Consider the following 57,671-nt stretch of genomic DNA (forward strand, 5'->3'; position numbering starts at 1 on the left):
TTTTTTTTTGGTGTTTTTATTATTTTTTCAAACCCCCCCCCCACCTCTCATTCCTATACTTTTGGCCGCCCCCCCCCCCCCCCCCCACCCCCACCCACCCCCCCCCCCCCCCCCCCCCCGCTCCTACAAGGGATTCGCCCCCCTTTCTCAGGCCAATAGGCTATCGCCCCAACTCTCCAGTTGATCGAGGAGTTCCGTTTTCTCCGGAAACTGCTCACGCAGGCCGGCAATCTGCTCCAAGTAGGCCTCCAGGGTGATGCTGGCGCCGGCCGAAGGATCGGTCAGGCGACGGGAGCGCCACTCCTGCCAGCGCTGCCGCTCCTCCGTCGACAGGGTATCGGGGAAGTTGCGCGCGCGCAGGCGGAACAGCAGTTCCGGCAGGCGCCTGTCGGCGAATGGGATGTCGCCGGCCAGTGTCCCCGAGCCGCGTTCGGCAAGGGCGCGGTGGAGCTGGCGGCAGAGATCGCGGTCGGCGTCGTTGAGGAAGCCGTCGTAGAGGCTGGCCTCCACATCCCGCGGGGGAAAATCGCTGTCGAGATAAACCCTGTGCAGTTTCTCCGTCAGGTCGACATCCCGCAGCCGGTACCAGTTGGCCTCACAGGCGGCCTTGTCGATTCCCAGTTCCGCCGCGCGTTTGTCCTCGAGCATCTTGGCCGGCGCCAGCACCGGGCAGCGGTTCAGGTGAATCAATTTCAGGCCCACCGGCAGTTCGCTCTCGGCCAGGTCGTCGCGGGCGGTATAGAGGCGTTCGCGCAGGGTTTCCGCATCCAGGCTGAGCAGCGGCTCCGGGTCCATGGCCAGGTTGGCGGCGATCACCGCATTGCGGTTTACCGGGTGCGCGGCCAGCGGAACGATATAGGTGAGATGCCCCTGGGACGCGGGCACTTTGCCGGAGATGTGCAACAGCGGCTTGCGGTTGCGCAGGTCGATCAGCCCGCCGGCCTCCTGCTTGCGCCGCAGCCGGTAGACGTAGTCGTACAACCTGGGCTGCCTGTCACGCACCAGGCGCGCCATGTCGATGGTGGCGCGCACGTCGGAGAGCGCATCGTGGGCGCCCTGGTGGGCGATGCCGTTGGCGGCGGTCAGTTCTTCCAGCCTGAACGACGGCACGCCCGCTTCCCGCTCCGGCCACCGGATGCCCTCGGGGCGCAACGCGTAGGTGAGGCGGACCATATCGATAATGTCCCAGCGGCTGTTGCCGGAGCGCCACTCGCGCTCGTAGGGGTCGAACAGGTTGCGGTAGAGGGTGTGGCGGGTTACCTCATCGTCGAAGCGCAAGCTGTTGTAGCCCACGCCGCAGGTGCCGGGCGCCCCCAGTTCGGCGAGGATGCGCTGGATAAATTCGATCTCGGGCACCCCGTCGGCCAGGGCGCGCTGGGGGCTGATGCCGGTGACCAGGCTGGCCATGGGCTGGGGCAGGCAGTCGTCGGCGGGGCGGCAGTAGAGCATCAGCGGCTCGCCGGTGATATTGAGATCCTCGTCGGTGCGGATGCCGGCGAACTGGGACGGCTTGTCCGCAGCCGGATTGGTGCCCCAGGTTTCGTAGTCGTGCCAGTAGAGTGTGGTGTCGCTCACGGGTCCCCCTGTTTTTGGGCGCATCATAGCATCGCCGGGAGCGCGGCGCCGTTTACCTTGGAGCGCTGAAGGCTCTAGGGCCGCAGGCCCGCCGATGGTCAGCGACAGCCGCATTTGCCTCGCGGACGACAGCGAGAAGGGCGGCTGCAGAGCCCCCGGGGCCAGCTCATCCGTGGGCCTGCTGCTATACGTAAAGGACGTGGACAATATTTTCGCGCGGGCGGTGGAAGCCGGGGCCAAACCAAGCGCCCGCCCGCGGACCAGTTCTACGGGGACCGACCGGCACCTGTAGCCCTCCTTCGGCCATGTCTGGTTCCTGGCCACTCATCTTGAGAACCTGTCCATGGAGGAGCTTCAGCGCCGGACGGCACAGTGAGGGGCAGACCGGCGATCTAGTGTGGTGTAAGGTACTAATTGTATATATCAGCGGGCCGCTAAGCGGCCAGATGCAAGGCGCATTTGCGCTGGCGTAGTTGTTCTACGTCAAGCAAATGCAACGCCGCAGATGGCTGCTTAGCGGCCCGCCCGAAGGGAGCCCCCCAAATCGTCCACAGCTGCGTTGCCGCTCTTGAAAAGGGCGCGCCATTCCCTGCGAGCGGCGCCTAACTGTGAACAATTTGGGGGGCTCTGATATACACAATTAGTACCTTACACCACACTAAAAACCTGCCCCGGGATATCGAGCCCATGGCTGACTACTGGATACTGGCGGCAACCTTTGCCGTGGTCGTCTTGACCGTTCTTCCCGTGTGGCATTTCGAGGCCTGGTGGATCCGGGTTCTCGATTTTCCCCGCCTGCAGCTGTTCCTGCTGGCGCTGGCTGTGCTGGCGCTTCAGTTGATTCTGCTGGACCTGTCGGAACCGGGGAGCTGGCTCGCAATCGCCGTGGTGCTGGCCTGCGCGGGATACCAGGTGTGGTGGATCACGCCCTACAACCGGCTCTTTCCCGTGGAGGTGGACTCCGCCCGGGCCGGGGGAGACCGGCTGAGTTTTATCACCGCCAACGTGCTCGCCTCCAACCGCAACGCCGCGGCCCTGCTCCGGCTGGTGCGGCAGCACCGGCCGGATATTCTCGTCACCCTGGAATCGAACCACTGGTGGCAGGAGAGGCTGGACGAGCTCGAGGCGGACTACCCTTACGCCATCAAGTGCCCGCAGGAGAACCGGTACGGCATGCACGTCTACTCGCAACTGCCGCTGTCCGACTGCGCGACGGAATTCCTGGTGGAGAAAGATGTACCCTCCATGCAGGCCGTGGCCACCCTGCCGTCCGGCCACCGGGTATGGCTGCACTTCGTGCACCCCGCTCCCCCCAGCCCGGTGGAAAACGAGGAATCCTCCGAGCGGGATGCCGAACTGATACTCGTGGCCCGCAGGGTGGCCGGCAGCGAAATGCCCGTGGTGGTGACCGGCGACCTCAACGACGTGGCCTGGTCGGAAACCACTCGCCTGTTCCGCAAGATCAGTGACCTGCTCGACCCCCGGGTGGGGAGGGGCATGTTCAATACGTTCCACACCAGCTACTGGTTCCTGCGCTGGCCGTTGGACCACGTATTCCACAGCCACCACTTCACGCTGGGGGAAATGACCCGGCTGCCCCCTTTCGGCTCCGACCATTTTGCCCTGCTATTTACCCTGGTACTGCAACCCAACTCCCGGGACGAAGACGACGGACTGGAAGCGGAAGAAGAGGACCGGCAATGGGCAAATGAAAAGCTCAAGAGACGGGACAGTTAAGGCGGGGCGGTTGCAAAGCCGCCCCCGCCCATTAAAATCCCGCGTTTCCCCCAAAAACCACAGCAGTCCCACCTATGAATATTCGCCAGTTGCTCACCGACAAATTCCAGGCCGCCATGCTCGCCGCCGGTATTCCCGAAGACTGCGGCCCTGTGGTTACCCAGGCTCGGGTGGCGCCGGCGAAAAAAGCGAGCTTTGGCGACTACCAGGCCAACGGCGCCATGGCCGCCGCCAAGCGCATGGGCACCAACCCCCGGGAACTGGCCAGCCGCATCGTCGAACATCTGGACAAGGGCGAGATGATTGAAAAGGCGGAGATCGCCGGTCCCGGCTTTATCAATATCCACCTGAGTGAATCCTGGCTGGCCCGGAGCCTGGCCGCCGCGGAACAGAGCGGGCGCCTGAATATCGCCCCGGCCGCAGAGCCGCAGACGGTGGTGATCGATTACTCACACCCCAACCTGGCCAAGGAAATGCACGTGGGCCACCTGCGCTCCACCATTATCGGCGACGCCCTGGCGCGCCTGCTGGAGTTCCAGGGCCACAAGGTAATCCGCCAGAATCATATGGGCGACTGGGGCACCCAGTTCGGCATGCTGCTGGCGCACCTGTCCGACAAGCTGGAAAACAACGATGCAGAGGTGGCCTTGGCGGACCTGGAGGTCTTCTACCGCGAGGCCAAGGTGCGCTTCGACGAGGAGGAGGGGTTCGACGACCGCGCGCGGGAGTATGTGGTGAAACTGCAAGGCGGCGACCCCGAGTGCCTGAAACTGTGGCAACAGTTTATCGATATCTCCATCAGCCACAGCGAGGAGATCTACGAGAAGCTGAACGTCACCCTGAAACGCAGCGACGTCTACGGCGAGAGCCAGTACAACGACGACCTGCCGGTGCTGGTGCAGGAACTGCTCGACCACGGCATCGCGGTGGAGGACCAGGGCGCCGTGGTGGTCTTCCTGGAGGAGATGGCGGATAAGGAGGGCAACCCCAGCCCGATGATCATCCGCAAAAAAGGCGGCGGCTACCTGTATTCCACCACCGATCTGGCAGCGATCCGCTACCGCGCCAACAAACTCAATGCCGACCGCATCCTCTACGTGGTGGACGCGCGCCAGTCTCTGCATTTACAACAGGCCTTTACCGCCGCGCGCAAGGCCGGTTTCCTGCCGGAATCCGTCGCCCTGGAACACTGCGCCTTCGGCACCATGATGGGCGACGACGGCAAGCCGTTCAAAACCCGCACCGGCGGCACGGTGAAGCTGTCCGCTCTGCTGGACGAAGCGGTGGAGCGCGCGGAAAAACTGGTGGCGGAAAAGAACCCGGACCTGGATACGGACACCTGCGCGGAGATCGCGCGCAAGGTGGGCATCGGCGCGGTGAAATACGCCGACCTGAGCAAGACCCGCACCAACGACTATGTATTCAGTTGGGAGGCGATGCTCAGCTTCGAGGGCAACACCGCCCCCTACCTGCAGTACGCTTACACCCGCGTGCGCAGCATCTTCCGCCGCGCCGGTATCCAGCCGGGCGAACTCAAGGGCGAAATTCACCTGGGCACCGCCGAGGAGCGCGCCCTCGCGATCAGGCTGTGCCAGTTCGGCGAGGTGCTGGACCAAGTGGCCAAAGACACCTTCCCGCATGTGCTCTGCACCTACCTGTACGAGCTGGCCAGCGCCTATATGGTTTTCTACGAGGCCTGCCCGGTGCTGAGGGAGGGCGTGCCGGAGGAACAGAAGCAGAGCCGCCTGCAGCTGTGCGACCTAGTGGCGCGCACCCTTGCCACCGGACTGGATCTGCTGGGTATCGAGGTGCTGGAGCAGATGTAATGGGCGGCGCGATGCGCCGCAAGCCGAGCTGGGGCTCGGCGCTCTCGGGAACGCCGAGCCCCAGCTCGGCTTGCGGGCCAAAGGCCCGCCACACCAAAGGCTGAATTGTGAATATCCTGATCACCGGCGCCTCCGGCCTGCTTGGCCGCAGCGTCTTCAAACAACTGGACGCCAACCCGGATTTTTCCGCAACCGGCACCGCCTTTTCCCGCGCCGGCGAGCGGCTGTTGAAACTGGACCTTACCGACGGCGTAGCGTTGCGCAAAACCCTGTGCAAAATTCAGCCGCAGGTGGTGATCCACTGCGCCGCCGAGCGCTGGCCGGACCGCTGCGCCGAAAATCCCGACGAAGCCTGGCAGCTCAATGTGCGCAGCACGCAACAGTTGGCGCAGCTCTGCAGTCAGACCGGCGCGCAGTTGGTGTATATCTCCACCGACTACGTGTTCGACGGCAGTGCCCCGCCCTACTCTGTCGAGGACACGCCCAACCCGGTCAACTTCTACGGCCGCAGCAAACTGGCCGGCGAGCAGGCGGTACTGGAAAACGGCGATCACTGGGTGCTGCGCCTGCCCTGGCTGTACGGCCCGGTGGCCCACCTGCACGAGTCCGGCGTCACCGCGCTGCAGGAAACCGTCGCCAGCGGCAAGCCGGCAACCCTGGATCACTGGGCCATCCGCTTCCCCACCAGTGTGGAGGATGTGGCGCGGGTATTGGAGCAGTGCCTGCAGATGGCCGCCGCGGGGACGCGATTTTCCGGCATCTACCACTGGAGCGGAGATACCCCCTGTACCCGTTATGAACTCGCCCATATCGTCGCCCGCGCCTGCGGGCTCGACGCCGCCCATCTGAGCGCCGACCCGGAGCCCCAGTTTGCCGAGCCGCGCCCCTACAACTGCCAGTTGGACAAATCGCGGCTGGTGCAAATGGGCATTGCCGGCGGAGAACCGCTGGAAACCCAGCTGGCACGCCATTTGAAACCTTTTCTGAATTCAGGGTGGGGAAAATAGAGGCAGAAAACCGCCGTCAGGCGATTTCCGCCGGTGGGGAAAAGGAAGTCCCGGCAAGGTCCCTATGCGGAAGATCCCTCAGCTCGCTGGCCAGTGCCTGCTCCAGCAACAGCTGCGCAATGGCCAGTTCGCAGTCTTTCATAATCCACAGCTCCGAATGCCAGGCCAGCGGACCATTTTCCGCTGGCGGTACATCGACCGCAGACTTCTGCGTGAGGGCGGAAATTCCCGCCTTTTCCAGCAATGTATACAGGTGACTGACTAACAATTGATCGCTGGCGGTATAAATCCTCTGCGCCATGACAAGCTTCTTCCGCATCCCTGGCGGCTAACCATTCCGGTTATTTGATTTCTCCTTGTGTTTACCCAAAAAGCAACTTCATTTGGGGTACCGGTAAACATAGCTCAGCGATAGCCTGGCTGTGTGGAAACGAAGTGAGAAGCCGCGACAGCTGTCCGGCCGCAGGTGTGTTCGGGAGCCCTGGACAGTGCCAGCATGGCGACTGTCTGCCGCATCATTTGTTTTGAGCGCGCATCTTGTCGAGCATTTTGTCCACGCCCTCGGCAGTGCAGAGTTCACTGCCGTACCTCTCCACAGTGGCCGCGCCCGCCGCCACCGCGTAACGGGCGGCTTCCTTCAGCGGTTTTCCCCTGTCGATGGCCAGGGCGAAGGCGCCGAACATGCTGTCCCCCGCACCCGTCGTATCGACAAGGTCCACCGGGGGCGACTCCATATATTCGCTGCCGTCCCGGGTCACGCACACTGCGCCTTCACTGCCCAGGGACAGCAGTATGATTTCCACCCGCCGCTCCTTGCGCACCGCCGTTTCAGCTTCCTCGATCAAATTCCGGCGGCTGGTTCCGCAATCGCGGATTCGGCCCCACTCTTTCGCGTTGGGTTTGATGGCGAAGAGCTGCTCTTCCGCCAGGGCCTTGCGCACGGCGGCGGACGGCCCGTCGAGAAACAACCGCGCACCCCGGCGATTTGCCACCGCGGCCACCCGAGCGTAGAAGTCCTCCGGAACCCCCGGAGGCAAACTGCCGCTGGCCATCAGCAGCACGTCTTTCTCCAGAACTTTCTCGAGCTTTTCGAGGGCACTTCGCCACTCCTTTTCGCTCAACTCCGGTCCGGGCAAAATAAACCGGTATTCCCCTTCCTCCTCTTCAGGATTCACGAGCAAACTGAGGCGGGTATCGCCTTCGATATTCACCCGCACCGTCTTGACACCAAGCGCCTTCAGGCGATGCTCCATAGACCCGTCCACATCGCCCCCGGAGCAGAACAGAGCAGCAGATTCACCACCCAGGTTTACAATGGCCCGGCTGCAATTGATACCTCCGCCCCCGGGGGTGGTGCGCACCTTTTTGCAGCGCAGTTTGCTGTGGATTTTGAGTTCCGGCACGGTGAACGCCACGTCCAGTGCCGGGTTCATGGTCAGCGTCCAGATCATCAAACACTCTCACGTTGGCCAGGAGGAAGACGTGTCAGCCGTGGTGGTCTGCATTTGCCGCCAACTCCAGCGCCTCTATCTCTTCGACACTGTTCGACAACTGCTCCACCCCCGCCAGGTCGTCGGAGTAAAGCTGGTAATTGTTCTTGCCCCGGTATTTGGCGTGATACATCGCGATATCCGCTTTTTGCAAAATTGCCTCCAGGGTACTGCCGTGCTGGGGAATGGCCACCACGCCGATACTCAGGGTGACTGCCACCATTTCATCGCCGATTTTTACCGGCTCTCCGGCGATGCTCAGCATTTTTTCCGCCAGTGTGCGATAACTACCCGCATCGCTCAGGGAGCGCACGAATACGCAGAATTCGTCGCCCCCCAGTCGCGCGACGATATCGCCAAAGCGCATCACGCTGACCAGCCGCTGCGCAATCACCCGCAGCAGGTCATCGCCACTCTGGTGCCCGAGGGAGTCGTTCACCTGCTTGAAATCATCCAGGTCGACGAAAAACAGGTAGCCGGTGCCTTCGCCAAACTCGCTATCGTGCAGGTATTTTTTCAGCTCCTCGACAATGTTGTGCCGGTTGGCAAGGCCAGTGAGCGTGTCGTACATGGCTATGCGCTCCAGCTCCGCAGTGTTCTGTGACACTATCTCCTTCATCACCTCCAGCTGATCGCATACTGCCAGGCCGGTGGCGTCGAGTACATCGAGTTCGTCGTAGTGGGAAAGGCGCTTGGATACAGGCCGGATGAGGTCGCGCGCCGCATCGAACTTGCCGTCGCTCAACAGGGGCAGTGCCTCCGCCAGCCGGCGCAGGCGGAAGATCGGCCGCCACAGCATGCCGGTGACGGCACCGATAAAAACAAAGGCGCCCAGTACCGATAACAGCAACAGTAGCTTCAGCGAGTCTTCAATATGGCCCACCTGATCGGAGACGTTGTCGATAATTACGAAATGCGCACCCTTCTGATCACCACTGATCACCGGAATGGTTTTCACATCAAAACTGTTATTTTCGAACAAATAGGCTCCGGAAAAATTCAGGCCCGGCATTTCCGTCTCCTCCGCAGCCACCTGGCGCAGCAGCGGCATCAGCATTTCCCTCGATGTGAGCGCGATCACTTCCCGGTTCCAGGCGTCCAGGTAATCGCTGGTGTGGAAGGCGGAAGCATTGTGTTCGGCTGAGAGGATACCGATATCCGACCCAGTGATTTCCCGGAACGAGAGCAGCTCGCCGGCCAGGGACCGGTCCACCTGCAGCACGTAGTCGGTGTTGTCGCCGGCGATCACCGGCACCGCCAGGCTCTGCACGCAGGTGCTGGTGCAGCGCACGCTCTCCAGTGGCTGGCCGCTGATGATTACCTCGCGAACCTGCGTCGCTGTCAGGCGCCGGGTGGATTTACCCCAGGTAATTGGCGGTTGCTCGTCGTCGGTGTACAACTTGAGGGATTCCAGCCCCCAACTGAGCTGCAGATATTCCCACTGGCGGTCGAAGAGTTTTCGCAAAATTTCCGGGCTGGCGGACGTGCCGCCCCGCCACAGGACGATCAGGTCCGCAAGCTGGATCAGATCCTCGCGGGATTGGTTGAGCAGCCCGGAGATCTGGTACTGATAGGTGAGGTAGCGGTTGTTGCGGTTTTTTTCCAGCAGGGAGTGCAGGTTGCCGTTGCCCAGCAGAATAAAAAACAGGCACATGGCCACCACTAGCAGCAGTGAAAAAATACTGGCCTTTACCCGCAGACTGTGTAATCGCATGTTTCCTTTGCAACTCCAGATTTACTGATATCCCACTGTCGGCCCTAGCCCAACGTTAAAACCGGTAACTTATCAGCGCCGCCAGCATTCCTCACCGCTTCTCCAGTTCATCGACGTCCCGGTTATCCGCCAGCGACAGCCAGGCGTGCCATACACGCCATGGTACTCCAAGGCCGCCATCCAGTGGGTTATCGTGGTCATAGCGCAGCGTCGCGGGCGTGCTGCTCCGCGGAGTCCCGGGTCCGGCCTGTACTGATCGTAACGCAGCAGCGGGCGACTCCTGCGATGGAACAGCCAGGTGGTCTGAACATACCAGCACGCGGATGTATCCACGGTGTCGCCCATCGCGTCCGAACGCCCGAGACGCCATCAAACTTGATCTCCCGGTGCCCCGCTGTCTGATGGTAATAACCACCGACGCGGTCCGCCGCGTGCCACAGGTCCCGCAGTGGATCAGAGTGGATAGATTGGGACAACAGCACCGGTGGGCGGCTTCCCGAGTATGGTAGAAGTCCAGGAAGGCAACTCAGGGCCGCTCAGCCGGTTAGGATAAAATAGCGCCAAACGTTCCATAGCAGGATTTACTTCACAATTTATGGCATAAAATAGCACGTTAATCGCACTCTGCACATTGATTGCCGACAATGCTTGCGATTGCTAAGATGCGCGCCTTTCTCACTACTAGCCTCTGGTTTTCTAGCTATGACCCAGCCATCTCTCCAGCAGTTGGAACAGCACGACGCCTTTATCCGCCGCCATATCGGCCCGGACCAGGCGCAAGTCCGCGAAATGCTGGAAACCCTCGGCGTCTCCGGCCTGGAGGAGTTGGTCGAGAAAACGGTACCGGCGTCGATCCGCAAAACCGATGAGCTGGACCTGGCGGACGCGGCGGGCGAAGAGGAAGCCCTGGCGGAACTGAAGTCCCTGGCCCGGCGCAACAGGATCTACCGCACCTTTATCGGTATGGGCTACCACGACACCGTCACTCCCAATGTGATCCTGCGCAACGTGCTGGAAAACCCCGGCTGGTACACAGCCTACACCCCCTACCAGCCGGAAATCGCCCAGGGCCGCCTGGAAGGCCTGCTGAATTTCCAGCAGATGGTCATGGACCTCACCGGCATGGAACTGGCCAACGCCTCCATGCTCGACGAAGGCACCGCCGCCGCGGAAGCCATGGCCATGTGCAAGCGCCAGGTGAAGCGCAACAAGTCCAATGTTTTCTTTGTAGACGCCGACTGCCACCCGCAGACCATCGCCGTGGTCAAGACCCGCGCCGAGCACTTCGGCTTTGAAATCCAGGTCGGCGACGTTGAAAAGGAGCTTCCGACCGAACTGTTCGGCGTCCTGCTGCAGTACCCCGGTTCAACCGGCGCAGTGCGCGACCTGACCGATATCATCGCCAGGGTGCACGAGGCCGGCGGCCTGGTGACCGTGGCCGCGGACCTGATGAGTCTGGTCGCGCTGAAGGCGCCCGGCCAGATGGGTGCGGATGTGGTGGTCGGCAGCAACCAGCGCTTCGGCATCCCCATGGGCTACGGCGGCCCCCACGCCGGCTTCTTCGCCTTCCGCGAAGCCTACAAGCGCTCCGCCCCCGGCCGCATCATCGGCGTTTCCGTGGACAGCAAGGGCAAGCGCGCCCTGCGCATGGCCATGCAGACCCGCGAGCAGCATATCCGCCGCGAGAAGGCCAATTCCAACATCTGTACCTCACAGGTTCTGCTGGCAGTGATGAGCGCCTTCTACGCCGTCTACCACGGACCCGAAGGCCTGAAGACCATCGCCATGCGCATCCAGCGCCTGGCCGACATCCTCGCCACCGGCCTGGAGAAGAAGGACTTCAGCCTGGCTCACGACAGCTGGTTCGACACCCTCACCATCGCCACCGGCGGCAAACAGAGTGAAATCTATCAGCGCGCACTGGACGCAGAGATCAACCTGCGCAAAGTGGGAGACAATGCCCTGAGTATCAGCCTGCACGAAACCGCGAAGCTGGAGGATGTGTCCGACATCATCAATGCATTTACCGGCGCCGCGCACGGCCTGGATCTGCACGCGCTGGACAGAGAGATCGCCGCCAAGGGTCCCAGGGGCCTGCCGGGCGCGCTGGCCCGCGACAGTGAATTCCTGACCCATCCGGTGTTCAACAGTTACCACTCGGAAACCGAGATGCTGCGCTATCTCAAGTCCCTGGAGTCCAGGGACATTGCGCTGAACCACTCCATGATTCCGCTCGGCTCCTGCACCATGAAGCTGAACGCCACCGCGGAAATGATCCCGGTAACCTGGCCGGAGTTCGGCAAGCTGCACCCCTTCGCTCCCGCCGACCAGGCCCAGGGCTACGCGGAAATGTTCAGGCAGCTGCAGCAGATGCTGGCCGCCTGTACCGGCTACGACGCGGTGAGCCTGCAGCCCAACGCCGGCTCCCAGGGCGAGTACGCCGGCCTGGTGGCGATCAAGAAATACTTCGAGGCCAAGGGGGAAACCCAGCGCGATATCTGCCTGATCCCCGCCTCCGCCCACGGCACCAACCCTGCCTCGGCGATGATGGTCAGCATGAAAGTGGTCGTGGTTGCCTGCGATAACAAGGGCAACGTGGATATCGCCGACCTGAAAGCGAAGATCGAAGAGCATGGCGACCGCATCGCCGCGCTGATGGTCACCTACCCCTCCACCCACGGGGTATTCGAGGAAGGTATCCGCGAGATCTGCGAGCTGGTGCACAAGGCCGGTGGCCAGGTCTACATTGATGGCGCCAACATGAATGCACTCATCGGCGTGGCCGCGCCGGGCCAGTTCGGCGGAGACGTATCACACCTGAACCTGCACAAGACTTTCTGCATTCCCCACGGCGGCGGCGGCCCGGGCATGGGGCCGATCGCGGTGGGTGAACACCTGAAGCCCTACTTGGCCGGGCACCCGGTAACCGAGGTGCCGGATACCGACACCGCCAACGGCACCATTTCCGCGGCCCCCTGGGGTTCCGCCAGCATTCTGCCGATCAGCTGGATGTACATCCGCATGATGGGCAAACAGGGCATGAAACGGGCCACAGAGATAGCGATCCTGAACGCCAATTACGTGGCCAAGTGCCTGAGCCAGGACTACTCGCTGCTGTACACCGGCAGCAACGGCTTCGTCGCCCACGAGTGCCTGGTGGACCTGCGCCCACTCAAGGAAGCCAGCGGTATTTCTGAAGAGGACATCGCCAAACGCCTGATGGACTTCGGCTTCCACGCGCCCACCATGTCCTTCCCGGTGGCCGGTACCCTGATGATCGAGCCCACCGAAAGTGAGTCCAAGGAGGAACTGGACCGCTTTGTCGAAGCCATGGCAATCATCCGCCAGGAAGTCGAGGACGTGGCGAATGGCAAGTACAGCGCTGAGGACAACCCGTTGCGCAATGCGCCACACACCCTGGAAGACGTTATGGCGCACCAGTGGACCCACAGCTACTCCCGCGACGTGGCCGGACGCCCGGCGGCCTGGCAGAAGGAGCACAAGGTTTGGCCCGCATCCAACCGTATCGATAACGTGTATGGTGACCGCAACCTGGTGTGTTCCTGCCCGCCGATAGAAGCCTACGCGGAGTAAGCTCGGCACACGGGCCGCAGGCCCGCTCGGGAACTCGGGACTGGGGACACGGGACACGGGACTCGGGGCTCGGGACTCGGGACTCGGGACTCGGGACTCGGGACTCGGGACTCGGGACTCGGGACTCGGGACTCGGGACTCGCAGGATTGTGCCGTAGGAGCGGCCGGACCGCTCCTACAATAAGAAAATGATGCGCACTACACACCCGCCTTTTTCTTTCCACGAACCACCAGCAATCAACTCGCCACCTCAAAAATACAATCCTCCGCGCCGTCGCTGCGGCAGTAGACCTCCCGCACAGTCACCTGTCCCTCCACACCCGATTCCTGCAAAATCCCCTGCAGAAAACCGCAGAAAAAATCTCCGTTGCGACATCGGCTGCCAGGCATACACAAAGGGTTGTTTTTAATGCGCAGTGAGTGCCCCTTCAGGTCGGCGGAAAGCAGGTTGCGCAGGGCTGGGAGAGCGATTTGCTTGAGTGCGCTGCCGAGATCCAGGCGGCCGCGCAGGGGGTAGTCCCGTTTGCACACCCAGACCCCCACCCGGCGGCCCGCGAATTCCATACTCGCACCTTTCTGCCCATCCGGGAGCTTATCGCGCATACTCAGCAGGCGGGGGAAGATGCTCGGGTACTCTTTCGCCAGCGCGGGCAGTTCCGCCTCCACCTGGCCCACCGCCGGAGTGCTGCATATTCCATCCTTCAGACTGCGACCCATCGGGTGCGGTACTCGCCGCGGGCGTATCGGCGCCGGGGTGATGGAGGGGGAGTTGGAGGCCACCTGGTGCTCAGACTCGAAGCTGAGCACCATAGGATGGGAACCCAGCCGCTCCTCCAGCTCAAGCAGGCGTTCCTCCCGGCCAGTAACCCGCAGCCAGAGTTCCACACCGCCATCGAGGATGGACATTCTCTGTCGCAGCAGGGAAAAGCCACTCTGGATGATCAGATTCCCCAACTCGCGCAGCAAACCCTCGCGACGATCGGACAACACGGTAAATTCGACTTCCATTGTTTACCTTATATTTATCGGCCTGACCGGATATTTGGTTTTGCTATCGACGCAGCAACGGGACCGGGGACTGCTGCCCCGAAAGACGCTTTTTTAATTCTCTTATGCATAGCACCAATTTCGTACCTAACAAGTTATTGGCGCTAAACCCTTCGTCAAGAATAAGATCCGTGCAATCGGTCACAGGAGTAATAATGGAGGGGAAAGGAATTGTCAGGAGGAAGTGTTATAGCTATTCAGTGGAATGCCGCGTCACATCAGGAGGCGGGCTGCTGCAAAATGCCTGCAACAGCCCGAGTCCGCTAGCGCTCGGCGCCCTCTCGGCACTCACCGCGCACTTCGCCCCCAGCAGCGTAGACGCTGCGCTCCAGTTCGAAATACCCCTGGCGGCAAAATCCGGTCTCGGTCAGCTTCTGTTCCATGGCCCGATCAAACTGCAACTCGCTGCGCACCCCGCTGCCGTTGTGCGCCATATTGCGGCCCATGCGGCTGCCGCCGATACCGCTTTCGGTAAAGGGGCGCGGCATACCCGCGCGCAGTACTTCCAGAGAATAGGTGAAGCGCTTGGCACCATTGGCGGCGATCTCGGTGTGAAAGGACTCCTTCAGACCCGGGATCGGCAGCGGCTGCTCACTGGCACAAGCGAGAACAAACAGCGGCAGGGAAAAAGCCACAAACCGCCGAAGCCCAAAGGCTCGAATAAAACTACTCACTGTTGCTTTTTTCATTCAGATCTCCTCGCTTCGCGCCATTCTTCCAGCGCCGTATGAAATTTTGTTTTTTGGCTCCAACAACCACAATACAAACCCGCCAGCTACTCCAGATACCCGGATATATCGATCCAGGCAATTCCGTTCGGGGTTCCCGTCGCTCCCCGACTCTGCAGGGCAACGAGTACCAGTTTTGTCCCGTCCGGAAAAAACTTCGCATGCTGTGCCTGATAGCCCGGATCGGTCAGTTGCTCCGGGGCTTTCCCCGGGCTCTGTGTGTCAAACAGGTCAGGTAAATGGAGTAACCTTCCCCACTGGGCGTCGGGTGTGGCCCCTTGGGCCAGCTTGCAATGCCGGGCTGGCCGGCAAATGCCACCAGCAGATCGTTGTCTGTTGACCGGGGCCCCCCGCCGGTATGAATACGAGCGGATCGGGATTGCCCAGGTCGTCGACCACATAGAGGGTGGTATCGCCGGCGGGGGCTCCGGACTGGAATGCTGTCCGCTCGAAAATGACAACCGTCCCGTCGGGCCCCACTGCCGGCCGGTAGTCGCTGTAGTCCGGGTCCTGTGTGATGAAATTCAGGGTCGGGTACTGATCCATACTCCGCTCCTCTGATCGTTGCCGGGCATACAGCGCACGGATTTTTGAATTCCCCACCCAACGGGAAAACCGACAGCCTGCAACCCGATAGTGGTCCCGACAAAAGGGCTATTTGAATACCACGGTCTTGTTGCCGTGAATAAACACCCGCTCCTCCAAAACCAGTTGTAACGCGCGGCTCAGTACCAGTTTCTCCACGTCGCGCCCGGCAGTCGCCATGGCATCGGCGGAATAGGCGTGGTCCACATGGATGATGTCCTGTTCGATGATCGGCCCCTCGTCCAGGTCGTTGGTGACGAAATGGGCGGTGGCGCCGATCATCTTCACCCCGCGGGCAAACGCCTGCTGGTAGGGCCTGGCGCCAATGAACGCCGGTAAAAAGGAGTGGTGAATATTGATGATCCGCCCCCGGTAGTGGGTTACGAAAGCGGGGGTGAGCACACGCATATATTTGGCCAGTACCAGGTAATCCGGCTGGTAGCCGTCCACCAACGCCGTGACCCGCTCCTCGTGCTGCTCCCGTTCCAGGCCGTCCGCCGGCAGGCAGTGGAAGGGGATATCGAACTTCTCAACCAGCCCGCCCAAGTCCGGGTGGTTGCCGATCACCGCGGCGATCTCCACATCCAGGGCCCCGGAATAGCACTTCATCAGGATGTCGCCCAGGCAGTGGGGCTCGCGGGTAACCATCAACACCAGGCGCTTGCGCCCGCTGGCCACCAGGCGCCGCTCCGCGCCCTCCGGCAGGGCCATGTCCAGGTCCTCCAGCAGGGTGATATCGTTGAAATTGCCCTCCAGCGCCGTGCGCATGAAGAAGCGCCCCTGCTGTCGATCCACGAACTCGTCGTTCTTGGTGATATTGAGCTGGTGCTTGTAGCAAATATTGGTGATTTTGGCGATCAGGCCCTTGGCATCGGGGCAGTCGGTCAGCAGTATCTTCTTTTCCATGGTCAAAATTCAGGCCAAACGTTCGGTGCCCAAACTATACACTATGGCGGATTATTGCTTCACACACTAAGGGCTGTTATGGACAAGAACCTCTATGCCGAGCATATCGCCACCCTGCGCAACCGCTACGACGCCATCCTCGAGGAGTGCGGCTACGACACCCTGAATGTCTTCAGCGGCGCGCCCAAAGTACAGTTCCTGGACGACAACCACTATCCGTTCAAAGCCAACCCGCAGTTCAAGGCCCTGGTGCCGGTTACCGACAACCCCCACAGCTGGGTCATCTACCGACGCGGGCAGAAGCCCAGACTGCTGTTCTACCGCCCGGTGGACTTCTGGCACTATGTGCCGCCGGCGCCGGACACCTTCTGGAGCGATCACTACGATTTCGAGCTGCTGGGCAAACCGGCGGATGCAAAGGCATTCCTCGGCGACGACTCTTCCCTTGGAAAGACGGCCTTTATCGGCGAAATCCAGGGCCTCGACGGCTGGCCCATCGGCATCCCCAACCCGGAAGCCCTGATCGCCCGGCTGCACTGGGCGCGGGCCTACAAGACCCCCTACGAAATGGCCTGTCTGCGAGAGGCCAACCGCATCGCGGTGGGGGCCCACCGCGCCGCGGAGGGCGCCTTCCGCGACGGCGCCAGCGAGTTCGAGATCAATATGGCCTACCTGGGCGCTGCCGGCCAGGGCGAGAACCGTATGCCCTACGGCAATATCGTCGCGCTCAACAGCCACGCTGCCATCCTGCACTACACCCACCTGTCCACCGAGCGTTTGCCGGAAGCAAACCTGAAAAGCTTCCTGATAGACGCGGGGGCCGACTGCCACGGTTACGCCGCGGATATCACCCGCAGCTACGCCTACCGCAACGGCGACTACGCGGAGTTAATTCGGGCGATGGACGAGATGCAACAGGGCCTGGTGGCACAGATGCAAGTGGGCCTGGCCTACCCGGATCTGCACCGGGACTGCCACCTCAAGGTGGCCGAGATCCTGCAGCGGTTCGGCGTGATCGCGACATCGCCGGAGAGCGCGGTGGAATCAGGCATCAGCCGCACCTTCCTGCCCCACGGCCTAGGCCATTTCCTCGGCCTGCAGGTGCACGATGTGGGCGGCCACCAGACGGCGCCGGAGGGCGGCACCACCCCGCCGCCGGCGGAATACCCCTTCCTGCGCACCACCCGCACCATCGAGGCGGGCCAGGTGTTCACCATCGAACCAGGGCTCTACTTTATCGACAGCCTGCTGGCGGAGCTGAAAGACTCCCCTCTGGCGAAAGAGGTGAACTGGAACAAGGTGGACGCCTTCCGCCCCTATGGCGGTGTGCGTATCGAGGACAATGTGATAGTGCATCCGGACCGGGTGGAGAATATGACCCGGGACTGCTACGCGGAGTAAATTCGCCGGGAGCGCGGAGCTCCAGCTCCGCTTGCGGGCCGCAGGGCCGCCCCTTCCCTTCTTACTATTCGACCTGTAGGAGCGGCGGGGCGGCCATCCGTCCATGCCCGCGATCAGACCTCCTGCCAACTGAGAACTCGATCGCGGCCAACGGCCGCTCCTACAGATTCCGGAAAAATGTCTTGTAGGAGCGGCCGTTGGCCGCGATCAATTTTTAAAGAAAAATCAGGCCGCCAATTCCGCGCGCAAAGCGCGCGCCGCCTCCACCATATTCAGCAGCGACGAACCCACCTCTGCCCAGTTGCGGGTCTTGAGGCCGCAGTCAGGATTCACCCAAAGCTTTTCCGGGGGGATCGCTTCGGCGATCTTTCTCAACCGCGCCACCAATTCCTCCCGCTCCGGCACATTGGGCGAGTGGATATCGTAAATGCCCGGGCCTATCTCGTTTGGATAGCCGCCGTTCTTTCCGGCAAAGGCGTGCAGCAGTTGCAGATCCGAACGCGCGGATTCAATGGTGATGACATCCGCGTCCAGCGCCACTATCGCATTCATAATTGCGTTGAAGTTGCTGTAGCACATATGGGTGTGAATCTGCGTCTCCGGCTTCACCTTACTGCAGGTATAGCGGAAACAGGCCACCGCCCAGCTGAAATAATCCTGGTGCTCCGATTCCCGCAGCGGTACCCCTTCGCGCAGGGCCGGCTCGTCGATCTGGATAATGCCGATACCGGCGGCTTCCAGGTCGAGCACTTCCTGCCGCAGTGCCTTGGCGATCTGCAGGCAGCTCTCGCTGCGCGAAATATCCTCTCGGGGGAATGACCAGTTGAGAATGGTCACCGGCCCGGTGAGCATACCCTTGACCGGTTTGCTGGTCAGGCTCTGGGCGTAGCTGCTCCACTCCACGGTCATGGGTTCGGGACGGGAGATGTCCCCGAAAATGATCGGCGGCTTTACGCAGCGGGAACCGTAGCTCTGTACCCAGCCGTTGCCGGTGTGCACAAAGCCGTCCAATTGCTCGCCGAAATATTCCACCATGTCGTTGCGTTCCGCCTCGCCGTGCACCAGCACATCCAGGCCGAGTATTTCCTGGCGGCGGATGGCTTCGGCGATTTCCGCGCGCAGGTGTTCCTTGTAATCCGCTTCGGAAATCTCCCCATTGCGAAACTGCTTGCGCACCCTGCGCAGCAGGTCAGTTTGCGGGAAGGAACCGATGGTCGTGGTGGGCAGCGGCGGCAGTTGCCAGCGCTCGCGCTGCAGGGCGGCGCGCTCCCCGTAGGCCTGCGGGCGCCAGATGTCCTCCAGTTCCGCCGCCACCGCGGCGGCCGTCGAGGGCGCCGCGGATTCTTCACCGGCGGCCGCCTCGCCCTTCAGGAGGGACTGCAACTGGCCGAGTTCATTGAGCTTCTGGCGGCCGTAGGCCAGTTTCCGCAGCTGTTCCGCGGGCAGCGCGGTCTCCGTTTCCAGGTCCACCGGGCAGTGCAGCAGCGAACAGCTGGCGGAGAGCCACAGGCGCTCGCCCAGTTGCCGCTCCAGCGGCTGCAGCTGCCGCTGCCATTTGCCCAGGTCGCCGCGCCAGACATTGCGCCCGTTCAACACGCCGACGGAAAGCACCTGGTCTTCGCCCAGAGCCTCCACGGCCGCGGGCAGTTCTTCCGGCGCGCGCACGCAGTCAATATGCACCCCGGCCACCGGCAGGGAGAAGGCCAGGGGCAGGTTTTCCCGCAGGGAGGAAAAATAGGTGGCCAGCAGCAGCTTGAGCGAAGGCGCGGCCGCGGCGAGCTGCTGGTACGCCGGCGCGAAGATGTCGCACCAGGTTACCGGCAGGTCCAGCCCCAGGATCGGCTCATCGATCTGCACCCAGTCGACGCCGGCCCCGGCGATCTGCTGCAACAGCTGTTCGTAGCAGGGCAGCAGTTTCGGCAGCAGGTCCAGCGCCTCGCCCTCGGCGCGACCCAGCCACAGGTAGGTCAGCGGGCCTATCACCACCGGCTTGGCGCTGTGCCCCTGGGACTGGGCCTCGCGCACCTCCTCCAGCAGCCAATCGCTGTCCAGCGCGAATGACTGGTCCGCGGCAAATTCCGGTACCAGGTAATGGTAGTTGGTATCGAACCATTTGGTCATGGCGCTGGCCGCCACCGGCTCGCCGGACGGCGCGCGGCCGCGCGCCAAGCGGAAGTACTGGTCCAGCCTGCTATCCACGGCGCCCTCATCGAAGCGCGCCGGCACCACGCCGAACATCAGTGTGTGGTTGAGCACCTGGTCGTACCAGGCGAAATCGCCCACGGCGACGCGGGAGAGCCCCGCATCGCGCTGCGCCTGCCAGTTGCCGCGGCGAATCTCCGCGCCCACCGCCAGCAGTTCCTGTTGCGAAATCTCGCCTTTCCAGTAGGCCTCCTGGGCCTTTTTCAGTTCGCGGCCGGCGCCAATGCGCGGGTAGCCGAGGATATGTGTCTGTGCCATTTGCTTTCCTTCTGTCAATTCGCTGATCGTTCTGTAGGAGCGGCGGGGCGGCCGTCCGCCCATGGCCGCGATCGATGTTCGAGGAAGTCCGATCGCGGGCCATGGGCCGCTCCTGGGGGGGAGACGGGCCTGCGGCCCGTAGCCGAGCTGGGGCTCGGCGCTCCCGGCATAAATTCGAGGTTGATTCTGAGGGGCAGGTGTTGTTCAATCAATTTCATATTTTTTGCCCTGAACATGAATTTTTCTAAAGATGATTGAGCTGCGACACTTGCGGGCGCTTACGTTGCTGCGGGAGACCGGCAGCATGGTGCGCGCCGCGGAGCGGCTGCACCTGACCCAGTCCGCCCTATCCCACCTGTTCCGCGAAATGGAGGAGCGGCACGACCAGGCGCTGTTCGTGCGCAAGTCGCGCCCGCTGCGCTTTACCAGCGCCGGGCTGCGGCTGCTGCAGCTGGCGGACGAGGTCATGCCCCGGGTGAAGCTGGCCCAGCGGGATCTGGTGCGGCTGGCCTCCGGCCAGGCGGGGCGGCTGAATATCGCCATCGAGTGCCACAGCTGCTATCAATGGCTGATGCCCACCCTGGACCATTACCGGGACAACTGGCCGGAGGTGGAACTGGACCTTTCCAGCGGCTTCCACTTCGCGCCATTGCCTGCGCTGGTGCGCGGCGACCTGGACCTGGTGGTGACCTCCAACCCGGACCCGGAACTGAAAGGCATTCACTACCAGCCGCTGTTCAGCTTCGAGATGTGCCTGGCGGTGAGCCGCAAACACCCGCTGGCGGAGAAGAGCTGGGTAGCCCCGCAGGATCTGGCCGGCGAGGTGCAGATCACCTACCCGGTGGAGCGGGAGCGGCTGGATATCTTCCAGCACTTCCTCGACCCCGCCGGCGTGGAACCGGCGGAAATACGCACCGCGGAACTCACCGTAATGATGGTGCAGCTGGCGGCCAGCGGCCGCGGCGTCTGCGCGCTGCCCAACTGGGCGCTACATGAATACCTACAGAAGGGGTTTATCGCCCAGTTGCGATTGGGGGAGAAAGGATTGTGGAGCACCCTCTACGCGGCGGTGCGCGAGGAGATGCTGGAGCAGGCATTTCTGGAGGATTTTTTACATACCGCGCGGGAGACCAGTTTCGCCGATTTGAAAGGTATTCGCGCTGCGAACTGAAGGCGGAATTCCCGCGAGACAAATGCTTCCCGACACGCTAATGTAATTTCCGCGAAATATGAGGGGAAACACCCATGCAAACCAATATCGACCGCTGGAACCCGGTAAGCAAGGGTTTACACTGGCTGATTGCCATTTTGATCCTCTGCGCCTGGGGATCAATAGAACTCCACGAGTTCTACGAGAAAGGCGACCCTATGCGCAAGTGGTGGGAATACCTGCATTTCACTATCGGTTTCGGCATACTGCTACTCGCGCTGCTGCGCCTCTACTGGCGCAGCACCCACCCCCGGCCGAAACTCTTCGGCGGCCGTTGGCAGCGGAAAGTCTCACTACTGGTACAGGGATTGTTTTACGTATTGATGCTGGCCATGCCGATTACCGGCATGGCCATGCGCCAGTTTGCGGGAAAGGAGACACCACTTTTCTGGCTGTTCAAACTACCGCCGTTGGTGGAAAAGAATATCGATATTGCAGAACAGTTGGAGTTTTTCCATAAAGAACTGCTGTGGAACACCCTGCTGGCACTGCTGGTGCTGCATATTTCCGGTGCGCTCTGGCATCACTTCGTAAATCGCGACGACACGCTGCGGCATATGTTGCCGTGGCGATAAAAAGTTCGGCAACGCGCTTGAAGATACCGTCGTCATACCGGCACCCAGTGTCAGCCTCAAGGCCGGATGGATTCCGGCCTGCGCCGGAATGACGACGATTATTGTAGGAGCGGCCCATGGCCGCGACCGGACCCTTCGCCCCTCTCACACTTGAACACACCATACCGGTGAATACCGGTATGACGAAAAACGCGGGGCGCTATTGTTTGGGCTTGCGTCCTTTCGGTTTGCCGCGCGGCTTGCCACCACCGCCCTCAGCCAGGCGGGAAATATTCATCGCCCTTCCCGCCACCCGCACTTTTTTCAGGTGCTGCAGAATTTCCTTGGGCATACCTTCCGGCAGGTCCACGGTGGTGTATTCCGGGTAGATTTCAATGCGTCCGATATAAGAGCTGTCCAGCTCCACCTCGTTGGCGATGGCGCCGACAATATTGCCCGGTTTCACCCCGGCCTCGCGACCCACCTCGATGCGGAAGCGCTCCAAGCCCTCGTCCGGCGGCGGCATTTTTTTGTCCTTTTCGTAGCCGCCCTTCTTCCGGCCCCGACTTTCGAAATCCTCATCGCGTTCGCGGCGCTCCCGCCTCTCTGTTCTCTCCCGGGGCTTGTGCTCCTGTTCTTTTACCAGCAGCGGCTGGTCGCCCTGGGCCATGGCGGCCAGGGCCGCGGCGACATCCAGCGGGTCGGCTTCGACCTGTGCCAGGTATTCCTCGACCAACTGGCGGTAGGGCGCCAGATCGGTAGCGCCCTCCAGAGTGGTGGTAATGCGCTCGCGGAAGCGCTGCATACGCGCGTCGTTGACCGCAGCGGCGCTGGGCAGCTGCAGTTGCTCAATCGGCTTTTTGGTGGCCTTTTCAATCACCCGCAGCATGCGCCGCTCCCGCGGCGCCACAAACAGGATCGCGTCGCCCTCGCGCCCGGCGCGGCCGGTGCGGCCGATACGGTGGATATAGGCTTCGGCGTCGTAGGGAATATCGTAGTTAATGACATGGCTGATACGCGCCACGTCCAGGCCGCGGGCGGCCACATCGGTGGCCACCACGATATCCAGCTTGCCTTTCTTCAGTTTGTCGATCACCGCCTCGCGCAGGTTCTGCGCCATATCGCCGTTCAGCGCCGCGCTGGCGAAACCGCGCGCGGCCAGTTTGTCCGCCAGCTCCACGGTGCTGTTCTTGGTGCGCACGAAAATAATCGTCGCATCCACCGGCTCCGCCTCCAGGATGCGGGTGAGCGCATCCAGCTTGTGCAGGCCGCCCACCGGCCAGTAGCGCTGGCGGATGGTCTCCGCGGTCTCGGTTTTCACGCGGATCTTCACTTCCACCGGGTCGCGCAGGTATTCGCGGGCAATGGTGGCGATCTCTCTAGGCATGGTGGCGGAGAAGAGCGCGATCTGGCGCTGCTCCGGAATCTGTTCCAGCACCCACTTAACATCGTCGATAAAGCCCATACGCAGCATTTCGTCGGCTTCATCCAGCACCAGGGTCTTCAGGCCGGACAGATCCAGCGAGCCTCGGCGCATATGGTCCATCACCCGCCCGGGGGTACCCACCACCAGTTGCACACCGCGCTTCAGCTGCTGCATCTGGCCGCGGTAGTCGGCACCGCCGTAGATCGGTGCCACATGGAAACCACGCAGATTCTGCGCATAGGACTGACAGGCTTCAGCCACCTGAATCGCCAGCTCCCGGGTCGGCGCCAGCACCAGCGCCTGGGGGCGGCGATCCTTCAGGTCCAGCTGCGCCAGCAGCGGCAGCGCAAAGGCGGCGGTCTTTCCGGTACCGGTCTGCGCCTGGCCCAGCAGGTCGCGGCCGGCCAGCAGGGAGGGGATCGTCTCCGCCTGGATGGGGGATGGGGTTTCGTAGCCCAGCTTTTCAACGGCGCTGAGGATTTCGGGCAGCAGGCCCAATTGGTCAAAGCCGGCTGGCTTGGGGGTATCGGTCATTTCGGGTTTCACTTGAAGCTACAAAGGTGCCCCAACAGTCGGGGGCCGAGTGCGGCGGGGGACAAAAGGGCGCGCAGTTTACCAGACTCGGCGGGTGCTGGCAGCTTGTTATTTGACCAGCCCCTTCACTATAGCCGGGGAAGGCAGAGTGGTGCAGCGGCTTTCGGTTGTTGACGGTACAAAGCGATCGCATCGGCCACCGCACTGCGGCTGGAAACCAGCTAACACATACCGCAGCAGTGCGAATACGGCGGGATTGCGGCTCAGGCGCTACTTGACAGGGTACCGGCGGTATGGGACCCGCCCTCGACAGGCACTTCCAATGTCGACGCCACCTTCTGCCAGGCGGCCTCCACGGTCTGCTCGATGCACTTGTAAAAGCAGCCGTCCAGTTGGGTGTGCTCGTGGAGATAGGGGCGGAACCGGCGAAACAGCTCGCCATCCACCGCATCGGGATGGCGCCAGAAACCCGCCAGGTCCCCCTGGTGCGTCAAGCCGGGGATATCGTACAGCGCCCGCCCCAACACTTTGGTCGGCACCCGGTGCAGCAGGGCGGAAATGCCCACGGTGCTGTTGATGGTGACCACGCCCTTGGCGTGCGCCAGCAACGTAGGCAGGTGCAGGTCGTGACAATAGGTTACCCGGCCAGCCGCGCCACGCTGGGCCGCGAGGATATCGATCAGCTCTCCGTAGTGACAAAAACCCCGGTCCATGGGGTGGTGCTTGATCACCAGCTTCTCAGCGGGTGCGGCATTGGCGGCAAAGGAACTGATCACCAAGTCGATGGAATGCTCGATGGACAGCAGATCCGCGTGCACACGGATCTGGAAATCGTCACAGGTTTGCAGCGGGAACAGGAAAAATTGCCGGTGGTGATCTTTTATCAGACGAGGCAACAGCTTCCATTCGGTAACCCTGTACAGGCCCTTGCGATAAAAGCTGGTCAACCAGCACAGGCCCTCCTCCTTCCAACGCCGGCTGCGGTGGTGCCGGTAGTGGGGGAAGCGGGACTTGGCCAGGCGGGCCATCGCATAGTAGAGACTGGCAAACCAGGCTCGCTGCCAGAAGGTCGGCCCGACTTGCGGGGCGGGCTGACGCCCCGCCGCCCGGTAGCTGTCGATGGCGCCCTGGGACCAGTCGGTGCCCGAATGGGCATTGACCCCGCCCCGCTCCAAAGTAACGAAATCCGGGCGCAGGTAGCCCTCCTCAAACGCCCAAAAGGCGACGCCCAACTGCTCGCAGACCTCGCGCGCCACGCGGTGGTAGAAGCGGCAGTCCCCATAGACAAACACTGCCCGGATATCCCGTTCGCACAAGTAGTCGTGCAAAAACGTCGGCCAGTCGCCGGTGCGGTCTCTATAGTCGACCTGGCGATCGGCCCAGCCGTAGTAGCGGTCCCCGCCGTTGAAATTGATCCTGTGGGTTGTGATCCCCTGTCGGGAAAACCGCCTTGCCAGGCGGGCGAAATAAGGCCCGAGGGGGCCCTGCAAGAATAAAACCGAAGACATTGATTTACCCAACCCTGGCGACCAAAACCGTCGCCCCCCGGCGACGCCCCAAAAGCGCCGAATGCACCGCGCCACTTGTTTTTTTTTCTAAAACTCTACTGTCCCCAACCGCTAACCAGCTGGCTATTGATACTTCCCGGTTACTCCCCAGCCCGCGGAGTTTACCCATTCGAAAAGCCCCTGTCGCCGGTTTGTAATGGGCGTGTAATGAGGTTCAACGGAATGTGCAATCCGGTAGGAACTGAATGGCACTTAGTTAAGTCCCGAGCTGCCCCTGCCCCTGAGGAGTGCGCTGTAGGAGCCTGCTTGCAGGCGAACATTCCCGGTGCCTTGCCGCGACCTCAATTCGCCTGCAAGCAGGCTCCTACAGGGGGATTCCTGCCATTGAGTTCATCCCTGACAACCCCGTTAAATCACTGCAAAAGCTGTTCCAAATACCGGCAAAAGCTAACGGCTGAAGCGGCCGACAAAATTGCGCTGCTCACCGCTGGCCAGTTTTCCCCGATCCAGGCGTCCAAGCACCTTGCCCCAGCCCCACTCGAACGCCCGCGCCGTCGACTTTGGCCACAAGGTAAACAGCGGATTGAAGGGGTTGTCTCTGGCCTGCATCCACACCGTCATCCGGTGGGACCTGGCTTTGGCCTCGCCGCGGCAGTGAAATCCATACACATTGCCGATCAGCAGCGTATTGGCCGGCACACAAAACTTGCGGGGCTGAAAGCCCATTTCCGCCAGATCCCGCTCCGTTACCCGGAAGGAGCCATCCCAGTAGCGCCCGGGGGCGCGGGCATCGCCCCGCTTGCAGGCCTCCAGGCTCTGCCGGTACTCCCATTTCAGCCGGCGCCAGGTGAGGCAATGGGAGCCGGGCACATAGATATACGGGCCGTTGCTATCGTCCACCGGATCGATATAGAGCCAGCCCTTGACGCAGGGATGGAAAGTATCCGCGTGCATATCCCGCTGGGGGTCCGGGCGCGGGGTGACATTCGCGTGATTGCACAGGTTCTCGATATAGAAGAGCGGCGGCCGATTCTTGGAAGAGCAGTAGCGCACCAGGCGATCGAGCCGAGAATCCTCCACCAAGGCCTTCAACTCCGGAAACTGCTCGCGGACTCGATGCGTCATAAAGGCACGCTGGGTCAGGGTGGTGCCCTCCACAAACTCGCGCACCTGCCCTTCATAGTTCTGCAGCTCCAGCACCAGGCACTGAAACTGCTCTTCGGGCAGGAAGTCTTTCCTCAGGATATAGCCGTTGCGCAGGAAATCGCGCCTATCCCCGGCGGCAACCAGCGGCGCCAGCAACAGCAGCCGGAAGCGGAACAGCGACTGCGCCAAAATTACCCGCATGACATGCAGGCCACAGCGGTTTAACCAATAGCTACCGATGATGGGATTATTCTTGAAACTCTTGCCCCAGGAAAAGAGTTCCAGCAGCCACTGGGGCCATTTCCACAGGGCTTTAACAAACGGTTTGGCCATAGGCCTCTTCCCCGAATTAAAAGTGTCTGTAGGAGCGGCCCATGGCCGCGATCAATGAAGGGGGAATACCCGAAGCCCGATAGCGGCCATGGGCCGCTCCTACAGGAAATTCCTACTTTCTTAAGAACCGGTTGCGGAACAACCGGTACAGCCTGGTCCCCAAGCCGGTCCCCCGCCGCCTATCGCGCGCATCGGCCAGCAGCTCCACCGCCGTTTCCGCATTCACATGGTCGCCGCTGTGCGGGTCTATATAGAGCGGATACAAAATCAACGCGCCGGCGACCAGTTGATCGAGACTCAGCCGCCGCTGGCGGCGCGGGCAGTCCAGGCGATCCTGCGTCAGTCCCCAGCCCGCATAAAACGGCAGGCCATAGGTCGCCACTTTCACACCGCGCAGCAACGCCTCGAAGCCGGCCAGCGAACAGAGGGTATGCACCTCGTGCACCCTGTCCAGCAGTTCGGCGATGGATACATCCGAGACCATCGCATCGAACAAGCGGGCCGAATCCGCCTCCCCCACGGCGCCAAAGCGCCCGCCTCCGACTACGTCCGGGTGGGGCTTGTAAACGATAAAGGCATCGGGATTCGAACGCCGCACCTCGCGCAGCAACTCGAGATTGGTCTTGTATCGCGGCGAGCCCCTGGCGATGGATGCATCCGTCTCCACCTGCCCCGGCACCAGTATGACTTTTCTATCCGCGGGCAGATCGAGCGACGGGGCACCGCAGGAGCCCACATTGTATTTACTCAGCCGCTGCTCAACCAACTGCGCCCTGATCTTGCGCGCCCGCTGCAGCAAGTCCTCGTCGAACTGCGTTTCCCTGAGGATCGCTTCAAGATCACTGGCCCTGGCCGCATCGTAATAGATACCTCGCCTGTCCAACACCAGTGACAGCGGCGTTACCAGATCCACACCCAGGCCGACAGAGCGCAGAAAACCGTCCTCCATATGCCAGAGTTCCAGCCCGGCATCGCGGCAGGCCTCGGCAAAATTCGCTCGCAGGCTGCTCGCCCAGGCCACAACCCTGGTACCTGCGGCAACTCCACGCAAGCGCGCGGATTTTGCGGCGATAAAGCGCATGGATTCCGGCCAGCCGAGAAATGCAGGCACAAAACTGCGCTTCCAGGCCGAAAACCCGGCCCCGGCCCAATTGCCACTAAAGCGCTTGTGCAGCCGCCTCTGATCGCCAATCAGGTAAATGGTGTCTTCCAACTGACAGCGCCGGCCAGTGTAGGGATTGATATAGCGGCAATAACGCAAATAGGCCGCGGCAAAAACCTGCTCCAGGGAGCGCTCGAAGCCGCGGCGCTCACAGTGCAAACGGTCATGGGTCAGCCCCCAGCCGGCATAAAATGGCAAACCAAAGCAATGCACCCGCCTGCCGGCCAGCAGCGCCTCGAATCCCAGCTGGCTGGTAACCACATAGACCTCGTCCACCGCGTCGAGCAGCGCCCATGGCGAAATATCCTCCGCGAGGATTCGGCAGCCCCTTTGCCTGGCGGCCTCCAGCAGATAACCGCGCTTTTTCCCCGCAATCACATCCGGGTGAATCTTGACGCAAACCTCCGCCCCGGGATGCTCGCGAACCGCGCACTCCAGCATTTCGACAAAACGCTGCTGATCCGCACCGCCAAAAACCACCGAGGCATCGCCAAAGGTCTGATCCACCACCAGCACACGCGGGCGCGAATCCGGCCAGGTGTACGGTTCATCCGGCGCGTGGTTGTATTTGCACAGGCGGTATTTGCGCAGCAGTGCCATGCAGTGGCGCGCGCGCTCGAGCTCGGCTTCGTCGAAGGGCGCATCGGCTATCAGCGACTCCAGATCGCTGGGGCGCGTGGCATCGTAGTAAATACCGGAATAATCCACCACCAGGCTGTGCAGCGGCGAGCCCGTCACGCCCAGGCCGAGCGAGCGCAGAAAGCCGTCCTCGATACTGATATAGGGCAGGCCTTTGTCCGCCGCCAGCCGGCGGGCCTTTTTCGTGGTGGGTTTCAGTCCCCAGCCGGCGATATGTGTGACTGTCGCATCGGGGCCGCGGAAAACAAATTGGCAGGAGGCTTCGAGCAGGGCATCGAGATGCTTGAGGCGGCGGATACCCGGGGAACAATAGCCGATCACACAGTGCCCGATTACAGACATGCGCGGGCACCTTCCAGCAAACGAGTGCGCAAGGCCTCGTCACCGGCCAGGCGCAAGATCGCCTCCACCCACGTCCGCCCCTCCATCGGCACCAGCAGACCATTTTTCTCGTGCTGGACGACACCGCTGTAAACCGGGCTCTGCGCATAGACACCGACCGCACCGGCCCGGGTGATATCCAGAAACTTGGTGTGCGACCGCGCACGGTTAAATGGTGAATCCAGCAGTGGCGCCAGACCGATGGCGCGGCCGGGGCGGCGAATCAGTGCTTGGTAGGCTGGCCATTTCATCGGGTGCAATACATGCACCCGCGGCAAACCTTGGAACAGGCGGTTGACCGACTTATTTCCAATTACCTCGAACGCCAGGTTTTCGTCCCGCGCCAGAACCTCTTCGATTACCGGGCGCAGCCAGCGCAAGTCGGCGCCGTGGGAGGCAGAGCCGTGATAGAACACCGTCAGCAGCGGCGACTCTTGCTGTGGCAGCGGCCGTGGAGCCAACAGCTGCGGCTGCCACTGGACATATTTCTGTTGCAGGTAGGGTGTGGAAACCAGCAGTTGCGCGCCGACTGATTTCAGCCAGTTCTGTTTCGAATGGCTGTAGCGCAAAATCTTAAACTGATAGCGCAGCGGCATATTCGAGAAGGACCGCCAATCGAACAGATCGTCGTCCATAAAAAAATAGACGGCAGGCTCACCGGTCTTTTGCCCGTCGATCAGGGCCTTCCAGGCCGCGGGCACATAGCGCACGAAAATTACCGCGGCGCCCTGTAGCTCCCCCACCGGCGGCAGCTGTGAAAAAGTGCAGCGCACGGGTTTAACCCCGGCCTCCCGCAGGAAAGGAACAACAAAGTAATCGGTGGAAGGATTGGGCCCTTCCTCCACAATAAAGCACCGTTTACCCGCAACCAAAAATACGCACTCCCAATTTATTCACAACGGCTTACCGGTCCGCCTCGGACGCCTGCGATTCATCAGCAGTTGCTCACGTAGCGGCTCTGGCAGGTTATTCAATGCCGCACGCAACAGCGCCCTGGTCTCCTTAAGAAACGGGAATCGGGGATTAAACCGAAACACGCGCGTACGCCCTACCAGATCACTCACCAGCAGGCCACCGGCCTCCATCCGCTGGAGATGCTTTTGCACAACACTCAGGCTGATACCGTACAGCTCGCAAATCTCCCGGGCGTAGCCAGCCTCCCTGGCTTCAAGGAACAACAGAGTCCGCTCCGCCCCCCCAGAACCAACCAGCGCTTCAAGCATACCGACCTCCAATGGCGGTTATATGACCGCCATTTTAGGTCAACCAACCACCTCAACCAAGAGGCACCAAACCCAGCTCTGCGCCGGCTATCTTTCTGCCCTGGTCTTTGCGCCCGTTAGCAGGCCCATGGTCGCGTCCCCGGGACCGCGGAGCTCCAGCTCCGCATACGGGCCGCAGGCCCGCCAATCTCGGCTAACCGCCGCCTCTCTTCAGAAAACACAGAAATAACTAGTCACCGCCCTGTAGGAGCCTGCTTGCAGGCGAACAAGAACAGAGCTCCGTAGCCATTTACCGAGCACATCCCTGTGCTCCGCCCTTCGGGCAACTTCGCTGCGCCAAATCGCTCCAGGCGATTTGGTCGCCTGCAAGCAGGCTCCGACAAGGTGGCTCCCTTAAACCGGTGCGGGTTCCCTGTGGGTGAGTAGTTACCCACAGAAAACACTGCACGGCTCGATCCAGGTACCAGCTTAGCTACCCATGCCTCAGGCCCAACCATCAGCCAATTATCAATTGGTATCAATTTGATAATTCCACCCGGGCAAGTTTCCAATCGGTTGTTCGAACTCCTGTTAACACCCCCTCCCCCTTCATCGAAGTACTTCCACTGGAACGAACTGCATCGCCGGCAGCCGCCCCTCCAAAATCAGGGAGGCGAGCGTGTCGCCGTTTGGGACGACACCGACTCACAGATACTGCACAGCCCACCTCCAGCGGAAGAGCTGCCCGAGAGGATGCGGGCCATGTGCGAATTCGCCAGCGGCACAAAGAAAGGAGGGCAATATCTGCAGGCCTTCCCAAGGAACGCCGCACCCCGCACTGGTGGAATCCGGGAGGTCCGCACCCCAGTCACCGGGTTGCGCCAAATCAACCGGGACGAAATCAAGATAAATACGCCACTAAAACCGCAGTATAGTGGCGCATTTATTGAAATACGCCACAAAAGGTACCGATCCGTCATCGCAGGAGTTGTAGCAACAATTGTGCGAAACAGAATGAACAGGCTCTCGACTGCATCAAGCGACGCGCATACAGTGACATACTGACAAAGGATCAACCGCGCTATATAGAAGTGACGGAAACCGAACTCATGAGCCTGCACGAAGGCAATATCGCCCGATACCGGCTAAAGCCATCGGAGTTTCAGCGATGGCGCAAAGTCTGGGAGTAGAGTCGGTTCCGCAAGCGATCAACAGGCCTCCGCCGAAAGGACGTAACAAAAGCCCACTCCCCGCCAATATGGATGATCCATATATAGCCCGCAAGACAGTCTAGTGATCTATATATAGATCATTTAAAACTTGACTGAGATACTGGAACCTACTACGTTGACCTATGGAAAGACCATAAAGTACCTTTGTGGTCTATATATAGATCACTTCTTTTAACACGATGCCAAAGTCAATTACCCGCACCTACTCCCGCTATAGCCGCGACGCCACCGCTCTGCTCGGCGCACTGATCCGTGAGGCGCGAAAAGAGCGCAAGTTGACCGCACAAGAAGTGGCCGACCGCGCGGGCATTTCCAGAGGGCTGATGCAACGCATCGAAAAAGGCAATCTCAAATGCGAGATCGGCGTTGTATTCGAAGTGGCCACCATTGTCGGGGTCAAACTCTTTGATGCTGATGAAACCAGGCTCTCCAAACACCTGAGAGAGGCCAGGGACAAGTTGACACTCTTGCCCAAGTCCATCCGCAAGAAATCCAAGGCGGTGCGCGATGACTTCTAACCGCAACACTTTTAATCACAACAGGGAGGCCTTCGTCTGGATCTGGCTGCCGGGCGAAACCGATCCGGTTGTGGCCGGACGGCTGGAAGCAGAAAACGGCAATGTCCTGTTCAATTACGGTAAGAGCTACCTGGGGCGAATCGGCGATCAACCGCCCGCAATTCCAATTTACGAACCCGAGTTGCCGTTGCAGCCCGGAGTCCTGCCTCTGCCGGAAGGGTTGACCATGCCTGGCTGTATCCGGGACGCCGGGCCCGATGCCTGGGGACGGCGAGTGATCATCAACCAAAAGCTGGGACTCAAGGGCGCTGATACGGATACAGCCGAACTGGACGAACTGACCTATCTACTGGAATCCGGTTCCGATCGCATTGGTGCCCTCGATTTTCAGCATTCACCCAGCGAATATGTACCGCGCATCGCAAACAACGTTGGCCTGGAAGAGTTGTTGGAATCTGCCGAGCGTGTGGAGAAGGGCATGCCCCTCACTCCCGAGCTGGATCAGGCGTTGTTTCGCGGCAGCTCCATTGGGGGCGCGCGGCCGAAAGCCCTAGTCCAGGATCAGGGCAAGAAATATGTTGCCAAGTTCTCGTCCAGCACTGATCTCTACAGCGTGGTTAAGGCTGAATTTATCGCCATGCGACTGGCGCAACTTGCCGGACTCAATGTGGCACCAGTGAATCTGGTCAAAGCCGCCAATAAAGATGTACTGCTTATCGAGCGCTTTGATCGCGAGCCAAAGGATGGTGGCTGGTCGCGCAAGGTAATGGTCTCGGCACTGACGTTGCTCGGCCTGGACGACATGATGGCGCGATACGCCAGCTATGAAACACTGGCCGAGATAGTCCGCCACCGTTTTACCGATCCAAAAGACACGCTGAAGGAGCTGTTCTCCCGGCTTGTCTTCAATATTCTCTGCGGCAACACCGACGACCACGCCCGCAACCATGCGGCCTTCTGGAATGGCAAGGAACTGACCCTGACGCCCGCCTATGACATTTGTCCACAGGGGCGCACCGGCAACGAGGCTTCCCAGGCCATGCTGATATCGGGCAACAACAACCTCAGCCAGCTCAAAACCTGTCTCGAGACCGCCAGCAACTTCCTGCTTTCCCAGGACGAAGCCCACAGCATCTTCGCCCACCTGACAGAGGCCATCCAGCAGCATTGGGACAGTGTCTGCGAGGAAGCTGAACTGAGTGAAGTTGACAGAAAACTTTTCTGGGGGCGTCAGTTCCTGAACCCATTTTCAATTCATTGACATCCTCCCCCTCGCTGAAGCTCGCCGCCCATTAGGCGGAAAGGAAGGGGATTCCTACGGCGCTCCGGCGTGGTGTTGAACCAGTGCTGAGTCGCTTCGGTGGGTTCGTGCTACTGGCGGCATTACCACACCGCTCACTTCACAGCTAACCGGGCGTGTCCCGCCCTTAAAATGTTAATCGCACCGACCAGATCAGCGTTTTCCTCTCAGCCGTATTCAACACAGGCAAACCGCTCCTGTGTTCGGCGGCTATCCGCCGATACGTGGCCGCACTCCGGACAGGTCCGACTCGTGTTCCGCGGCGGCACGGCGATGAGATAACCATTGGCGGCGGAACTCGAACCAGCCCTGATCGAGAATGGATTTGTTCAGGCCGGATTTGGCTAGAACATTTTTACCCGGCGCTTCGGTTGTTCCCGCTGAGGATTTGGACATATTTCGTACCTGCAGAAATCCAAAACCCGCCAAATTACGCTAACGAAAAATCCTCATGCACCAGCGTCAGGTTGGGATTATAGGCCGGGTCTGTATCCAGCAAGTCACCCCAGCGCCTGCGCATATATTCCGCTTCGCGTTGGGCACGCTTGCGTTTTGCCATGGTATTGTCGGCACCGCGGGAAACCGACTCATGGTGGTAGAGTTCCGCATAGGGTGTCCACAGATTGCGGTAGCCCGCGTCGCGCACTTTCAGGCACAGATCCACGTCGTTGAAGGCCACCGGCAGATTTTCCTCGTCCAGACCTCCCACCTCCTCGAAAATTGCCTTGCGTAGCAATAGGCAGGCCCCGGTGACCGCCGACAGGTTCTGGACCAGGTGCAGGCGGGAAAAATAGCCGTAGTCGCTGCGGTTGAAATACTTGTGGGAATGCCCGGCCACACCGCCGATGCCGAGAATAACGCCGCCGTGCTGAACAGTGTCGTCGGGATAGTAGAGCTTGGCTCCCACGCAGCCGATTTCCGGGCGGCAGGCGTGGCTCACCATCTCCGATAGCCAGTCGCTGTTGACCGGCTCAATATCGTTATTGACCAGCCCCAGGATCTCGCCTCTTGCCAGCCCGGCGCCATAGTTGTTGATAGACGAATAATTAAACGGATGGTCCCAGCGGCAAACCCTGACTCGGGGATCTGCGCAAACCTCCTCCATATACCGCAGTGTTTCCGAGCAATTGCTCTGGTTATCGAGAATCAACAACTCAAAATTCGGGTAATCCGTCTTCTCAAGGATGGCGTCAACACAAGGCTTGAGGATTTCATAACCGTTCCGCGTCGGAACCAGCAGGCTGACAAGAGGCCTGGGCTCAGGAAAGGGATAGCACACACGATATGTATTGGGCAAAACACCGGCCACAGCGACTGCCCCCGGACAAGCTTGCGCAACATAATCGCTTACCGCGGCCAACCCCGTGGACTCTGTGTACGACTTCTGACCAGAATCCTGCGCAGTAGAGCCGGCTATCGCCCGCCAGTGATACAGCACTTTGGGAATATGAACCACTTTCCGGGCATCGAGATATGGCAAGCACCGCAACAGTAGGTCGTGATCCTGGCTGCCTTCGTACCCTTCCCGGAATCCCCCGACCTTCCGCACGAGCTCCGTGCGCAGCACAGTCAGATGACAGATATAGTTCTGCGAAAGCAGCAGGTCCGGGTTCCATGCCGGCTTGAAATGCGAGTCAAAGCGCTCCCCCTGCTCATCGATCTTGTCCTCATCGCTGTAGATAAGACCAACATCCGGGCTGGTGGCGATTGCTTCGCAAACACACTGCAGCGAGTAGGGGACCAAGGTGTCATCGTGATCCAGCAGGGCGACAAAATCCCCACACGCCACTGCCAGGGCACTGTTACTGGCAGCCGAAATATGTCCGTTCTTCTCCCGCAGGACCAGTGAAATTCGGCAGTCCCGGGCCTGGTAATCAAGTAGCCACTCCCGCAACTGGGGATCGGAAGAACAGTCATCCGCGATGCACAGCTGCCAGTTCGGGTAGGTCTGTGCTATCACCGACTCAATGCAGTCGCGTAGCAGTTTTATATCTGTATTGAAAGTGGGCAATAGGATAGAAATCAGGGGTCCGTCACCGGCTTGAAATACTGCATCCAGAGAATTCGGGTCCGGGATATGTAGTGGTTCCTCGTACTTGATCCAGTGCTGGTAATCCCTGGCTTGGCGTCGCCGGCTGAAAGTTTCGTTATAATGCCGCAGAGCCAGCTCGCGCCAGCTACCGTCACCGTTTACAGCTCGGGCCTTCAGCCCGTCGATCACCTCCCGCTTTTTCAGCCCCCGGAACTGCGCGTGCATATTTGCCAACCGCTGAGCCAGGCGATCCAGGGCAAACCACGGAGCCAACCGAACCAGGTGAAAATGCTCCACCGTAAATTGGCCGGCGGATTCCATGGGATCGAACCGCAGCCATTTCACAGTTCTGGGGAAATAGACAAGACGTTTACTGACACGATTAGACCTTACCGGTAGAAACACACTCTGCGCCTCATTGAGGCCTGCCCCCGTATCAAAGTACAAGCGGGCGTCAGCGCTGGATTCCGTGTGGCGCAGCTTGAGTTCCAGCATATACCAGCCGGGCAGGAAGCGTTTCCTCCGCACCCGGAAGCGGGGATCAATCCCGGAAGAGCGCCAAGTGAAAGCAGACCCAGAATCACCGCAGGCCTCAAGATCGCCCAGCGGCGCAAGCCTGTTCGTCAGTTCCAGACGAAATAACTGCTTCACAAGTTTCACTATACCGCCACTCTCCAAGCGCGCAAACGCCCTACTCGCCACCCTCTTTGCGAACTGGCTCAAACCTTCCCCCGCAGTACCCACGGCGACCCCACCAGCGGCTGACCGGTTTCGGCAACCGTACATTCGATTCGCGCACCCGAAGACAAGCCGACGATCTTCACGCTGAAACCCACAAATCCGCCCCGGCCGATACTCCGTTCCCGCAAGGCTCCCCGATATTCGTGGGCACTTACCACCGCGAACGGCTCTCCGTCCACGGCGAAACACACCGATACCGGCTCGTCGCCTTGTTCGGCCCGCGCCCAGCCCAGCAGGCGCCCGTGTTCCTGGCGCATCAGGGCGCCGGAAACGTAGCCCGGCGCGCTCCCGGCCAGCCGGATGCGCCAGTCCAGTTGAGCACACGCGGCCCGGTACAGACGGATATCGTCCGCATTCAGCGATTCCAGTTCATGCCGCTGTTCCGCCGTCAGGGTGTAGGGCTTCGCAATCGACTCCCTAGCCTGGTTTTCATCGAGAAAAGGCACCGCCATGCCGAACTTCCGGTTGAACTGCTGCAGGGATTCCGCGTAGCGCTCGGTGATCCCGACAAAGCCGAGCCCGGCCCAGGGCACCGCCGCAAGCAGGCGCCCCTGGCGATTGATATTGGACTTGTCGCGGTAAAAGGTCTCCAGTGGCTCGCCGTAGCCGTAGTTGCGCTGGTGATGCTGATACTCCGAAACTATCCGCTGTACCGGGTCCCGCAAAAAAGTGACCATGCGCTCCACACCGAAAAGCCCCGCGTAGCGGCTCGCATGAAAATGCCCAGTGAGGAACAGATAGCCCTCCGCGCGGAAGGCGGAGCGGAAACGCCACAGATCTGCATTCGGCTGAACCCACTGCCTGACGATTGCGCTGGTCTCGACCGAACTGGGGCCGTAATCCCGGCAGACCCGCTCTTTTCCAAGAGCGGCATCCACTCCAAAGCGGAAGCTGGTTCCCGCAGTCTTGGGAATATGAATAAATAACAATGGATCCACAGATACCTCTATCTTCAGTGGATGGGGAACGGCTGCTTGCTCCCTGCTGCACGATCGTTCGGAGCTAAAATTAGGCACTACCATTACAGTCCCTATGCGCGATTGACCTGGCACTCCACATTCGAGCCGTAGATGGTGGCGGAAACCCTATCTTCTTCTGTCAACTCCCTGTCATGTTGGTACCAGAAGCCGCACACCAACTTTTGAGATATTCTCTTGCCTATCACATCCGGGCGTTCCCGGTCGACATCCACGAGCTGCTCAACACCATTGATCAACAACCGAATCTTGAGATTGCCCGTAAACTCCGACACGGCCCAGCCGGAAACAATATTCCCCCTGATGGTCACATGGCCCTGACCGAACGACATATAGGGCGAATCATGTACCAGCAGGTTCTTCAGCTCCTGAATACGCGCCTTCACCGCGGATACATAAGGCAACATACCCTCATCGACCTCGTCGTTCAGGTCGTGCCCCTGGAAGTAGGCCTGCCCCTTTCGCCGACTGGCACTACCGGCACCCGAGCCCTTCCTGTCCTTATTCAGGAAATGCTCCTGCCGTGACTTGACCACATAGTGGTTGATGCGCAGCGCCTCGTAGCTGACTTCGGCCGTCCGCGGCTCGAAGGCTTCACCGTTCTCGAAACCGGCCGGCTGCATGTTGGCGGAATAGTAGCGCCCCTCCTTTAGCGAGCACTCATGGATATTCATGCGCGCCACCATGGAAGGCTTCAGGATGGTCTTGATATGTTTGTTGAACTTATGCTCCTTCCGCGAGCAGCGGATAAAGCGCTCAATAACGGGCCCCTCCTCTTTAAACACATGTCCAGAGGAACCGAAATTGCGCCAGTTCAACGCCAAGGCGCCCGCCTCGGGATTTTGATAGAAAGGTGTCAAATTTTCCTTTAGCGACTTTCCGTTAGTTGAGAATATAAATTCGTCGATATCGATAAATGCCAGCAGATCCACATCGGGACCGTAATCCCGGAGTATTTGATTATATGCCGGCGCCTGCGGTCCGGTATCGCCGACTCGAGGAAAATAAATACGGGTGATTACGCCGGCATTATGTAAAGCTTCCAACACTTGCGACGTGCCGTCGTCGCTGCAATTGTCGGCAATATAGAATTTATCGACACCCATATTTTGATGATAAGATATCCACTCAAGGATATAATCGATCTCGTTCTTAACGATAGCTGCGAGGCCAACCGTGAATTGAGGAAAAATTACACTAGAACCTTTTGTCATTACAGCATACTTACTCTAATTATCAACGCTAAAAATTACGCATAACATGTGAAATGTAAGGCCCGCCCTCCTCAGCTTGCTAAGTTCTTTTCAATAGAAATACCGGTGGCATTCTATACAGGAAAATGATTCTTAGCATTGAAGCTTTGCAAAATGTAAGGATTGACTAGGCCCGACCCCGTTAGCGAAGTAGCGAAGGGTCCCGCCCCTCGCGCCAGCCGTAGTTCAGGTAGTGGCCGAATGGGTCCACGCCGGCGGCGCCGACGTCTTCGTTGTGTTTCAGGTAGTAGTCCTGATCGAAGAGCTGCCTGACCCGCTCGCGGTCGTCGCTTTTCAGTCCGTCGCCGGTTCGGCGTGACTTTAAAATTTTGACGACTCGGGATTTAACCATCCTGAAACATTTAGCGAAAATCACAAATACAACCGCTCAGTTTTTAGAATATGATTTGTTTTGAACAATCCAAAACTTATAAATATTGACACAGCACGCGACGCTTCTGAAAGAAGCCTGTCCCTAATGAGAGCTTCCTGAGCCAGGCAATTTGGCAATAGTGTCAATTGTCAAGACTTGACCCCATCTTGCTGCTAAGACTTGACCCCATCTTGCTGCTAGACTTGACCCCATCTTGCTGCTAGACTTGACCCCATCTTGCTGCTTGACCCCATCTTGCTGCTGACCCCATCTTGCTGCATGACCCCATCTTGCTGCATCTTTGACCCCATCTTTCTTGTGACCCCATCTTTCTTGTGACCCCATCTTTCTTGAATGACCCCATCTTTCTTGACCCCATCTTTCTCCTCTGCGCCTGAGCTTCGCTCGGCGCACTAAGGCCCGACCCCGCCAGATCCATCTTGGCTCCACATATTTCAAAAATCGAGGTCAACTAGCAACCATAGCTTTAATGCAAGCACCTCCAATTCGACACGCCTCTAATCACACAAAATCACACCTTCAACTTCATTAAAAGAAAAAACGTCCCTTCCCAAAAAGATATTACCCACGCGCCAGATCAGCCAGATAAGGCTTGACAGAAAGGCCATTTGACTTAAAAAAATTTATATAACCCGAACTACTGGAGCACCTAACAGCGTCAAAATTATCCGCTTCACTTCTTGACCAAAAGGCCGCCTCATACAATTCTTCAGCAGAGAGGCCTTCCACATCGGAAAAGTGCGAACAAGGAATCCCAGTTGTTTTTGCCAACTCTTCAGTTCTAGAGTCAATTGTAACAACCCTACCGGGAACCCCCATCTGAACCGGCAACGCAACACCGTGATACCTAGGACCCACAGCGACAGAGAACTTCCTAGAATAATTCAACCAATTCTGGGCATCAGCAAAAAATACAGAATACGCCCTCAACCAACCCTCCAACTCGCCCAAACTTCCGAAACAATTGTAAACACTCTTCAGCCGATCACTCTGCCTTTCATCTAGAACTCCCCACCCTTCCAAAACCAACTTAAAAAGCAAATCGGGATGCTGAAGAACATACTCCCCATTAAACTTCTCAACTAACTCTACGAGTAAACCTTCAATTTTTGATGAAGGATGCCACGGATTACCTGAGGGAACCATGACTCGTGGGAATCGGACTTCATCCTTCCTTTTGTAGCATTCTTGCCCAAGATCGCTCCTCGGGGATGTGAGCAATGAAGGACACCCTAAAGGAGAAGTATCATAGCCCAGCTCCTTCAGAACCCACGATGAGAACTCACCACGAGTGATAATATTACTAGCCCCCGCGTCACTCTTTAAATGGCTAACTATTTCCAAAAACTCCCTTGTTCCCTCTGGAACTTCAGGCATCACGCCTATTCGATCAGACTGGGCACCCAGCCCAATTAAAACAACCGGAAGATCAAACTGCGACAAGGCATCGCCCCAATTTTTCAAGTCGACATGAGATCCAACCTGATTAGCGCAGCACACACAGATAAGATCAAAATTTTTGTTCACAAATACAGGATCATGTCCCCAAGAAAGGACTTCAAAGTCATCCATTAAAATATTTTTCACGGAGTGAACGAAGGCCACATTTCCAGTATTTCCTCCCGTAGCTTTCATCACTGCCGACGCATCAGATTTCCACAGATACTCAGAAACAAACTCATTATTGTTCTGCAAGTTAGTTATCAAGCCTACTTTCACAAAACTAACCTCTCCATAACCTAAAAAAACATAGCCAAGGGACATCAAAAATCAGAAGGAACGTCAACTATAAACCTTTCTCTAGTTTGTACAATCAAAAGGTCTGGAGAATACCGTGCCACCTCATCCCAATCAATCCGCTGCCCCCATACAAAACATGAATTTTTGAACGCATCTATGACAAATGGCTTCATCCAATCCATAGAGGATGAATGCCATACCATAACCCTGAAATTGGATGGAGAAGTATTTAGATATTCTTGCCGCCTTCCAGTATTTACCTTTTTATTATTGTATACCTCAATATACCTCTGACCACTTATAGAAACATGTTTTATTTTTTCAATATTAACCGCATCAGTTTTAACGAGAAGATCACTTGCCTGGTAGGAATTCTTATGCTTAAACTCCTCATACCCACTAACACTCACAACCTCCGAGAGGCTCGACACTTTAAGAACCTCTAGAAAAGCCAAGTAAGCAGCGTAAAATGTCCAGTGTGTATCTCCTTTAAAGTATAGATCGCCTTCCTCAATCCCTGAAAAGTCTGGAACACAAAATTTTATTTCTCTCTTATCATAAAAATGGTTAGTCAGAAGTCTTAAAGGCCGACTATCGGAAATAACATAACCTTCAGGTAAATAACACTGACAACAAACCTCTTTCTCTGGCGCAACGAGCGTCACTAAGTCGGCACCAAGCTTATCTGCCTTTTCTTTTCGAGAAACACATAATCGCTCCCACAGATCGCAGAGATTCTCCGGAGACTTAATTTTTCCAGTTAAATAATCCAAGCTTCTATTAGAGTCATTTTTAAGAAATAACCATCCGAAATTTCCGAACAACACTTTATTTTTTTCTTCCTCAGAAATTACTGCCTTAACAGGCGAATTAAACAAGCTTAATCCACTCTCATCAAAAACCTCTATCGTCAAGTATGCTTCGCCAAGATATTTTCCCGGAAGAGACATAGAGAATCCACGCCCAAACCCTTCTAGATCCGCACGAACAATACTTGCGACACACTCATAATTATCCCCATTAATTCTAACGAGAACCTTACTTGGCCCTCCTTCTGGGGTTTTTATCCAGCCGCCAACTCCTTTGGCATTAAATCTTTCGATAAACCCTCTATTTTTCACTAGAAAACCCTTTGCTGTCATCGACTACACAGTCTAAATGGCTGGAGGCACATTCTTGCGAAGTAACAACTTTATTGATTCCAGAAATAATCTTGCTCCAATAATCTCTACTTGATATTGCCTCCGCTATTTTGCAAGAAAGAGACATAGAGCTTCGCGACCTAAACAGTAGTCCATCCACACCGTCATTTATTTTTTCGTTCATCCCACCAATATCGGGGCCAATCAACGGACGCCTGTGGTTAAACGCCTCCTGAATCACCATCGGCGAATTCTCCCACCACACGGAGGGGATGATCACCCAGTCGGCCTGCTCCATCAGCCGGCCGATTTCATGGGATTCGTAAGAACCGTGCAGCGTGACCAAATCGCCGAGATCCTCCAGTAGTCCGTGGATTTTCTCCTGGAACTCCTTCGTCTGAATATCCAAATTGGCGCCGTGAATATCCAGGTGCACCTGCTCTTGAACGTCTTCCGGCAGCAGCTTGAAGGCCTCCAGCAGCACATCTACGCCCTTGTAGGGGTTGATCTGCCCAAAGAAGGCAAAGCGGCCGCGGGCCTCCCCTTCCGCCAACGGACGCGGCGGTGGAGCCTCCACTTCCGGCTGGCCGTTCTCGATCATTACCATCTTCTCTTTCGGGATACCCCAGACCTTGTAACGCTCGATCAGGAAATGGCTGGGCGAGACGAAGACGTCCACCAGCTTAAAAATCGACTTGATATATTTCTCGCGCAGGAAAAAGTCCGCCGTCGAGCGGTCCGGAAAGCAGCGCGCACAGTCGCTGGGCGAGGACTTGTAGCAGAGCTTCATCTGCTTGCCGGGCTTGACCATCTGGCCGTTGTTGGCGCAGATGGCCAAGTATTCGTGCAGCGTCAGTACTATGCGCGCGTTCGGCAGGGTGTTTTTGACCTCGCGGATTAGCTCCAGGCCCATATGGATATAGTGGTGAAAGTGCACCACAGTGGGTCGGTAGCGCTGCAGCAGGCCGTGGAAATCCTGCCACACATGCCTCTTGTAGCCGGACTGGAACAGGAAGAAATCGGACATATGAGTGTGGAACAGTATCTCCCTGTCCGAATTGATGGTGGAGAATGCGGAGCCGCCGTGGGACGGCTGGTCGGTGCGCGCCAGGAACACGGTGTCCAGCCCCTGGCGCTGGTATTCTTTGAACAGGTTGTAAGCGGCCACTTCGGCACCGCCCTTGCTGTGATCCGGGTGGCCGTGGGAAACGATCAGTATTCTTTGTTCGGTCATTGCTACTTCCTTACGCCACCAGTTGCTCGATCAGGCGTCCCCAACGCTGCGTGTGCTGCCAGGCGTTGTACAGGGTGATTTTGAATTTCCAGTCCTGGTTTACGAACAGGTTCTGCGACTGGCGCTCCAGGTGGTAGAGTTTCTCGTCGCCCAGCACGTAGTGCCGGTAGCCGGCCCGACGCAGTTTCAGACACAGATCGGAATCCTCGAAATCCCCGAATACATAGGTTTCATCCAGCCCGCCGACGGAATCGTACAAGGCCTTGTCGATAAACATACAGGCACCGGTAACCGCCGGGTGCTCGCTGACCGCTGGAACCTCCAGCAGCCACTCCGGCGTGCCCTTGCCCGGGTGTTCGTTCAGCCACAGGTTGCCGAACTGCGGGTTTCGCTCGAAGGCCATACCCAGGTGCTGCACAGTACCGTCATCAAACACCAGTTTTGGGGCGGCTACGCCGACATTTTCCAGGCCGGCCATCTTCTCCTCGATGCGCGACAGCCAGCCGGGTTCGCTGGGGATGATATCCGAGTTGAGCAGCACCAGTTTTTTGCTACTGGCATTGCGGGCGCCCAGATTGTTGGCTCCGGCGTATCCCAGGTTGTAGCCGCCGTAGACGATTTTGAAGGAGATCGGGAACAGCTTGCTGGTGTCGCGACAGAAGGGAATAAACTCGTCGTACAGGCGGGGATCATCCAGCACGTAGATCAGCTCGGTCTCCGCGAAGTCCTTGTCGCCGATAAACTGGGCTACCTGGTGCAGCAGAAAATCGTAGCGACCGTAGAGCGGCACAATGACGCTGCGCTTTGGGTTCTCGACCGCCGGCCCAAACTGCAATACCTCCCCTTCCGGCTCCGACAGCAGTGCGCGGCGGTACTTCCATAGGGTGGAAAGGGCTGCGCCTACGTGGTCCCGCATTATCTCGCGATATTGGCGGTCGCTTATGTGGAAATTCACCAGCATCTTCTGGCTGGCCAGGGTGATGTCGTCGCGCACATTGTTTTGTGGCACCGGCAGTATCCCCAGGGCGCCCTCCCTGGTCAGCATTACCAGCTCCAGTCCGGCCCGCTCCGCCAGATGCGGCATGGGTATCCAGGCGTAGAGCCCGGCCTGGTAATCCGAGGACGCTTTGCCGGGAAATGCCTCCAGCACGTCGGTGCGCCTGTAGCGCACCGAGTGTTCCAGCAGGTTCTTGCTGTAGCCGCTGTCCGCCGTGCGCAATACCATGCTCGCGAGTTCCTGCTGGCCGTCCAGTAGCCAGCCGGAAAGAAATACGCCGGACCCGGGAATTGACAGGGCTTCCTCCCAGTGCCAATTGAGCAACCCTCTGAGCTGGCCCTCTTCCAAGCGCTTCAGGCCGGGAATTTCATAGACGCCATTTCCCATGCTGCGATACAGCTGGGCGATCAGCTGGGCCCGTTCATCGCTGCGCCAGCTAGCACTGTGGCCAAATATATCCGCGCCTGCCAGCTCTACGAATGGCTTCAAAGCCAGCAGCAGCTGGGTGCGCTCTATCTCGGCGGTCAGCTGCAGGGCATTCTCTTCCGGGGACTGCTCATAGGGCCAATCGACGAGCAAGCTGAAGCCCCAGCACCCACCGTCTTCATGGGAAAAGTGCCGGTTTACGTCCTGACGGGTGGTGCGCAGTAGGTCCACGGGCAACTTCCCGGTCTTTCCGCCTCCTACCGCCTCGTCCCCAGCTGCATAAGCGACATTGAAGTGCACATCCTCATAACCGGGGTGGAAGGCCCACCCTTGGATGAGCAAGTGCTTGCCACCAATGATGCCGCACACATCCACCCAGGCCTTCACTGCCTGTTTCGGCCCCGTTTCTTTACTGTGCTTTTCTTCCCTGGAAAAAAAACGTATTTTGCTTCCCATATCCGTTCCCTCTCTACCCTACGGCGTCCGCATACTGGCTGCTGATCCACTGCTGGTAACTGCCATCCATGACAGCAGACCACCAGGAGTTATTGTTTAGGTACCACTGCAATGTTTTGCGGATTCCGCTCTCAAAGCTCTCCACGGGGATATATCCCAATTCCTGGTTCGATTTGGTGGGATCAATGGCATAGCGCCGGTCGTGCCCAGCGCGATCGGTAACGAAAGTGATCAGCTCTTGCGCCCCCCCCTGCTTCGCCTTTTTCGCTTGCGGATACTTCTCTGCTAGTGATGGGTCTTCAGCGAAGGCTTGGTTCATCAGCTCGCAGATCAGTTTGACGATGTCGATATTCGCCCACTCGTTGATACCGCCGATGTTGTAGCACTCGCCCAGGCGGCCTTTCTTCATCACCAGGTCGATCCCCCGCGCGTGGTCCTCCACATAGAGCCAGTCGCGGATCTGCTGGCCGTCGCCGTAGATGGGCAGCGGCTTGTCCTGCAGGATGTTGGTGATCACCAGTGGAATCAGTTTCTCCGGGAAGTGATAGGGCCCGTAGTTGTTGGAGCAGTTGCTGGTGGTGACATTCAGGCCGTAGGTGTGGTGGTAGGCGCGCACCAGATGGTCTGAAGCTGCCTTGCTGGCGGAGTAGGGGCTGTTGGGGGCGTAGGGCGTTCTCTCGCTAAAGGCGGGATCGTTCGGGCCCAGGGTGCCGTAGACTTCATCGGTGGAGACGTGGTGGAAGCGGTGGTTTTCTCGATTCAGACCTTCGTCCAGCCAGATTTTTTTGGCGGCCTTGAGGAGGCTGTGGGTGCCGATGATATTGGTTTCGATGAAGGCGTCCGGGCCGGTGATGGATCTGTCCACATGGCTCTCGGCGGCGAAGTGCACCAGGGTGTGGATGCGGTGTTCCTTGAGTAGGGTTTCTACCAGGGGGGTGTCGCAGATATTGCCGTGGTGGAAAACGAAGTTTTGCTTGTTAGCAACCGGGTCGAGGTTGGACTTGTTGCCGGCGTAGGTGAGGGCGTCCAGCACGACTACCTTGTCTTGCGGGTAGGTTTTCATCCAGTAGTGGACGAAGTTTGCGCCTATGAAGCCGGCGCCGCCGGTTACCAGTAGATTGCTCATTTTCCTGTTGTGGTGCCTTTCGGTTTTGTTAAGTGACTCAATTTTTTGGGTTCACAGGCCTGCCTTTTGGCCGTGAGGATTTGTTTTGGTTTTGGTCGCGGCCATGGGCCGCTCCTACAATATTCTGTTCCGACTACCGCCGGGCTTTTGGGTCCGGTGGCTTTTGTTCGCCTGAAAGTAGGCTCTACGGTTTGCCCTCTCCCCGCCCCCTCTCCCGCAAGCGGGAGAGGGGCGTTTTTCTGCGGAGCTGGAGCTCCGCGGTCCCGGGGTGGCCTAGGCGGTTGACTTTTCCTTGAGTACTTCGCGCAGTGCTTGGCGCCAGTGTTTTGGTTCTACTCCCACTTCGCTTATCAAGCGGCTTTTGTCCAGGACGCTGTAGGCCGGTCTGGCCGCGGGGGTTGGGTAGTCCGCGGTGGTTATCGGCTTTATTTGCACCTGCTTTTCTGCGGGGAGCAGGTCCAGTTGTTTTGCTTCCTCATAAATGGCTACGGCGAAGTCGTACCAGCTGGCGGCGCCGGCGTCGGTGCAGTGGTAGGTGCCGGCGGCTTCCGGTTTTCCTACCAGTTTGTAGATGGCTTGCGTCAGCGTATGGGTGCTGGTGGGTGTGCCGATCTGGTCGGCGACTACTCCCAGATGGTCGCGTTCGCTCATCAGGCGCAGCATGGTGTTGCTGAAATTTGCTCCATGGGCGCTGTAGACCCAGGCGGTGCGCAGGATTACCGCCTGAGGCAGCAAGTCCTGTACGGCGGCTTCGCCGGCGGCCTTGCTTTCTCCGTATACGCCCAGTGGGCGCACTGTGTCCTGCGGCCGGTAGGGGGTGGATTGCCGGCCGTCGAAGACGAAGTCGGTGGAGATATGGATAAGGCGCGCGCCGAATTCCCGGCAGGCGAGCGCGAGGTTTTCTGCACCGGTGGCGTTGGCGGCGTAGGCCTGCTCTTTTTCCGACTCGGCTTTGTCGACTGCTGTGTAGGCGGCCGCGTTGATGACGACCGTTGGCTTGTGTTCGGCGACGGCTTCCAGGGCCTGGGGGCAGTTTGTGATGTCCAGTTCATCGCGGCCGAGGGCGACCAACTGGATGCCTTCTGGGATGCGCTGCTGCAGTTCCTGGCCTAGTTGGCCGTTTTTTCCTGTGAGTAGTATTTTCATTGGTTTTTCGTAGCAATTCTGGTTGTTCATTTTAGATGTGCGTTCTGTGGTTGTTGGCACTATCTATCGCGGCCAGCGGCCGCTCCTACAAATCCGCGGACCTGCGGCCCGTTGCCGAGTTGGGGCTCGGCGTTCCCGGCGGGGCGGCTTTGCCGCTTTTGCGGAGCTGGAGCTCCGCGGTCCCGGGGGTTGCCTGCTCGCGGGCTTCTACATTCTGGTACACGCGGCGCACCTTACGGGAAGGTCACTGCGTCCTTCAGGAATTTTCCTTCCGCGTCTTTGGCGGAGAGTTTGGGCGCGTCTCCGTTTACCAGGGGCCATTCGATAGCGAGGTTCGGGTCATTCCAGCATATGGAATGTTCGTGTTCCGGGGCGTAGTAATCGGTGCATTTGTATACGAACTCCGCTTCTTCACTGGTGACGTAGAAGCCATGGGCGAAGCCTTCGGGGACCCAGAGTTGACGTTTGTTTTCCGCGGAGAGGGTGACACCCACCCACTTGCCGAAGGTGGGGGAGCTTTTGCGCATGTCCACCGCTACGTCGAAGACTTCGCCCTTTGTTACCCGTACAAGCTTGCCCTGGGTGTTTTGTGTCTGGTAGTGCAGGCCGCGCAGGATGCCCTGGGCGGATTTGCTGTGGTTGTCCTGCACGAATACCCGCTCCGCACACTGTGTATTGAATACATCCTGGCGGAAGGATTCGAAGAAAAATCCGCGCTCGTCACCGAAGACTTTGGGTTCGATGATTTTTACGTTGGGGATTTTTGTTTCAATTATGTTCATATTGGTACATCAATTTGCCGAGCTGGAGCTCGGCGTTCCCGGGGTGTTCGCCTGCAAGCAGACTCTTACGGCAGGCTTGTGGCCCGTGCCCTGTCGGCCCCTCTCCCGCAAAATCAGGAGAAGAGGGTTTGGGTTAGGTTAGAAGCTGGAGACGAAGCGTTGCTGGTTGAAGGGCGAGGTTTCTCCGCTTTCTACCAGCAGCTGCAGCAGGTATTCGCCGTAGCCGCTTTTCATCAGCGGGTGGGCCTGGACTTCCAGTTGTTCCGCGGTGATAAAGCCCTTGCGGTAGGCCACCTCTTCCGGGCAGGCGATTTTCTGGCCCTGGCGGCGCTCGATGGTCTGCACGAAGTGGGCGGCTTCCAGCAGGTTGTCGTGGGTACCTGTGTCCAGCCAAGCGCTGCCGCGACCCATCAATTCCACATTGAGCTGGCCGTGCTCCAGGTAGATCTTGTTGATATCGGTGATTTCCAGCTCGCCGCGGGGGCTGGGCTCAATTTCCCGGGCCAGGTCGCAGACCTGGTTGTCGTAGAAATAGAGGCCCGTGACGGCGTAGTTGGATTTCGGTTGTGCCGGCTTTTCTTCCAGGCTTACCGCCTTGCCCTCTTTGTCGAACTCCACCACGCCGTAGGCGCGCGGGTCGGCGACACGGTAGCCGAAGACGGTGGCGCCCTCTTCGCGCGCGTCTGATTGCTGCAATATCTGGCTGAAGTGCTGGGCGTAATAGATGTTGTCGCCCAGTATCAGGGCACTGTTATTATTGCCTACATGGTCGCGGCCGATAATAAAGGCCTGGGCCAGGCCATCGGGCGACGGCTGCACCGCATAGCTGAGATTGATACCCCACTGGCAGCCATCGCCCAGCAGCTTCTGGTAGAGGCATTGCTCCTCGGGTGTGGTGATGATCAGTATGTCACGGATGCCCGCCAGCATCAGGGTGGTCAGCGGGTAGTAGATCATGGGTTTGTCATACACCGCCATCAACTGTTTGCTGATGCCTTTGGTCAGCGGGTACAGGCGTGTACCGGAACCGCCTGCCAGAATGATCCCTTTTCGTGACGAAATACTCTTATACATCCTTGATCCCCCCTAAAAAAAATTTTTTCTTTGTCACTCAATAGTAGTTCGGGACTGCTTGTGACCACAGTTTGTGCTTATGGTTTGAATCCATCCCCATGGGATTCAGGCCCTGCGCCATCGTTCTTGCATCCCCAACCCCTCTCCCGCAAGCGGGAGTGGGGAGTTTTAGAATGACAGGACTGCGGCTGTGCCCACGGCGATACGATAGAGGATTTCCGTGACATCCTTGGTTACTTGCAATTCGCTGGCCTGAATTTTTGGCATCACCATAATTTCATCGCCCGGGCGCAGTATTCGCTTGGATTTTCTACCGAAATCGCTGTCATCAACCCGGCTGATGGTGCCGTCCAGGTGCAGCACCACCAGTTCTTCTTCGTTGGCATTATTGGCAAAGCCGCCGGCCAGCGCGATATAGTCTTTCAGCGTGTTACGTTCGTTAAATACCAGTGAAGTGGGAAAAATAACCTCGCCCACCACGGAGATGGTGGAGGCCCGTAATGGCACCACCAGTTCATCGCCGTCCTCCAGCAGCATGGCGCCGGCTTTGGGATTGTTTGCCAGCACCACCTGGCCGCGGGGCTCCGCCCTGCGCGCCTTGGATATAAAGTTCTGGATCATGGCCGCATTGTCTTTTTGCGACACCTGGTCCAGATTGGTGATCGGCTGGCGTGTCAGCGCCTCCATTTCGAGCGCGTCCAGGGAGCGGTCCAGGGCTGCCTTTTGCCTGTCGGCCACACTTTGGCGATACAGCTGTATCGCATCGCGGTCGGCGTTATCCCGGTACTGCAGCAGCGTCAGCAAGTCGTCCAGGGTGGCGCCATAGGGCAGCACGTGGGCGGCGGGGCCGTCCAGTTCGCCCGTTACACGCACGGAAATCGTTTTGATGTCGTTATCACGCACCAGCTCAACCCGCGCGCCCGGATACAGGGGGGTCGTGAAGGCTTCCGATAAGGGCAGGTAGCTCGCTTGCTGCTGCTCATCGATCACTTGGGTAATGCGGGCGAAATTGGCCTGGGGGTCCGGTTTGCTCACCAGTAGCATTTCACCCAACTGGGTGTAGGGGCCGATAAATTCTATTTGGGCGGGCTGTTGCACAGCGCCCTCGATGCTCACTGCACCATGGCGCGGCCCGACAACAATGGCGTCGCCGTTGCGCAGCTGCAGTGCGGGCATGGTACCTTTCACCAGAAAATTGTAGAGATTGACCTTTTCCTGCAGCTTTTCTCCACGCAGCACCTGGACATCGATGAAACTGCCGCTCTTGCGGTCGATGCCGCCGGCACTATCCAGGTAATAGAGGATGGAGTCGGAGGAGAAGCCGGTGTAGAGACCGGGATTGTTGACGTAGCCGGTGACAAACACTTTTACCGGCTGGCTGGCTTCCAGGTTGGCATAGGCGCGCACGTTGTTTTTGAATACACGCTTCACATGGCGCAACACGAACTCATTGAGCCCGCCGTTTTCCACCCCGGCAACGTGCACCGGGCCCACTTCGGGTACAAAGATATTGCCTTGCGGATCTACCGGCAGGGTGGCACTGAAGCTGTAGGCGCCCCACAGTTGCAGATTGATCTGGTCGCCTACGGTAATGCGGTAAGCCGGGTTGAAGCCGCTGAAAGGCTGGTCCTTGAAGGCACCCTGGAACAGGGACTGGCCGAATACCGGCACCCTGGATTCCGGAATCTCTGTGGTCTCGGTTTTATCCAGCAGCTGGGTATCCAGCGCCTGAGCGGTTGGAAATACCAGGGCCGTCAACAGGCCCAACCATCCCCTGTAGGTTTTCAATTTTGTTGCGATCATTTTTGGCGATTTATCAATCCATCAATTTTTTCTGTTCCGGGTGGGCCCGGATGCGCCCCATCCGGGCTGCGCGACTGTAGGAGCCTACTTGCAGGCGAACGCGGCCAGCGGGCACTCCTACATCTTGCGGGCCTGCGGCCCGTTGCCGAGCCGGAGCTCGGCACTCCCAGGGTTCGCCTGCAAGCAGGCTCCTACACTCCCTCTCCCCCAACCCCTCTCCCGCAAGCGGGAGAGGGGGGCTTTAAATTCTGTGGTCGCGGATGCTGGCCAACAGCATTTTTCCGATACCATAGAGCAGTAGCAAAATCACTGCCAAACTGGCCAGGTTATACAGTTTGCGCGGGTATTCGGCCTCTTCTGCCAGGGACGGCTGACTGACTACCATCAGGTGCTTGAGCCTGCCGGAGGCTTCCATACGTGCAGTTTCCAGCGCTTTCAGTGACGCCTGGTAGGCGTCCACCGCAAATTGCAGCTCCAGCTCCAGGTTTTGAAAGTGCGCGCTGAGGCTGTTGAGACGCTGTTCGCCCTGATCGTTCGAGACGCCTACCAGACGTACCTTTTCCGCTGCGATCTGGCTTCCCAGCGCGTCGATTTCCGCCTGCATGGAAACTATCTGGGACGAACCGGGGTTCAGGTAGGTCTTGGCCGCGGTGAGCTTGGCGCGCTGCTCCGCCAGCTTGACCTCCAGCCCCTGGATGATGCTGCTGATCCCTTTGGTGAGTTCTTCCGGGCTGACCACGTTATTGCGGTTCTGGAAGTCGAGGATCTCCTGCTTGGAGGTGCGCAGCTTGCTCTGCGCCAGTTCCAGTTCACTGCGCACAAAGGCAACCTGCTTGTCCGCCAGCTGGTTGCTGATCGCATTGACAAAATCCTCGGATTTCTGCGTAACCGTTTCGATCAGCTGGCGCGCGAATTCCGGCTCGAAGGCCTGCATTTCTATGGTGATAATTCCGGTCTGCTCGTCGTGGCCCACGGCGATATGTTCGCGGTAGTACTCCAGGTAGTCCTCTTGGGAGGCGTCTTGCGCGAGACGCGAGAACACATCGTAGCGATCGCTCTTGTAGTAATCGACCAGGTCCAGCTTGTCGTTCAGGTAGAGGGCCATATCCAGGGACTGGACGTAATTGACTACCAGGAAAGCGTCCTGGCTATCTGCGCCCATGCCCGGCACCAGGAAACCGAGGGTGGAAGACATGCCCTGGCTGGAGCCGTTGTCTTTGACGATCAGTTGGGTGCTGCTGACATAGCGGTCCGATACCCACAGCAGATAGTAGGCACTTACCAACAGCAGCGGGAGGGCTACGCACAGCGCGAGGCCACTCCAGCGACCGAGCCCTGTGCGCAATGCCCCCTGCTCTGCCTGGGGCTCGTTGGCGGCCAGGCGGGCCATAACTCCCCTGACCGCCCTGGAGGCCTTTTTCAACGCGGTGGAATCCGCCTTTCGCTCTACTGCGAGCGCATCATTACTTTCCATGACAACGTCTTATACATTGAGCGCTTGCGCGGCTCGGTTATTTTCTTGTGCCTGGGGCTTCGGCAACCCTTGCTGGTAGAGGGCAATGGCCTCATCGACGGTATCGAAAACCTGCAGGCCATCCGGCCCCAGGTAAATTCCGATATCGCAGTTCTTTTTCAGTTGCGGCATTGCATGAGCGACGATGATGAAGTTGGCCGTCTTGCGCTTTTCGGCGATAACCTGCTCACACTTGTGCTTGAAATGCGCGTCCCCCACCGACATCACCTCGTCCACCAGGTAACAATCAAAATCCACTGCAATACTCAGGCCGAAAGCAAGGCGCGAGCGCATACCGGAGGAGTAAGTTTTTACCGGCGCGTCGAAGTAATCACCGATTTCGGCGAAATCCTGTACCTTGTCCAACACCTTGCGGCGGCTCGCTCCCCAGATCCCGTGCAGGCCGCACACGAAAGCGGCGTTCTCGCGCCCGGTCATGCTGCCCTGGAAACCACCGGCAAGGCCCATGGGCCAGGAGATACGCTGGTCGGTGATCACCCTCCCGTAATCCGGGTAGTCGATGCCGCCCATAATACGCAGCAGCGTCGACTTGCCGGCGCCGTTGCGGCCGAGGATGCCGATGTTCTTCCCCTCCGGAAAAATCGCATTTACATCCTTGAACAGCACCTTGCGGCCCCGTGGCGTACGAAACGACTTGGTGAGATTCCTCAGCTCGATCATTGGCTGCGCACCAGGTCGCGCCACTGGCTGCGGTAGACCAGCAGGCCGAAGCCGAGCATGCCCAGGGAGCAGAAGGCGAAATAACCCAGGTTGGCAAACAGACCGTGGTAGCTGGCGAACAGCCCCTCGCGGGTCAGCTCCACCATGTGCAGCAGCGGGTTCCAGGATAGATAGGGGTGATACTCCTCGGGGATCTGTTCCAGGGAGAAGAAGACCCCGGACATAAAGTACAGCGGCCGCTGGATCATAGGGCCGAACTTGGCCGCCTCCGGGTACTTCTCCCCGGCCACGCACAGGGCCAGGCTCAGGCCGAGGCAGAAACACAGGTAGAGCACGTTTACCGCCACCAGCAGCAGGAAGTTGTTAAAGGTGGTCGATACGCCGAACCAGGCCAGTATCCCCAGCAACGCCACCATACTGAACAGGTAGATGGCAAATTCCAGCAGCACCCGCGTCACCACCGCATCGAATGGGCGCAGCTGACGGTAGTTGAACAGGCCGCGGTTGGATTCCACTGCCGCCAGGGACTTGGTAAAACTGTGGGAGAAAAACAGGAAAGGGGCGATGCCTGCGAGCATGAATAGCGTGGTGGGGATGCCGGGGTAGAACTCCCGCCCCATAAAGCTGAAGATCGCGGCCAGCAGCATGATGTGCATGGCCGGCTCAAGCAAAACCCAGGCATAGCCCAGCCGCCACTTGCCGAAGCGGGTTTTCATTTCGCGAACCAACAGCGAGTGGATGACATCGCGCTGGATCTGCCAGGGGTTGCGTTGAATCGTTGGGTTCATGTAGGGAGAGTGATTTTTTGTATAAAAAATTTTCTGTGTTGCACAGCGGAATGCTGCAAAATGCCTGCCTAACAAATCATCATCTTGTGATTCTAATCAAACTCCACATGTGGAGCACCCGCCATTTCATTACACGCCATTACACAAATGATCGATTTTCAAACGATTCCGCCGAAACCGACTGCACTGTCCTGGCTGCCGTGTATTGATTCGCCCCAAATACGCAAAAGGCCGCACCCTTTCGGGTGCGGCCTTTTGCGTATTTGGTGGAGCTAAGCGGGATCGAACCGCTGACCTCAACACTGCCAGTGTTGCGCTCTCCCAGCTGAGCTATAGCCCCAAATTTGGTGTGCTTTCCGTCGAAAGCGGGGCGCATTCTAACACCGGGCGCGGGGCTGTCAACCGGAAAAAATAACTTTTTAATCAAGCAGTTAGCGACCGGGCGGCCAGTTCCGGACAGGGCGACCGGACCTCGGCCTGCGCCGGGGTGGTGCAGGTTGGGTTGTGATCGCCCCAACTGGGTCAGGCTAGTGCTGCGTATTCCTTCTCCCAGCGCTTCAGCACCTTCTTGCCGGCGCCGCCGAGCGCCTCCACCGCATGGCGCAGGCGCGCGCGGCTGAGGTCGGGGCCCAACAGCACCATGGCATCCATGACCGAGAAGGAGGCGGTGGTCCCACTGATGGCTACAAACAGCGGTGCGTTGAAGTCCTTCAGCTTGATCTCCATGGCGGTGGCCAGGGATTTCACCTGCTCGAAGATGCCGTCGCGGTCCCAGGTCCTGAGCGCCTCCAGGCGCCAGAGGGTGAACTGCAGCAGCTTTTTCTGCTCGTCCGGCTCCAGCTTGTTGCCGCTGAAGTCGGCCTCGGTCAGCGGCAGCGTGCCGGCGGCGAGGAAGCCGACCAGGGGGGCGAAGTCGCCGAAGGTCTCCATGCGCTCGCGGGCGTGGGGCAGCACCCTGAGCAGGTTCTCGCGGTTGAACAGCCAGTCGCGCAGGCGGTCCGCCAGTTGTTCGTTCTCCAGTTCGCGGATCCACAGGCCGTTCAGCCAGGACAGTTTCTCCACGTCGAACACCGGTCCGCCCAGGGAGACCCGGTGGATATCGAAATGTTCGAGCATCTCCTCCAGGGAGAACTTCTCGCGCTCGTCGGGCATGGACCAGCCCATGCGCCCCAGGTAGTTGAGCAGCGCCTCGGGCATAAAGCCGGCGCGCTGATAATAGAGAATGGAGGTGGGGTTCTTGCGCTTGGACAGTTTGGTCTTGTCCGGGTTGCGGAGCAGCGGCAGGTGGCAGAGCACCGGCATCACCCAATCGAAGTACTCATACAGCAGCTTGTGCTTGGGGGCGGAATTGATCCACTCCTCGCCGCGCAGCACGTGGGTGATTTCCATCAGGTGGTCGTCCACCACGTTGGCCAGGTGGTAGGTGGGCATGCCGTCGGATTTGAGCAATATCTGCGCATCTACCTGGGCCCAGTCAATCTCGATGGGGCCGCGCAGCAGATCTTCCACCATGCAGGTGCCGGTCTCGGGCACGTGCATGCGCACCACATAGGGCTCGCCGGCGGCGCGGCGCCTCTCCATCTCTTCCGGCGGCAGCGCCAGGTCGCTGGGCTTGAGGGCGGTGCGACCGGCCTCGCGCAGCTGTTCGCGCAACTGCTCCAGCTCTTCGGCGGTGCGGTAGCAGTGGAAAGCGTGGCCCTTTTCCACCAGTTCGTCGCAATACTTGCGATAGATATCGCCGCGCTCGCTCTGACGGTAGGGGCCGTGGGGGCCGCCCACATCCGGGCCCTCGTCCCAATCCAGGCCCAGCCAGCGCAGGCTGTCGAGAATGGCCTTTTCCGACTCGGGAGTACTGCGCTGCTGGTCGGTATCCTCGATACGCAGTACGAACTGGCCGCCCTGGGCGCGGGCGAAGCACTGGTTGAACAGGGCGATATAGGCGGTGCCCACATGGGGGTCGCCGGTGGGAGAGGGTGCGATTCGGGTTCTTACGCTCATGGCAAACCTGGTTTGGAGGTTGACGGTGATCTTTTCGAGGCGCGGGATTATATCGCCGGAGGAGCATAGGTCACAGGCAAAACCTGGCTGTTTAATTTTTGCACACAACCGTTCCCGAGAAAAAATGTGTCATGCAAATCATCACAAATATTTTGTGACCAATGTCACAAGTGAGTATCATTGCGCCAGTTGTCGCCTGTCTCTTTTTCTCTAAGCAGAAATCCGGGCGCAACGCTATCAAGGGTATCGGGTATACAAAGATCAAAACCCGTACAACAAGAACTTGGAGAACCACCATGCGCGCGACACTTCGATTCCTGGCTGCCGCTTCCCTGGCTGCTGTGACTTTTAATAGCTTTGCCGCTACCGACGGCACCGCCGGCAGCAGCAACTCCAGCGGCAACTTCGATATCACACTCACAGTACCCACCCAAATTATCGTCAAGAACTTTGACGATATGGCTCTGAACACTACTGGTGCCACTCTCGGCAACCCGATTGAAGGTGCAGAGGATATCTGTGTCGGCGGTATCGGCTTCGGCAGCTACAGTGTCAGTCTCTCCAGCCAGAACGGTTCCACCGGCGGCTCTGGTACCGATCCTTTCCAACTGAATGGCGTCGGCCAGAACCTGCCTTATAGCGCCGCCTTTATCAATAACACCAGCAGCACTACCGGTACCGCCGCCGATACCAACGGCGATATCACCGGCAGCTTTGCCCGCAATGGCAACCTGGATTGCAACACCGACAATGCCCGCGTATTCGTCACCGTCAGTGCCACGGAGTGGGAGTCAGCAGTGGAAACCAACTACAGCGACACCCTGACGGTCACCGTGACCGCTCTGTAACCAGGCCGGCCCAACCGCCGACAATGTGTCGGCGGCGCACCATCTCAATGAATCGCGCGCTTGCGGGAGCCCTGCTCGCGCTGGTGCTGTGCGCCCGGAGCGATTTCGGGTTCGCGGCCAGTGCGGCCTTTACGCTGGATACTGCGGCGCCGGACGGCTTCGCCGATCTGACGGAGGCGCAGCCGCTGGTGGCCGACTTGTACTACGGCGGCCGCGCCATCGGTGCGGCGCAGATCACCGTGGATTTGTACACAGTACATTTCAGCGATCCCGCCGCGGTTCTGGAACTGCTGCCCCCCACGCTGGACCCGGAAGGCGTTCTGGCGCAGTTGCGCCGGCCCCAGCCGCGCAATTCCCACAGGGTGTGCCGCTCGCGCCGGCAGCACGACTGCGGTTTTCTCACCCCGGAGCAGTTCGCGCTGATCTATGACGGCGACCGCTTTCGTATCGACCTGTTTTTCGCTCCGGCGCTACTGCCCCAGGAGCCGGCCATCGCCGACCCATACCTGCCGGAATCCAGCAGCGGCTTCTCCTTTATGCAGAACCTCACGGGCACCTGGTCCGGGGTAAGAGCCGACGCCGGCGACTCGCAAACCGCTTCATTGTTCGGCCAGTCGATCCTGAGTTTCGGCGAGAGCGGCCTGCACAGCCAGTGGTCCGCCACCGACGACGGCAACTCGCAGATAACGCAGCTGCACTTGACCAGGGACTACCGCGGCCGCGCCTGGTCCGCCGGCCTGATCCAGCCGGCCGGGGGTTTCAGCAGCTTTGTGGCCTCCCCCTACCTCTACGGCCTGGAGTACCGCAGCTCCAACAACAGCCGGCGGGACAACCGCTACAATCAGGGCGCCCCGCTGGAAATCAATATGCCGGTGCGCGGCCGCGTGGAAGTCTACCGGGACGGCCGCCTGGTCCACAGCGAGCTGCTGGAGGCCGGAAACCGCCTTCTGGACACATCCAGCCTGCCCAGCGGCGCCTACGAAGTGGAGATTCGCACCTTCGACGAGAGCGGCAGGCCCCTGGCGCAGCGGCGCGAGTTCTTCGCCAAAGACTCCCAGTTGCCCGCACCCGGCGAGTGGCGCTGGGCAATCCAGGCGGGCAGGCCCGCCCGGTTCGAGCAAACGGAGCTGTTGCCGGAACAGCAGGACACCTATTTCGCACAGGCCGGTATAGCCCGGCGCCTGTTCGACGACACCGGCCTGTTCGCCAACCTGGCTTCCAGCGATAACCAGCAGATGGCGGAACTGGGAGCGCGCTGGATCAGCGAATACCTGGAAGTTTCCCCCAGCCTGATCCAGTCCAGCG

At 59.2% G+C, this 57,671-nt stretch carries 45 protein-coding genes and 1 tRNA gene (1 of these 46 running past the window's edge); 12 read left to right on the forward strand and 34 right to left on the reverse strand.

The features are described from left to right. Positions 1 to 147 precede the first annotated feature (147 nt). Positions 148 to 1,602, reverse strand: coding sequence for an exodeoxyribonuclease I (sbcB, locus tag FHS09_RS13170; RefSeq protein WP_425487774.1), 1,455 nt, complete (start codon positions 1,600 to 1,602; stop codon positions 148 to 150). Between the two features lie 67 nt (positions 1,603 to 1,669). On the opposite strand from sbcB, the gene FHS09_RS13175 reads away from it, so the two are divergent. The 4 genes from FHS09_RS13175 to FHS09_RS13190 all read left to right on the forward strand — a co-directional run bounded on the left by FHS09_RS13175 (position 1,670) and on the right by FHS09_RS13190 (position 6,145). Beyond that, complete coding sequence (locus tag FHS09_RS13175; protein WP_183460647.1) at positions 1,670 to 1,867, forward strand: VOC family protein; 198 nt, start codon at positions 1,670 to 1,672, stop codon at positions 1,865 to 1,867. A gap of 395 nt (positions 1,868 to 2,262) precedes the next feature. Then, positions 2,263 to 3,312 (forward strand): endonuclease/exonuclease/phosphatase family protein, encoded by a 1,050-nt coding sequence (locus tag FHS09_RS13180; protein ID WP_183460649.1) that lies wholly within the window; start codon positions 2,263 to 2,265, stop codon positions 3,310 to 3,312. A gap of 74 nt (positions 3,313 to 3,386) precedes the next feature. Further along, a complete protein-coding gene (argS, locus tag FHS09_RS13185) occupies positions 3,387 to 5,138 on the forward strand; it encodes an arginine--tRNA ligase (protein WP_183460652.1) in 1,752 nt (583 codons plus the stop codon). 107 nt (positions 5,139 to 5,245) lie between these two features. Further along, a complete protein-coding gene (locus FHS09_RS13190) occupies positions 5,246 to 6,145 on the forward strand; it encodes a sugar nucleotide-binding protein (protein WP_183460653.1) in 900 nt (299 codons plus the stop codon). 16 nt (positions 6,146 to 6,161) lie between these two features. Here FHS09_RS13190 and FHS09_RS13195 read toward each other — a convergent pair whose 3' ends face one another. The 3 genes from FHS09_RS13195 to FHS09_RS13205 all read right to left on the reverse strand — a co-directional run bounded on the left by FHS09_RS13195 (position 6,162) and on the right by FHS09_RS13205 (position 9,349). Next, positions 6,162 to 6,446, reverse strand: coding sequence for a hypothetical protein (locus FHS09_RS13195; protein WP_183460655.1), 285 nt, complete (start codon positions 6,444 to 6,446; stop codon positions 6,162 to 6,164). 214 nt (positions 6,447 to 6,660) lie between these two features. Continuing rightward, the gene (locus tag FHS09_RS13200) at positions 6,661 to 7,596 is read right to left on the reverse strand and encodes a 1-phosphofructokinase family hexose kinase (protein WP_183460657.1); all 936 of its coding nucleotides are present in this window, start codon (positions 7,594 to 7,596) and stop codon (positions 6,661 to 6,663) included. A gap of 34 nt (positions 7,597 to 7,630) precedes the next feature. Further along, a complete protein-coding gene (locus FHS09_RS13205) occupies positions 7,631 to 9,349 on the reverse strand; it encodes a GGDEF domain-containing protein (RefSeq protein ID WP_183460658.1) in 1,719 nt (572 codons plus the stop codon). A 702-nt stretch (positions 9,350 to 10,051) separates the two neighbouring features. Between FHS09_RS13205 and gcvP the strand changes: the two genes are divergently transcribed. Then, positions 10,052 to 12,943 carry an aminomethyl-transferring glycine dehydrogenase gene (gene gcvP, locus FHS09_RS13210; protein WP_183460659.1) on the forward strand — a complete coding sequence of 964 codons (2,892 nt, stop codon included), beginning with the start codon at positions 10,052 to 10,054 and terminating at the stop codon, positions 12,941 to 12,943. Between the two features lie 237 nt (positions 12,944 to 13,180). On the opposite strand, the gene FHS09_RS13215 is transcribed toward gcvP, so the two are convergent. The 4 genes from FHS09_RS13215 to purU form a co-directional block, all read right to left on the reverse strand. Next, the gene (locus FHS09_RS13215; protein WP_183460660.1) at positions 13,181 to 13,951 is read right to left on the reverse strand and encodes a hypothetical protein; all 771 of its coding nucleotides are present in this window, start codon (positions 13,949 to 13,951) and stop codon (positions 13,181 to 13,183) included. A 302-nt stretch (positions 13,952 to 14,253) separates the two neighbouring features. Continuing rightward, the gene (locus FHS09_RS13220) at positions 14,254 to 14,679 is read right to left on the reverse strand and encodes a hypothetical protein (RefSeq protein WP_183460661.1); all 426 of its coding nucleotides are present in this window, start codon (positions 14,677 to 14,679) and stop codon (positions 14,254 to 14,256) included. 270 nt (positions 14,680 to 14,949) lie between these two features. Then, complete coding sequence (locus FHS09_RS13225; RefSeq protein WP_183460662.1) at positions 14,950 to 15,264, reverse strand: hypothetical protein; 315 nt, start codon at positions 15,262 to 15,264, stop codon at positions 14,950 to 14,952. Between the two features lie 108 nt (positions 15,265 to 15,372). Next, positions 15,373 to 16,209, reverse strand: coding sequence for a formyltetrahydrofolate deformylase (purU, locus tag FHS09_RS13230; protein ID WP_183460665.1), 837 nt, complete (start codon positions 16,207 to 16,209; stop codon positions 15,373 to 15,375). A gap of 78 nt (positions 16,210 to 16,287) precedes the next feature. On the opposite strand from purU, the gene pepQ reads away from it, so the two are divergent. Continuing rightward, positions 16,288 to 17,610 (forward strand): Xaa-Pro dipeptidase, encoded by a 1,323-nt coding sequence (gene pepQ, locus FHS09_RS13235; protein WP_183460667.1) that lies wholly within the window; start codon positions 16,288 to 16,290, stop codon positions 17,608 to 17,610. A gap of 225 nt (positions 17,611 to 17,835) precedes the next feature. Here the strand turns inward: pepQ and metE are convergent, their stop codons facing one another. Further along, positions 17,836 to 20,070: a 5-methyltetrahydropteroyltriglutamate--homocysteine S-methyltransferase gene (gene metE, locus FHS09_RS13240; RefSeq protein ID WP_183460669.1), complete on the reverse strand. Its 2,235-nt coding sequence runs from the start codon at positions 20,068 to 20,070 to the stop codon at positions 17,836 to 17,838. A 250-nt stretch (positions 20,071 to 20,320) separates the two neighbouring features. On the opposite strand from metE, the gene FHS09_RS13245 reads away from it, so the two are divergent. Continuing rightward, positions 20,321 to 21,241, forward strand: a complete 921-nt coding sequence (locus FHS09_RS13245) for a LysR family transcriptional regulator (protein WP_183460671.1) — start codon at positions 20,321 to 20,323, stop codon at positions 21,239 to 21,241. A 74-nt stretch (positions 21,242 to 21,315) separates the two neighbouring features. Further along, a complete protein-coding gene (locus FHS09_RS13250) occupies positions 21,316 to 21,855 on the forward strand; it encodes a cytochrome b (protein ID WP_183460673.1) in 540 nt (179 codons plus the stop codon). A 199-nt stretch (positions 21,856 to 22,054) separates the two neighbouring features. Here FHS09_RS13250 and FHS09_RS13255 read toward each other — a convergent pair whose 3' ends face one another. The 6 genes from FHS09_RS13255 to FHS09_RS13280 form a co-directional block, all read right to left on the reverse strand. Further along, positions 22,055 to 23,794: a DEAD/DEAH box helicase gene (locus tag FHS09_RS13255; RefSeq protein ID WP_183460675.1), complete on the reverse strand. Its 1,740-nt coding sequence runs from the start codon at positions 23,792 to 23,794 to the stop codon at positions 22,055 to 22,057. A gap of 263 nt (positions 23,795 to 24,057) precedes the next feature. Continuing rightward, positions 24,058 to 25,302 (reverse strand): capsule biosynthesis protein, encoded by a 1,245-nt coding sequence (locus FHS09_RS13260; protein ID WP_183460677.1) that lies wholly within the window; start codon positions 25,300 to 25,302, stop codon positions 24,058 to 24,060. 447 nt (positions 25,303 to 25,749) lie between these two features. Then, complete coding sequence (locus FHS09_RS13265; RefSeq protein WP_183460680.1) at positions 25,750 to 26,781, reverse strand: phytanoyl-CoA dioxygenase family protein; 1,032 nt, start codon at positions 26,779 to 26,781, stop codon at positions 25,750 to 25,752. A gap of 112 nt (positions 26,782 to 26,893) precedes the next feature. After that, positions 26,894 to 28,924 carry a capsular polysaccharide biosynthesis protein gene (locus FHS09_RS13270; RefSeq protein ID WP_183460682.1) on the reverse strand — a complete coding sequence of 677 codons (2,031 nt, stop codon included), beginning with the start codon at positions 28,922 to 28,924 and terminating at the stop codon, positions 26,894 to 26,896. Then, on the reverse strand, positions 28,915 to 29,808 hold the full coding sequence (locus FHS09_RS13275; RefSeq protein WP_343057484.1) for a glycosyltransferase family protein: 894 nt from the start codon (positions 29,806 to 29,808) through the stop codon (positions 28,915 to 28,917). Before FHS09_RS13275 ends, FHS09_RS13270 begins: the two co-directional genes overlap by 10 nt. 48 nt (positions 29,809 to 29,856) lie before the next feature. Then, a complete protein-coding gene (locus FHS09_RS13280; protein ID WP_183460686.1) occupies positions 29,857 to 30,186 on the reverse strand; it encodes a winged helix-turn-helix domain-containing protein in 330 nt (109 codons plus the stop codon). A gap of 1,390 nt (positions 30,187 to 31,576) precedes the next feature. On the opposite strand from FHS09_RS13280, the gene FHS09_RS13285 reads away from it, so the two are divergent. Both FHS09_RS13285 and FHS09_RS13290 read left to right on the forward strand, forming a co-directional pair. Continuing rightward, a complete protein-coding gene (locus FHS09_RS13285; protein WP_183460688.1) occupies positions 31,577 to 31,915 on the forward strand; it encodes a helix-turn-helix domain-containing protein in 339 nt (112 codons plus the stop codon). After that, entirely contained in the window at positions 31,905 to 33,176 is a 1,272-nt protein-coding gene (locus tag FHS09_RS13290; protein WP_183460690.1) for a type II toxin-antitoxin system HipA family toxin, read from the forward strand. The genes FHS09_RS13285 and FHS09_RS13290 overlap by 11 nt, the downstream gene beginning before the upstream one ends. A gap of 206 nt (positions 33,177 to 33,382) precedes the next feature. Here the strand turns inward: FHS09_RS13290 and FHS09_RS23405 are convergent, their stop codons facing one another. From FHS09_RS23405 to gltX, 19 genes are all read right to left on the reverse strand, one after another. Continuing rightward, entirely contained in the window at positions 33,383 to 33,484 is a 102-nt protein-coding gene (locus tag FHS09_RS23405) for a hypothetical protein (protein ID WP_425487775.1), read from the reverse strand. 161 nt (positions 33,485 to 33,645) lie between these two features. After that, positions 33,646 to 35,898: a glycosyltransferase gene (locus FHS09_RS13300; RefSeq protein ID WP_183460692.1), complete on the reverse strand. Its 2,253-nt coding sequence runs from the start codon at positions 35,896 to 35,898 to the stop codon at positions 33,646 to 33,648. 68 nt (positions 35,899 to 35,966) lie between these two features. Next, entirely contained in the window at positions 35,967 to 36,926 is a 960-nt protein-coding gene (locus tag FHS09_RS13305; RefSeq protein ID WP_183460693.1) for a sulfotransferase family protein, read from the reverse strand. Between the two features lie 92 nt (positions 36,927 to 37,018). Beyond that, complete coding sequence (locus FHS09_RS13310) at positions 37,019 to 38,179, reverse strand: glycosyltransferase family 92 protein (protein ID WP_183460695.1); 1,161 nt, start codon at positions 38,177 to 38,179, stop codon at positions 37,019 to 37,021. Positions 38,180 to 38,360: 181 nt separating this feature from the next. Then, positions 38,361 to 38,570, reverse strand: a complete 210-nt coding sequence (locus tag FHS09_RS13315; protein WP_183460934.1) for a hypothetical protein — start codon at positions 38,568 to 38,570, stop codon at positions 38,361 to 38,363. A 603-nt stretch (positions 38,571 to 39,173) separates the two neighbouring features. Beyond that, entirely contained in the window at positions 39,174 to 40,376 is a 1,203-nt protein-coding gene (locus tag FHS09_RS13320; RefSeq protein WP_183460697.1) for a polysaccharide pyruvyl transferase family protein, read from the reverse strand. Beyond that, the gene (locus FHS09_RS13325; protein WP_183460699.1) at positions 40,376 to 41,473 is read right to left on the reverse strand and encodes an alginate O-acetyltransferase AlgX-related protein; all 1,098 of its coding nucleotides are present in this window, start codon (positions 41,471 to 41,473) and stop codon (positions 40,376 to 40,378) included. Before FHS09_RS13325 ends, FHS09_RS13320 begins: the two co-directional genes overlap by 1 nt. Beyond that, entirely contained in the window at positions 41,463 to 42,728 is a 1,266-nt protein-coding gene (locus FHS09_RS13330; protein ID WP_183460701.1) for a glycosyltransferase family 4 protein, read from the reverse strand. Before FHS09_RS13330 ends, FHS09_RS13325 begins: the two co-directional genes overlap by 11 nt. Positions 42,729 to 42,738: 10 nt before the next feature. Then, on the reverse strand, positions 42,739 to 44,607 hold the full coding sequence (locus FHS09_RS13335) for a glycosyltransferase (RefSeq protein ID WP_183460703.1): 1,869 nt from the start codon (positions 44,605 to 44,607) through the stop codon (positions 42,739 to 42,741). Positions 44,608 to 44,620: 13 nt separating this feature from the next. Beyond that, positions 44,621 to 45,733: a dTDP-glucose 4,6-dehydratase gene (gene rfbB, locus FHS09_RS13340; RefSeq protein ID WP_183460705.1), complete on the reverse strand. Its 1,113-nt coding sequence runs from the start codon at positions 45,731 to 45,733 to the stop codon at positions 44,621 to 44,623. 273 nt (positions 45,734 to 46,006) lie between these two features. Further along, entirely contained in the window at positions 46,007 to 46,879 is an 873-nt protein-coding gene (rfbD, locus tag FHS09_RS13345) for a dTDP-4-dehydrorhamnose reductase (RefSeq protein WP_183460707.1), read from the reverse strand. Positions 46,880 to 47,112: 233 nt separating this feature from the next. Continuing rightward, entirely contained in the window at positions 47,113 to 47,661 is a 549-nt protein-coding gene (gene rfbC, locus FHS09_RS13350; RefSeq protein WP_183460709.1) for a dTDP-4-dehydrorhamnose 3,5-epimerase, read from the reverse strand. A 138-nt stretch (positions 47,662 to 47,799) separates the two neighbouring features. After that, a complete protein-coding gene (gene rfbA, locus FHS09_RS13355; RefSeq protein WP_183460711.1) occupies positions 47,800 to 48,735 on the reverse strand; it encodes a glucose-1-phosphate thymidylyltransferase RfbA in 936 nt (311 codons plus the stop codon). A gap of 168 nt (positions 48,736 to 48,903) precedes the next feature. After that, the gene (locus FHS09_RS13360) at positions 48,904 to 50,523 is read right to left on the reverse strand and encodes a polysaccharide biosynthesis/export family protein (RefSeq protein WP_183460713.1); all 1,620 of its coding nucleotides are present in this window, start codon (positions 50,521 to 50,523) and stop codon (positions 48,904 to 48,906) included. Between the two features lie 256 nt (positions 50,524 to 50,779). After that, a complete protein-coding gene (locus tag FHS09_RS13365) occupies positions 50,780 to 52,012 on the reverse strand; it encodes a KpsE/RkpR family capsule polysaccharide export protein (RefSeq protein WP_183460715.1) in 1,233 nt (410 codons plus the stop codon). Positions 52,013 to 52,021: 9 nt separating this feature from the next. Next, positions 52,022 to 52,732: an ABC transporter ATP-binding protein gene (locus FHS09_RS13370; protein WP_183460717.1), complete on the reverse strand. Its 711-nt coding sequence runs from the start codon at positions 52,730 to 52,732 to the stop codon at positions 52,022 to 52,024. Beyond that, positions 52,729 to 53,520 carry an ABC transporter permease gene (locus tag FHS09_RS13375; RefSeq protein WP_183460719.1) on the reverse strand — a complete coding sequence of 264 codons (792 nt, stop codon included), beginning with the start codon at positions 53,518 to 53,520 and terminating at the stop codon, positions 52,729 to 52,731. The genes FHS09_RS13370 and FHS09_RS13375 overlap by 4 nt, the downstream gene beginning before the upstream one ends. Positions 53,521 to 53,784: 264 nt before the next feature. After that, a tRNA-Ala gene (locus FHS09_RS13380) sits at positions 53,785 to 53,860 on the reverse strand. A 182-nt stretch (positions 53,861 to 54,042) separates the two neighbouring features. Next, positions 54,043 to 55,518, reverse strand: a complete 1,476-nt coding sequence (gltX, locus tag FHS09_RS13385) for a glutamate--tRNA ligase (protein WP_183460720.1) — start codon at positions 55,516 to 55,518, stop codon at positions 54,043 to 54,045. A 296-nt stretch (positions 55,519 to 55,814) separates the two neighbouring features. Here gltX and FHS09_RS13390 point away from each other — a divergent pair, with 296 nt between their 5' ends. Both FHS09_RS13390 and FHS09_RS13395 read left to right on the forward strand, forming a co-directional pair. Further along, positions 55,815 to 56,366: a hypothetical protein gene (locus tag FHS09_RS13390; RefSeq protein ID WP_183460721.1), complete on the forward strand. Its 552-nt coding sequence runs from the start codon at positions 55,815 to 55,817 to the stop codon at positions 56,364 to 56,366. Positions 56,367 to 56,413: 47 nt separating this feature from the next. Next, positions 56,414 to 57,671, forward strand: the 5' portion of a protein-coding gene (locus FHS09_RS13395; protein WP_246395011.1) for a TcfC E-set like domain-containing protein. 1,241 nt of this gene lie beyond the right edge of the window; only the first 1,258 of its 2,499 coding nucleotides appear in the window; the start codon lies at positions 56,414 to 56,416; its stop codon lies off the right edge, out of view.

The organism is Microbulbifer rhizosphaerae, from assembly GCF_014191725.1.
Lineage (GTDB): Bacteria > Pseudomonadota > Gammaproteobacteria > Pseudomonadales > Cellvibrionaceae > Microbulbifer > Microbulbifer rhizosphaerae.

Coding starts and splice junctions, on each gene's coding strand:
- sbcB (WP_425487774.1), bottom strand. CDS start 1,602: ATGATGCGCCCAAAAACAGGGGGACCCGTGAGCGACACCACACTCTAC.
- FHS09_RS13175 (WP_183460647.1), top strand. CDS start 1,670: ATGGTCAGCGACAGCCGCATTTGCCTCGCGGACGACAGCGAGAAGGGC.
- FHS09_RS13180 (WP_183460649.1), top strand. CDS start 2,263: ATGGCTGACTACTGGATACTGGCGGCAACCTTTGCCGTGGTCGTCTTG.
- argS (WP_183460652.1), top strand. CDS start 3,387: ATGAATATTCGCCAGTTGCTCACCGACAAATTCCAGGCCGCCATGCTC.
- FHS09_RS13195 (WP_183460655.1), bottom strand. CDS start 6,446: ATGGCGCAGAGGATTTATACCGCCAGCGATCAATTGTTAGTCAGTCAC.
- FHS09_RS13200 (WP_183460657.1), bottom strand. CDS start 7,596: ATGATCTGGACGCTGACCATGAACCCGGCACTGGACGTGGCGTTCACC.
- FHS09_RS13205 (WP_183460658.1), bottom strand. CDS start 9,349: ATGCGATTACACAGTCTGCGGGTAAAGGCCAGTATTTTTTCACTGCTG.
- gcvP (WP_183460659.1), top strand. CDS start 10,052: ATGACCCAGCCATCTCTCCAGCAGTTGGAACAGCACGACGCCTTTATC.
- FHS09_RS13215 (WP_183460660.1), bottom strand. CDS start 13,951: ATGGAAGTCGAATTTACCGTGTTGTCCGATCGTCGCGAGGGTTTGCTG.
- FHS09_RS13220 (WP_183460661.1), bottom strand. CDS start 14,679: ATGAAAAAAGCAACAGTGAGTAGTTTTATTCGAGCCTTTGGGCTTCGG.
- FHS09_RS13225 (WP_183460662.1), bottom strand. CDS start 15,264: ATGGATCAGTACCCGACCCTGAATTTCATCACACAGGACCCGGACTAC.
- purU (WP_183460665.1), bottom strand. CDS start 16,209: ATGGAAAAGAAGATACTGCTGACCGACTGCCCCGATGCCAAGGGCCTG.
- pepQ (WP_183460667.1), top strand. CDS start 16,288: ATGGACAAGAACCTCTATGCCGAGCATATCGCCACCCTGCGCAACCGC.
- metE (WP_183460669.1), bottom strand. CDS start 20,070: ATGGCACAGACACATATCCTCGGCTACCCGCGCATTGGCGCCGGCCGC.
- FHS09_RS13245 (WP_183460671.1), top strand. CDS start 20,321: ATGATTGAGCTGCGACACTTGCGGGCGCTTACGTTGCTGCGGGAGACC.
- FHS09_RS13250 (WP_183460673.1), top strand. CDS start 21,316: ATGCAAACCAATATCGACCGCTGGAACCCGGTAAGCAAGGGTTTACAC.
- FHS09_RS13255 (WP_183460675.1), bottom strand. CDS start 23,794: ATGACCGATACCCCCAAGCCAGCCGGCTTTGACCAATTGGGCCTGCTG.
- FHS09_RS13260 (WP_183460677.1), bottom strand. CDS start 25,302: ATGTCTTCGGTTTTATTCTTGCAGGGCCCCCTCGGGCCTTATTTCGCC.
- FHS09_RS13265 (WP_183460680.1), bottom strand. CDS start 26,781: ATGGCCAAACCGTTTGTTAAAGCCCTGTGGAAATGGCCCCAGTGGCTG.
- FHS09_RS13270 (WP_183460682.1), bottom strand. CDS start 28,924: ATGTCTGTAATCGGGCACTGTGTGATCGGCTATTGTTCCCCGGGTATC.
- FHS09_RS13280 (WP_183460686.1), bottom strand. CDS start 30,186: ATGCTTGAAGCGCTGGTTGGTTCTGGGGGGGCGGAGCGGACTCTGTTG.
- FHS09_RS13285 (WP_183460688.1), top strand. CDS start 31,577: ATGCCAAAGTCAATTACCCGCACCTACTCCCGCTATAGCCGCGACGCC.
- FHS09_RS13290 (WP_183460690.1), top strand. CDS start 31,905: ATGACTTCTAACCGCAACACTTTTAATCACAACAGGGAGGCCTTCGTC.
- FHS09_RS13310 (WP_183460695.1), bottom strand. CDS start 38,179: ATGACAAAAGGTTCTAGTGTAATTTTTCCTCAATTCACGGTTGGCCTC.
- FHS09_RS13315 (WP_183460934.1), bottom strand. CDS start 38,570: ATGGTTAAATCCCGAGTCGTCAAAATTTTAAAGTCACGCCGAACCGGC.
- FHS09_RS13320 (WP_183460697.1), bottom strand. CDS start 40,376: ATGTCCCTTGGCTATGTTTTTTTAGGTTATGGAGAGGTTAGTTTTGTG.
- FHS09_RS13330 (WP_183460701.1), bottom strand. CDS start 42,728: ATGACCGAACAAAGAATACTGATCGTTTCCCACGGCCACCCGGATCAC.
- FHS09_RS13335 (WP_183460703.1), bottom strand. CDS start 44,607: ATGGGAAGCAAAATACGTTTTTTTTCCAGGGAAGAAAAGCACAGTAAA.
- rfbB (WP_183460705.1), bottom strand. CDS start 45,733: ATGAGCAATCTACTGGTAACCGGCGGCGCCGGCTTCATAGGCGCAAAC.
- rfbD (WP_183460707.1), bottom strand. CDS start 46,879: ATGAAAATACTACTCACAGGAAAAAACGGCCAACTAGGCCAGGAACTG.
- rfbC (WP_183460709.1), bottom strand. CDS start 47,661: ATGAACATAATTGAAACAAAAATCCCCAACGTAAAAATCATCGAACCC.
- rfbA (WP_183460711.1), bottom strand. CDS start 48,735: ATGTATAAGAGTATTTCGTCACGAAAAGGGATCATTCTGGCAGGCGGT.
- FHS09_RS13365 (WP_183460715.1), bottom strand. CDS start 52,012: ATGGAAAGTAATGATGCGCTCGCAGTAGAGCGAAAGGCGGATTCCACC.
- FHS09_RS13370 (WP_183460717.1), bottom strand. CDS start 52,732: ATGATCGAGCTGAGGAATCTCACCAAGTCGTTTCGTACGCCACGGGGC.
- FHS09_RS13375 (WP_183460719.1), bottom strand. CDS start 53,520: ATGAACCCAACGATTCAACGCAACCCCTGGCAGATCCAGCGCGATGTC.
- gltX (WP_183460720.1), bottom strand. CDS start 55,518: ATGAGCGTAAGAACCCGAATCGCACCCTCTCCCACCGGCGACCCCCAT.
- FHS09_RS13390 (WP_183460721.1), top strand. CDS start 55,815: ATGCGCGCGACACTTCGATTCCTGGCTGCCGCTTCCCTGGCTGCTGTG.